We start from the raw sequence: 57671 nt of genomic DNA on the forward strand, positions 1-57671 counted from the left end.
GCGGACGGGCAGCTTGGCGACGGAGTCGTCCTGGGTGTTGAAGACCAGGTAGCGGATGTCGGCGCCGGTCGACTCGACGAGCTGGAGGCCCCTACTGCGGGCCTCGGATCAGGCCTTGACGCGGACTTCCTTGCGGAACTTGGCGGTGAGGGCGGCGGCGTCCTCCGCCGAACCGGCCTTGCCCGCGAGCAGCGAGGCCGTGTCGATCGGGACGACCATGCCCACCGTGCTGTGGTCGGCCCACACGCACATCGTCATGGTCATCGCCGGGGCGCCCTTGTCGGCGTCGGCCTTCGTCTGGATCTGCTGGCACTTCAGGACGGCGCCGTCGAGCTCGGACGGCGAGTACTCCTGCGGGCTGCCGATCAGCTCCGGGGTGTCCTCCTTGCCCTTGTCCTTCTCCGCCTCCGCCTTGGTGGTGGCGAAGATGGCGTCGACGACCGACTCGGGGTCGTCGATCTCGCCGTACAGGCCGTTGAACTGGATCAGCTTGTTCGCCAGGGGATTGGCCTTGTTCTCCACCTGGTAGCCGGCCTGGACCTCCTTGGCGTTCTTGACGCCGTTCTTCTCGGCCTCCTTCAGGGAGTCCTTGTCGGAGGAGTTGCCGCTGTCCGGCGACTTCTTGTACTCGACGAGCACCGTCTCCGGCGTGACCAGCTTGTGCGGGCCGTCGTCCGCGACGGAGGCGCCACCGCCGCCGCCGATCACGAAGTACGCGCCCACGCCGATCGCCGCGACGACCGCCACCGCGCCGATGATCCAGCCCGCCTTGGACTTCTTCGGGGCCGGCGGGTGGGGAACGTAGCCGCCGGGGCCCTGCGGGGCGCCGTACTGCGGCTGCTGGCCGTAGGGGCCGGGCTGCTGCGGCTGCTGCGGGTAGCCGTAGGGCGGCTGCTGCGGCGGAACGCCCTGCGGGGCCTGCTGGGGGTATCCGTAACCCGGCTGCGGAGCCTGCGGCTGGCCGTACGGGCCGGGCTGCTGCGGCTGCTGGCCGTAGGGGCCGGGCTGGCCGTAAGGACCGGGCTGCTGGCCGCCGTACGGACCCGGCTGGTTGTAGCTCATCGACAGGTTCCCCTCACAGGATGTTTATGTCTGCCGAACATCCTGGCGGAACCCGTGACCGGTAAGTGCGGCGGGGGCCACACCGTTACCGAACCAAAGCGTTTCAGGACACCACCGCAACACCCCTAAACTGGCCCCGTGACCGAGAACACTCAGCAGCAGACAGCGCCCACCACCGAACTGCCGACCCAGTACGCGCCGGCCGAGGTAGAGGGGCCGCTGTACGAGCGCTGGGTAGAGCGGGGGTACTTCGAGGCGGACGCGAAGAGCGAGAAGCCGGCGTACACCATCGTCATCCCGCCGCCGAACGTCACGGGCTCGCTCCATTTGGGCCACGCCTTCGAGCACACGCTGATCGACGCCCTCACCCGCCGCAAGCGCATGCAGGGCTTCGAGACGCTGTGGCAGCCGGGCCTGGACCACGCCGGCATCGCCACCCAGAACGTCGTCGAGCGTGAGCTCGCCAAGGAGGGCAAGTCCCGCCACGACCTGGGCCGCGAAGCCTTCGTCGAGCGCGTCTGGGAGTGGAAGGCCGAGTCCGGTGGCCAGATCACCGGTCAGATGCGCCGTCTCGGTGAGGGTCTGGCGTGGAGCCGGGACCGCTTCACCATGGACGAGGGCCTGTCCCGGGCCGTCCAGACCGTCTTCAAGAAGATGTTCGACGACGGGCTGATCTACCGCGCCGAGCGCATCATCAACTGGTGCCCGCGCTGTCTGACGGCCATCTCCGACATCGAGGTCGACTACCAGGACGACGACGGCGAGCTCGTCTCCATGAAGTACGGCGAGGGTGACGACACCATCGTCGTCGCCACGACCCGCGCGGAGACGATGCTCGGTGACACCGCCGTCGCCGTCCACCCCGACGACGAGCGCTACGCCCACCTGATCGGCAAGCAGATCAAGCTGCCGCTCACCGACCGTACGATCCCGGTCGTCGCCGACACGCACGTCGACCCGGAGTTCGGCACCGGCGCCGTCAAGGTGACCCCGGCGCACGACCCGAACGACTTCGCCATCGGCCAGCGCCACAACCTCGAGTCCATCGAGGTCCTCGACGAGCGCGGTGTGATCACCACCCACGGCCCCTTCCAGGGCCTGGACCGCTTCGAGGCCCGCTCCGCCATCGTCGCCGCCCTGCGCGCCGAGGGCCGGATCGTCGCCGAGAAGCGCCCGTACGTCCACTCCGTGGGCCACTGCTCGCGCTGCAAGACGACGCTGGAACCGCGTCTGTCCCTGCAGTGGTGGGTCAAGGTCGAGACCCTCGCCAAGGCCGCCGGTGACGCCGTCCGCGACGGTCGGGTCAACATCCACCCGGCCGACATGTCGCAGCGCTACTTCGACTGGGTCGACAACCTCAACGACTGGTGCATCTCGCGCCAGCTGTGGTGGGGCCACCGCATCCCCGTCTGGCACGGTCCGAACGGTGAGCTGGTCTGCGTCGGCCCCGACGACGAGGCACCCACGGGCGAGGGCTGGACGCAGGACACCGACGTCCTCGACACGTGGTTCTCGTCCGGCCTGTGGCCGTTCTCCACGCTCGGCTGGCCGGAGCAGACGCCGGACCTGGAGAAGTTCTACCCGAACTCCGTCCTGGTCACCGGCTACGACCTGATGTTCTTCTGGGTCGCCCGGATGATGATGTTCGGCCTGTACGCGATGGACGGCCAGCCGCCGTTCCGCACGATCGCGTTCCACGGCATGGTCCGCGACGAGTTCGGCAAGAAGATGTCGAAGTCGTTCGGGAACACGGTCAACCCGCTGGACTGGATGGACAAGTACGGCTCCGACGCCCTGCGCTTCACCCTGGCCAAGGGCGCCAACCCGGGCGTCGACGTCCCGATCGGCGAGGACTGGGTCCAGGCGTCCCGGAACTTCGCCAACAAGATCTGGAACGCGACCCGGTTCGCGATGATGAACGGCGCCACGATCGAGGGCCCGCTGCCGGACGCCTCCGAGATGTCGGCGACCGACCGCTGGATCCTGTCCCGTCTGAACGAGACGGTCGCGCAGGTCGACGCGTACTACGACGACTTCCAGTTCGCCAAGCTGAGCGAGTCGCTCTACCACTTCGCGTGGGACGAGGTCTTCGCCTGGTACGTCGAGCTGTCGAAGACCACGTTCTTCGCGGGCGGCGAGGGCGCCAAGGTCTCCGGCCGCGTCCTCGGCGAGGTCCTGGACGTCATGCTGCGCCTGCTGCACCCGATCGTCCCGTTCGTCACCGACACCCTGTGGACGACGCTCACCGGCGGCGAGTCCCTCGTGATCGCCGACTGGCCGAAGGCTGTGTCTGTTCCTGGGGCCGACGCCCCGGGCGGCTTCCACGACGAGGCCGCCGAGAAGGAGATCGAGCTGGTCCAGCGGGTCGTCACCGAGGTCCGCCGCTTCCGCAAGGAGCAGGGCCTCCAGGACGCCCAGAAGGTGCCCGCCCGCCTCACCCTCGACGGCACCCCGCTCGTCGCGCACGAGGCCGCCATCCGCCAGATCCTGCGGCTCCAGCCGGAGGGCGAGGGCTTCTCCGCCACCGCCACCCTGCCGGTCGCCGGTGCCACGGTCGAGCTGGACCTGTCCGGCACGATCGACGTCGCCGCCGAGCGCAAGCGCCTCGCGAAGGACCTCGCGGCGGCCGAGAAGGAGAAGGCCCAGGCCGAGGGCAAGCTCGGCAACGAGGCCTTCCTCGCCAAGGCCCCGGACAACGTGGTCGACAAGATCCGTGGCCGCCTCGCCAAGGCGGACGAGGACATCGCCCGCATCCAGGCCCAGCTGGCGGCGCTGCCGCAGGCCTAGCCCGTAACGCGAAGGGGCCCGGGACCGTCTCGTACGGTTCCGGGCCCCTTCGGCTTTGTCCGTTTGTGGGTGAGATCACGCGACTTGTGACCGAAGTCCATGGGTCCGGGACGAAGGACCCTGGATGATGGAAGGCATGCTCCGCCTCCCCACCGTCCCCGCGCTCCGCCGTTGCGTGGACCGGTGGGCCGTCTCGCCCCGCGCCCTCGACGTCGTCGCCGCGCTCAGCGCCTTCGGCCTGATGGTCCTGGACGTGCCGGGGCTCGCCCGCGCCGACAACTCCCTCACCGGGGTCACCGCGACCCTCGTCCTGGCGGCCGGCGCGGCCACCCTCGTGCTGCGCCGCCGGCTGCCCTGGCTGCCGTACGTGGTGGCGCTCGGCCTGATGGGCTGGCTGCACGAGCTGACCATGATCCAGTTCGCGCTGTACTCGATCGGCCGGTTCCGCGGGCGGCGAGCCGCGATCGCCGCGACCCTGCTGTACGTCGCCGTGGCGTACGCCTACTTCCTCACGCCCGGCTGGCCCGCCGAGCACGGCGAGACCCTCAGCGACTTCCTCAGCCTCGTCGTCCCGATCGGCGTCCTCGCGGCGGGCGTCGGCATCGCCGCGTACCGCCAGGACCTCGTCCGCGCCCTGGAGCTCCAGCGCCGCGAGGCCGCCGCCCGGCAGGCCGTGCAGGAGGAGCGGATCTCCGTCGGCCGGGACGTCCACGACCTGGTCGGCCGCGAGCTCACCGTCCTCACTGTGCGGGCCGAGGTCCTCGCCGTACGGGCCAGGGGAGAGGCCCACCAGAAGGACTTCGAGGAGCTCGCGGACACGGCCCGGCGTGCCCACCTCATGCTCAACGAGACGATCGTGCGCCGCGCCGACCGGGACGCCGCCACCCCCGGCCTCGAAGGGCTCACCGAGCTCGCGGGGGAGAGCGAGCGGATGGGCAGCCCCGTCGAGCTGACGGTCGCCGAGGAGGCCAAGGCGCTCTCCCCGCTGCGGCAGGCGGCCGTCCACCGCGTCGTCCGGGAGTGCCTGACGAACGCCGCCAAGCACGCGCCCGGCCTCCCCGTGACCGTCGCGATCACCGTCGTGGGACCCGATCTGCGGATCGAGGTGCGCAACCCCCTGCCGAAGAGCCCGCCGGACCCGGCACCCGTCTCGACCGGCACGGGCCTGTTCTCCATGGAGGAGCGCGTCACGAGCATGGGCGGCACCCTGCAGGCCCGCCGGGAGGACGGCGCCTACCTGGTGACGGCCCTGCTCCCGACGGGCCTCCAGAACCGGCTCGGGTGATCGCTCCGGCGGTGGACCGAAAGTACCGAAAGGGGTGGGTCCATCGTCCTGTCGGTGCCGCTCCGTAGACTGGGCCCGTGAGCGAGCCGAGCGACCAGAGCGACGACCAGTTCGACGAGATCGTCGACACCGAGACCCAGCGTGACCCCGACCTGGCGGTGATCGAGGCCGGCAGCCGTACCCTGCGCACCCAGGCCGGACCGCCGCAGGGCGACCCCGTGCCCAGCCGCCCCGAGGACCCGGAGCTGGACAAGGCGCTGCGCGAGGTCGAGACCGAGCTGTCGACCCGCTGGGGCGAGACCAAGCTGGAGCCCTCCGTCACCCGGATCGCGGCCCTGATGGACGTCCTCGGCGAGCCGCAGCGCGCGTACCCCTCGATCCACATCACCGGCACCAACGGCAAGACGTCGACGGCCCGCATGATCGAGGCCCTGCTCGGCGCCTTCGAGCTGCGCACCGGGCGCTACACCTCGCCGCACGTGCAGACCATCACCGAGCGGATCAGCCTGGACGGGGCCCCGATCTCCGCCGAGCGGTTCATCGAGACGTACCAGGACGTCAAGCCGTACGTGGAGATGGTCGACGCCCGCGAGGAGTACCGGCTCTCCTTCTTCGAGGTCCTCACCGGCATGGCGTACGCGGCCTTCGCGGACGCCCCGGTCGACGCGGCCGTCGTCGAGGTCGGCATGGGCGGCACCTGGGACGCGACGAACGTCATCGACGCCTCCGTCGCCGTCGTCACCCCCATCGACCTCGACCACACCGACCGGCTCGGCGGGACGACCGCCGAGATCGCCGCGGAGAAGTCGGGGATCATCAAGCCGGGCGCTACCGTCATCCTGGCCCAGCAGCCGGTCGACGCGGCCCAGGTGCTGCTGAAGAAGGCCGTCGAGGCGGACGCCACCGTGGCCCGTGAGGGCATGGAGTTCGGCGTGGTCTCCCGCGAGGTCGCGGTCGGCGGCCAGCTCCTCACCCTGCGCGGCCTCGGCGGCGAGTACGAGGAGATCTTCCTGCCGCTGCACGGCCCCTACCAGGCGCACAACGCCGCGGTGGCGCTCGCCGCGGTCGAGGCCTTCTTCGGGATCGGCGCCGAGCACGCCAGGACCCTGGACATCGACACCGTCCGCCGGGCCTTCGCCCAGGTGGCCTCGCCCGGCCGCCTGGAGATCGTCCGCTCCTCGCCGACCGTCATCCTCGACGCCGCGCACAACCCGCACGGCGCGCGGGCGACGGCCGAGGGCATCAGCGAGGCCTTCGGCTTCTCCCGGCTCATCGGCGTGGTCTCCACGAGCGGCGACAAGGACGCCAAGGGCCTCCTGGAGGCCTTCGAGCCGATCTTCGCGGAGGTCGTGATCACCGCGAACTCCAACCCGCGGGCCACCGACGTCGACGCGCTCGCCGCGATCGCCGTCGAGGTCTTCGGCGAGGACCGGGTCGTCGTCGAGCCGCGGCTGCCCGACGCCATCGAGGCGGCCATCACCCTCGCGGAGGAAGAGGCCGAGTACGGCGGCGCGGGCGTCCTCGTGACCGGTTCGATCTTCACGGTCGGCGACGCCCGGCTGCTGCTGCGAAGGGGCTGAACCCGATGCGTGTGCTCTGTTCCTCGACGCTCATCGGCGAGTTCTTCGTGATCGGCTTCGCCGGGCTCGTCGCCATGAAGGACGACAGCCTCAGCACGTCCACCGTCTGGTGGGTCTGCGGCGTGGCCATGGTCCTCTCGGTGCTGCTGTGCGGGATGATCACCCGGCCCGGCGGGGTGCAGCTCGGCTGGGCCCTGCAGATCGGGCTGATCCTCAGCGGCTTCTTCGTCCCGACCATGTTCTTCCTCGGAGCGGTCTTCGCCGGTCTGTGGTGGGCCTCGGTGCACTACGGGCGGCGGATCGACGAGGTCAAGGCCCGCTGGGCCGCACAGGCCTCGGCAGGGCCTGACGCTGCGTAATCGGCGGGGGTGCGGGCCCTGTAGCCTCGGAGGTCCCGCACACCGCTTTTCCTAAGGAGTTCCCCCGTGAGCCAGCGATCGCTCGTCCTGCTCAAGCCCGACGCCGTCCGCCGTGGTCTGATCGGCGAGATCATCGGCCGTATCGAGCGCAAGGCCGGCTGGACCATCACGGCCCTGGAGCTGCGCGAGCTCGACCAGGACACGCTGGAGCAGCACTACGGCGAGCACAAGGGCAAGCCCTTCTACGAGCCGCTCATGGGCTTCATGCAGTCCGGCCCGGTCGTCGCGCTCGTCGTCGAGGGCGAGCGGGTCATCGAGGGCCTGCGCACCCTGGCCGGCCCGACCGACCCGATCGCCGCAGCGCCGGGCTCCATCCGGGGCGACTTCGGCACCATCGTCCGCGAGAACCTGATCCACGCCTCGGACTCCGAGGAGTCCGCGGCCCGCGAGCTGAAGATCTTCTTCCCGGGTCTCGTCTGACGCGAAGTCAGCCGAACGAAGCACCCCTGTGGGGCGACCGAAGGAATTTCGGTCGCCCCCAGGCATATGAACGCCAATCCCGGGAACGGATCGCCGCGTCCTGCCGTCACCAGTACTGAGGTGGACCAACGCGCGCCATCCGCGCGGGCGGCACTACGATGGAAAACTCCACGCCGCACCACTCTCAGCCATGGGAAATCAAGGGGAACTTCATGTCGTTCATCGGCCGTGACATGGCTGTCGACCTCGGGACCGCCAACACGCTGGTGTACGTCAGGGGTCGAGGCATCGTTCTGAACGAGCCGTCAGTCGTCGCCATCAACACCAACACCGGGGGCATCCTCGCGGTCGGCGCCGAGGCGAAGAAGATGATCGGCCGGACCCCCGGCAACATCGTCGCCGTGCGCCCGCTCAAGGACGGCGTGATCGCCGACTTCGAGATCACCGAGCGGATGCTCCGCTACTTCATCCTCAAGATCCACAAGCGCCGCTACCTGGCCCGCCCCCGCGTCGTCGTCTGCGTGCCCTCCGGCATCACCGGAGTGGAGCGCCGCGCCGTCATCGAGGCGTCCACCCAGGCCGGCGCCCGCCAGGTGCACATCATCGAGGAGCCCATGGCGGCGGCCATCGGCTCGGGCCTCCCCGTCCACGAGGCCACCGGCAACATGGTCGTCGACATCGGCGGCGGCACCACCGAGGTCGCCGTCATCTCCCTCGGCGGAATCGTCACGGCACAGTCCATCCGGGTGGCCGGCGACGAGCTGGACAACGCGATCATCCAGCACATCAAGAAGGAGTACTCGCTCCTCCTCGGTGAGCGCACGGCCGAGCAGATCAAGATCACCATCGGCTCCGCGTACGACCTCGACAAGGACGAGCACACCGAGATCCGCGGCCGCGACCTCGTCTCCGGTCTGCCCAAGACCGTGGTCATCTCGGCCGCCGAGGTCCGCAAGGCCATCGAGGAGCCGGTCAACGCCATCGTCGACGCCGTGAAGACCACCCTCGACAAGTGCCCGCCGGAGCTCTCCGGTGACGTCATGGACCGCGGAATCGTTCTCACGGGTGGCGGCGCCCTGCTCCGCGGCCTCGACGAGCGCCTCCGGCGCGAGACCGGCATGCCGATCCACATCGCCGAGGACCCGCTGGACTCGGTGGCGCTCGGCTCCGGCAAGTGCGTGGAGGAGTTCGAGGCCCTTCAGCAGGTTCTCGACGCCCAGCCGCGCCGCTGACGGCCCTTCAGCCGAACAGCCGAACAGCCGAGACACAACCGAACAGCCCGACAACCGAACCACGAGGAAAGGCACGGCCGCCGCACGTGAGGGACACACGAGAGAGCCGGCTGCTCCTGGTGCTGCTGATCGCCATCGCGTTCGCACTGATCACGGTGGACATCCGCGGCGGTCAGGAGTCACCCGTCGACGGTGCCCGGCAGGCCGCAGCGGCGGTCTTCGGGCCCGTCGAGAACGGTGTGGCGGCCGCCGTCGATCCCGTCGGCAACGCCATAGGCGCGGTACGGGACTCCGGCGAGCGGCACACCCGGATCGCCGCCCTGGAGAAGGAGAACGCCGAGCTCAAGGCGAAGCTCGGCAGCGACGACCGCAACCGCAACCGGCTGCGCGAGCTCGACTCCATGCTCAAGACCGCCGGAGCCGGGCAGTACGGCATCAAGGGCGCCCAGGTCATCGCCATAGGAGCGGCCCAGGGCTTCTCCTGGACCGTCACGATCGACGTGGGCGCCCGCGACGGCATCAAGCGGGACATGACCGTGCTCAACGGCTCCGGTCTCGTCGGCCGTGTCACCACGGTCGGCCCGTCCACCTCCACCGTCCTCCTCGCCAACGACCCCGACTTCACCGTCGGCACCCGCATGGAGAAGAGCGACGAACTCGGTTTCGCCACCGGCCAGGGCGACAGCCCCCTCCTCGTCCAGCTCCTCAACGGCAAGGCCAAGGTGAAGCCCGGCGACCGGCTCGTCACCTTCGGCTCGCGCGCCGACAAGCCCTTCGTGCCCGGCGTCCCGGTGGGCGAGGTCGTCCGCGTCGACCCCTCGGGCGGCGGCCTGACCCGCAACATCTACGTCCGCCCGTACGTCGGCTTCACCAAGCTCGACATCGTCGGCGTCGTCGTCCAGGCCCCCACCTCCGACCCCCGCGACACGGTCCTTCCGCAGAAGCCCAAGCCCGCGCCGACCGTCACCGTCACGGTGACCCCGCCGCCACCGGACGGACAGCAGACCGCCGACGGGCAGCAGCAGGGCCAGAAGCCCAACCAGAACCAGCAGGACCAGACACAGGACCAGACGCAGGACCAGGGGGGCGTGACACCGTGAAGTTCAACCGCATCCTCCTCTCCGCCACCCTGATCGTCGTCGCCCTGGTCGTCCAGGTCTCCGTCCTCGCCCGCCTCCAGCTCCCCGGCGCCGTCCCCGACCTCGTCCTCCTCACCGTCGTCGGCCTCGCCCTCGTCTACGGACCGGTCAGCGGCTCCCTCATCGGCTTCACCGCCGGCCTGCTCTCCGACCTCGCCCCGCCCGCCGACCACGCCGCCGGCCGCTACGCCCTCGTGCTCTGCGTCATCGGCTACCTCGTCGGCCTCGCGAAGCCGGACAACGGCCGGCTGACCTCCGCGTCCGGCCCCATGGCCGTCGTCGTCGCCGCGGCGCTCGGCTCCACCCTGCTGTACGCGGGCGTGGGCGCCCTCGTCGGCGACACCGCCGCCCGCCATGTCGGCCTCGGCTTCCTGCTGTTCACCGCGGCCGTGTACGACCTGCTCCTCGCGCCGTTCACGGTGCCGCTCATCATGGCCCTGGCGCGCCGCGCCGAGAACGACCCGCTCGCCGACGCCGGCGGCAACGGCGCCGACGTCGCCTCCGGCTGGCTCTCCTCCGGCACCGGCCTCAGGATCGGCGCCCAGCGGGGCGGCCTGCGCGTGAAGGCCGCACGGAGCCGCGCCTCACGCGCGGGACGCATCAAGGGAGTCAAGCGACTGTGACCGAGGGGGCACCGGCAGCATGACCAACATTCCCGAGACCGGGCGGACCCCGCGGGTCCAGATCCGGCTCGTCGTCATCCAGATCCTCGTCTTCTCGCTGCTGCTCACCCTGGGCGGCCGGCTCTGGTACCTGCAGATCCGCAACGGCAAGGAGTACACGGACGAGGCGAAGAACAACCACGTCCAGCAGGTCGTCCAGCCCGCCGTCCGCGGCTCGCTCCTGGACGCCCGCGGCGTCCCGCTCGCCGACAACGAGACCCGGCTCGTGGTCTCCGCGTCCCGCACCGAGCTGATGAAGATGAAGGACGACGGCCAGGCCGTCCTCACCCGGCTGGCCGACGTCCTCGACATGAAGCCGCAGGACGTCGTCAACAAGATCCGGCTCTGCGACTCCAAGACGCCCAAACCCTGCTGGAACGGTTCGCCCTATCAGCCGATCCCCGTCACCGACGAGGCCACCACCCAGCAGGCCCTGCAGATCCGCGAGCGCGCCGAGGACTTCCCCGGCATCACCGCCGAACCCACCGCGGTCCGCCGCTACCCGGCCCCCGGCAAGTCCCGCACCTCCCAGGTCCTCGGCTACCTCTCGCCCGTCACCGACGCCGAGATCGAGAAGGCCAAGGACACCGACTCGCCGTTCCTCCGCTCCGACCAGGTCGGCCGCTCCGGCCTCGAGCGCACGTACGACAAGGAACTCCGCGGCAAGGCCGGCGTCACCCGCTACGAGGTCGACAACCTCGGCCGGGTCATCGGCCAGGCCAAGAACGACCCGGCCGTGCCCGGCGCCAACGTCGTCACCTCCATCGACGCCCGCGTGCAGGCGGTCGCCGAATGGGAGCTGCACAACGCGATGGTCGAGGCCCGCAAGGTCGTCGACCGGAACACCAACGAGAACTACAAGGCCGACTCCGGCGCCGTCGTCGTGATGGAGGCCAAGACCGGCCGCATCGTCGCCATGGCCTCGCAGCCCGACTACGACCCGAACGCCTGGGTCGGCGGCATCTCCGCCAAGGACTACGCCGCCCTCACCGGCAAGAGCTCCAACTTCCCGCTCCTCAACCGGGCCATCCAGGGCCAGGCCGCCCCCGGCTCCATCTTCAAGGTCATCTCGACCACCGCCGCCGTCAACGCGGGCTACGACTTCGACGGCCGCTACCCGTGCACCAGCTCGTACTCCATCGGCAACCAGGTCTTCAAGAACTTCGAATCGCAGAACCACGGCCCGATCTCGCTCGGCCGCGCCCTCGAAGTCTCCTGCGACACCGTCTTCTACGCCCTCGCCCACCAGCAGTGGATCAAGGACGGCGGGATGAAGCCGAAGAAGAACCCGGGCGACTGGTTCTACAAGACGGCCCATCAGTTCGGCCTCGGCGCCGAGACCGGCATCGACCTCCCCAACGAGGTCTCCGGCCGCGTCCCCGACCGCCAGTGGAAGCAGAAGTTCTGGGAGGACAACAAGGACTGGTGGTGCAAGTACGGGAAGAAGGGCGGCACCTACGTCCAGCAGCTCTCGTACGAGAACTGCCTCGAAGGCAACCTGATGCGCGCCGGTGACTCCGTCAACTACTCCATCGGACAGGGCGACACCCTCGTCACCCCCATCCAGATGGCCACCATCTACGCCGCCATCTCCAACGGCGGCACCCTGTGGAACCCCACCGTCGGCAAGGCGATCATCAGCCCCGACGGCAAGAAGGTGGACGAGATCGCGCCCAAGGCGCACGGCAGACTCCCCTTCGACGCGGACACCCGCAACTTGATAGACGAAGCCCTCGCGGGAGTCGCCACCCGCGGTACGGCCGCCTGGCGATTCGGCGGCTGGCCGCAGGACAAGATCCCGATGCACGCCAAGACGGGTACCGCCGAGGTCTACGGCAAGCAGACGACCTCCTGGTTCGCCACGTACACCAAGGACTACGCGATCGTCATGACGATCTCCCAGGGTGGTACCGGCTCCGGCGCCTCCGGCCCCGCCGTGCGCAACATCTACGACGCGCTCTACGGACTCGACGACGCCGGCAACCAGGACCTCAAGCGGGCCCTGCTGCCGCAGCCGCAGAAGGACCTGCCGAAGATCGAGCCCGACGGCTCCATCGACGCGCCGAAGATCAAGCCGTACGACCCCGAGGCGCAGAAGGTGGACCCGGAGAAGGCCGACGGCACCCAGCCGGCCGCCCCGACCCCGGACCCGACGACCCCCGCGAAGAAGCCGGACGACGACGACCAGCTCGCCGGCCCGCCCGCCACCCACCGAGGGAGGCTCTGAACAGAGATGACCGCACCCCACGGCTTCTCCGTCTCCCGGTACGCACCCGAGCGCGGCACCCTCGCCAAGCTGGCCGCCCGCGACTCGGTGCTCCGCCGCCTCGACTGGCCCATCCTGCTGTCGGCGCTCGCGCTCTCCGGGATCGGCTCGCTGCTCGTCTGGTCCGCCACCCGCGGCCGCACCGAGCTCAACCAGGGCGACCCGTACTACTTCCTCTTCCGGCACGTGCTCAACACCGGCATCGGGCTCGCCCTGATGATCGGCACGATCTGGCTCGGCCACCGCACCCTGCGCGGCGCGGTGCCGATCCTCTACGGCCTCTCGATCGTGCTGATCCTCGCCGTCCTCACCCCGCTCGGCGCCACCATCAACGGCGCCCACGCGTGGATCGTCGTCGGCGGCGGCTTCTCGCTCCAGCCCAGCGAGTTCGTGAAGATCACGATCATCCTGATCATGGCGATGCTCCTCGCCGCCAAGGTCGACGCCGGCGACCAGCTCCACCCCGACCACCGCACCGTCGCCAAGGCCCTCGCCCTGGCCGCGCTCCCCATGGGCATCGTCATGCTGATGCCCGACCTCGGATCGGTCATGGTCATGGCCGTCATCGTGCTCGGCGTCCTGCTCGCCTCCGGCGCCTCCAACCGCTGGGTCCTCGGCCTCATCGGCGCCGGCGTCCTCGGCGCGGTCCTCGTCACCGCGCTCGGCATGCTCGACGAGTACCAGATCAACCGCTTCGCGGCCTTCGCCAACCCCGACCTCGACCCGGCCGGCGTCGGCTACAACACCAACCAGGCCCGCATCGCCATCGGCTCCGGCGGCCTCCTCGGCGCCGGCCTCTTCAAGGGCTCGCAGACCACGGGCCAGTTCGTGCCCGAACAGCAGACCGACTTCGTCTTCACCGTCGCCGGCGAGGAACTCGGCTTCGTCGGCGCCGGCCTCATCCTCGTCCTCCTCGGCGTCATCCTCTGGCGCTCCTGCCGGATCGCCCGCGAGACCACCGAGCTCTACGGCACGATCGTCGCGGCCGGGATCATCGCCTGGTTCGCCTTCCAGTCCTTCGAGAACATCGGCATGACGCTCGGCATCATGCCGGTCGCCGGCCTGCCGCTGCCGTTCGTCTCGTACGGCGGCTCGTCGATGTTCGCCGTCTGGGTGGCGATCGGGCTGCTCCAGTCGATCCGGGTACAACGGCCCATGACGGCCTGACCGCGACTAGATTCGAGCTATGGCGGAGACGAAACGCGAGATCGAGCGGAAGTACGAGGCCACCGGGGACGCCGAGCTCCCGGACCTCGGGCGCGTCCCCGGAGTCGCGTCCGTCGCGGACGACGGCGTCATGGACCTCGACGCCGTCTACTACGACACGCCCGACCTGCGCCTGGCGGCCGACGGGCTCACCCTCCGCCGCCGCACCGGCGGGAGCGACGCAGGCTGGCACGTGAAGTTCCCCGTCGCCGTCGGCATCCGCGACGAGATCAGAGCCCCGCTGAGCGACACCCTGCCGGACGCGCTCGCGGGGCTCCTGCGCTCCCGCGTCCGCGACGCGGAGGTCGTCCCGGCGGTCCACCTCCACTCCTCCCGCGACGTCCGCCGGCTCCTCGCCGCGGACGGCACCCTCCTGGCGGAACTCTCCGTCGACACCGTCCACGCGGAACGCCTCCCGGACGGGGGAGAGGCCTCCTGGACCGAGATCGAGGTCGAACTCGCCGACGGCACCGACGACGAGACGATCCTCGACGCGATCGGGAAACGCCTGAAGAAGGCGGGCATCGCCCCGTCGACGTCCCCCTCGAAGCTGGCCCGGGCCCTGGAGGAGACCGGCGCCGCGCCCCGCCCGCGGCCCACCCCCGGGAAGCCAGGCACCGCGGGCGCCGCCGTCCTCGCCTACGTGTGCGAACAGGCCGCAGCGATCGTCGCGCTCGACCCCGCCGTGCGCCGCGACCTGCCCGACGCCGTCCACCAGCTGCGCGTCGCCTGCCGCCGGATGCGCAGCGCCTTCAAGACCTACCGCAAGGTCCTCGACCGGCACGTCACCGACCCCGTCGGCGACGAGCTGAAATGGCTCGCCGGAGAGCTCGGCGTCGCCCGCGACCAGGAGGTCCTCGACGCACGGCTGCGCGCCCGCGTCGCCGACCTGCCGCCCGCCCTCACCCTCGGCCCCGTCGAGGCCCGGCTGCGCCGCCGGGACGCCGCCCTCGCCAGGAACGCCCGGCACCAGGCGCTCGCCGCCCTCGACTCCGCCCGCTACCTCACCCTGCTCGACACCCTCGACGCGCTCCTCGCCGACCCGCCGCTGCGCAAGGCCGCCCGCCGCGACGCCCGCCCGGTCCTCGCCCGCGCCGTCCGCAAGGACCACGCCCGCCTCGGCCGCCGGATCGAGCACGCCCTCTCCCTCAGCCCCGGCCACGAGCGCGACCTCGCCCTCCACGAGGCCCGCAAGGCCGCCAAACGCGCCCGCTACGCCGCCGACGCGGCCCGCCCCACCCTCGGCAAGCCCGCCAAGCGGCTCTCGAAACGCATCAAGGCCGTCCAGTCCCTCCTCGGCGAACACCAGGACTCCGTCGTCGCCCGCGCAGCCCTCCGGGAATTCGGGATCATGGCCCACGGCGTCGGCGAATCGGCCTTCACCTGGGGACTTCTCTACGGCCGCGAGGAGGCGGCGGCCGACGCGGCCGAGCGGGAACTGCCCGGGCTCTGGGCCCGCGCCGCGGCCCCGAAGCTCACGGCGGCTCTGACCCCCTGAGCACCGGGGTACGCTTGAGAGTCGCCCCCCTGCCAGCTCACGAAGGTTCGAGATGTCTGCTGCCGAGTCTGTCTTCCCGCAGCTCGAAGCTCTGCTCCCGCACGTGCAGAAGCCGATTCAGTACGTCGGTGGAGAGCTGAACTCCACGGTCAAGCCGTGGGAGTCCGCCGACGTCCGCTGGGCGCTGATGTACCCGGACGCGTACGAGGTCGGCCTGCCCAACCAGGGCGTCATGATCCTCTACGAGGTGCTGAACGAGCGCGAGGGCGTCCTCGCCGAGCGCACCTACAGCGTGTGGCCGGACCTCGAAGAGCTGATGCGCGAGCACAACGTGCCGCAGTTCACCGTGGACAGCCACCGCCCCGTCGGCGCGTTCGACGTCTTCGGCCTGAGCTTCTCCACCGAGCTCGGCTACACGAACATGCTCACCGCCCTCGACCTGGCGGGCATCCCGCTGGAGTCGAAGGACCGGACCGTCGACCACCCGATCGTGCTCGCCGGCGGCCACGCCGCGTTCAACCCCGAGCCGATCGCGGACTTCATCGACGCGGCGATCATCGGCGACGGCGAGCAGGCCGTCCTCGACATGACCGAGATCATCCGCCAGTGGAAGGCCGAGGGCAGGCCGGGCGGCCGCGAGGAGGTCCTCTTCCGCCTCGCGAAGACCGGCTCGGTCTACATCCCGGCGTTCTACGACGTCGAGTACCTGCCGGACGGCCGCATCGGCCGTGTCGTGCCGAACAAGTCGGGCGTCCCGTGGCGCGTGTCCAAGCACACCGTCATGGACCTCGACGAGTGGCCGTACCCCAAGCAGCCCCTCGTGCCGCTCGCGGAGACCGTCCACGAGCGCATGTCCGTCGAGATCTTCCGCGGCTGCACCCGCGGCTGCCGCTTCTGCCAGGCCGGCATGATCACGCGCCCCGTGCGGGAGCGAAGCATCACCGGCATCGGCGAGATGGTCGAGAAGGGCCTCAAGGCCACGGGCTTCGAGGAGGTCGGCCTCCTGTCCCTGTCCTCCGCGGACCACACGGAGATCGCCGACATCGCGAAGGGCCTGGCCGACCGGTACGAGGAGGACAAGGTCGGTCTGTCCCTCCCCTCGACCCGTGTCGACGCCTTCAACGTCGACCTGGCGAACGAGCTCACGAGGAACGGCCGCCGCTCCGGCCTCACCTTCGCCCCCGAGGGCGGCTCCGAGCGCATGCGCAAGGTCATCAACAAGATGGTCTCGGAAGAGGACCTCATCCGTACGGTCTCGACGGCCTACGGCAACGGCTGGCGCCAGGTGAAGCTGTACTTCATGTGCGGCCTGCCGACCGAGACCGACGAGGACGTCCTCCAGATCGCCGACATGGCGATGAACGTGATCGCCGAGGGCCGCAAGGTCTCCGGCCAGAACGACATCCGCTGCACCGTCTCCATCGGCGGTTTCGTCCCCAAGCCGCACACCCCCTTCCAGTGGGCCCCGCAGCTGTCGGCCGAGGAGACGGACGAGCGCCTGCGCAAGCTCCGCGACAAGATCCGCGGCGACAAGAAGTACGGCCGCTCGATCGGCTTCCGCTACCACGACGGCAAGCCCGGCATCGTCGAGGGCCTCCTCTCCCGCGGCGACCGCCGCCTCGGCGCGGTCATCCGCGCGGTCTACGAGGACGGCGGCCGCTTCGACGGCTGGCGCGAGCACTTCTCGTACGACCGCTGGATGGCCTGCGCCGAGAAGACGCTGCCCGAGGTCGGCGTGGACGTCGCCTGGTACACCACCCGCGAGCGCACCTACGAGGAGGTCCTGCCCTGGGACCACCTGGACTCGGGCCTCGACAAGGACTGGCTCTGGGAGGACTGGCAGGACGCCCTCGACGAGACCGAGGTCGAGGACTGCCGCTGGACCCCGTGCTTCGACTGCGGCGTCTGCCCCGCGATGCAGACCGAGATCCAGGTCGGCCCGACGGGCAAGAAGCTGCTGCCGCTGACGGTCAAGAAGTAGCCGTTCCCACGCGAGCCTGAGGCGTCCGGACTGTCTGTCCGGACGCCTCACGGCATTTCCGGGGCATTGTCAGGGCTGCGCCGCGAAGGCATCGGGCGTGACGACCAAACGGTCGCGTACGTCGGCAGGGATCTTCAGCCGCAGGTGAACGGACGGGGCGCGAACCCCTGGGACCTTCGTGCGGGTCACCTCACACGTGACACCCACGCGGCGGGTCAAGCAGGCGTAACGCTTGCGTGACGGCCCGGCGGAGGGGAAACCCTTCGCCGGGCCGTTTCGTCGTTGTGGGCATGAACACGGAAAACCCGGGCTGTCTCACGGGCGTGGCGCGCGCCGTCGCCCTCGTGATCGTCCTGCCCCTCCGGCTGATCTGGGACGCCTTCGCCTTCTGCATGGAGCAGCTCTGGCGCTGGATCCTCGCCCCGGTCGGCCGGGCCCTCGGGTGGCTGATCCACTACCTGGTCGTCGTACCGCTGCGGTTCCTGTGGGAGTGGGTGATCGTCCCGGTCGCCCGGGCCCTGTGGTGGGTGATCGACCTGCTCCTCGTCACCCCGCTGACGTGGCTCTGGCGCTGGGTGCTCCTCCCCGTCATCAAGGGCCTGTGGTGGGTCGTCGACCTGCTGGTCGTCACCCCGCTGACCTGGCTCTGGCAGTACGTGCTCGCGCCCGTCGCCCGCGCGGTCGGCGCCGCGCTCGCCTGGGCCTGGGACATCGCGGGCCGGATCTCGCGGGCCGTCAGCCGGGCGATCGCCTGGCTGCTGTGGAACGTGGTCGGCCGGCCCCTCGCCTGGGTGTACCGGACGGTCCTCACCCCCGTCGGCCACTGGCTGCGGGCCTGGGTCTGGCGGCCCGTCGCCGCCGCCGCCCGCGCCGTCCGCACCGCCGCCCGGGAGGTGCGGGTCGCCCTCTTCGGCGGACCCCGCTGACCCGGCCCGGGGAACCGCAGGTGGCCCGGGCGCGTACTCTGGGTAGTACAGCGAACGTCCCCGGCGCGGCGCCCGCCCCCGAGATCTCCCCGCGGAAGCGGGGGTGAACCGGGCGGGACCCCTGGGGCAACCCGTACATCTCGTGGACGGCGCGCATCCGCGCCGCCCCGCACCGAGGAGAAGAACCACTGGGCAAGCGACAGCCCGAAGGCCCGCCGCCCGCACCGGCGGTGCAGCGCATCCGACTGCGCTACACCAAGCGCGGCCGCCTCCGGTTCACCAGCCACCGAGACTTCCAGCGCGCCTTCGAGCGTGCGCTGCGCCGTGCCGAGGTGCCCATGGCGTACTCCGCAGGCTTCACCCCGCACCCCAAGGTGTCGTACGCCAACGCCGCCCCGACGGGTACGGGCTCCGAGGCCGAGTACCTGGAGATCGCGCTCACCGAGACGCGCGACCCGGAGACGCTGCGGGTCCTGCTCGACGAGTCCCTCCCGGCGGGCCTCGACATCACCGACGCCGTCGAGGCCCGGACCTCGGGTCTCGCCGACCGGCTCACCGCCTCCGTGTGGGAGCTGCGCCTGGAAGGCGTCACGGTCGAGGACGCGGAGAAGGCCGTCGAGGCGTTTCTCGCGGCCGAGACGGTGGAAGTACAGCGCAAGACCAAGAACGGAGTCCGCACCTTCGACGCCCGTTCCGCTGTCACCGAGCTGACGGCAGGCCGTCCCCAGGGCGATCCCCAGGGTGATAGGCCGCTGGACAGCGCCTGTGCGATACTGCGGCTGGTTGTTCGGCACGTGACACCTGCCGTGCGACCCGACGACGTCCTGTCCGGTCTCCGAGCTGTGGCCGACCTGGCGCCGCCGGTCCCCGCTGCGGTGACCAGGCTGGCGCAGGGGCTCTTCGACGAGGAGTCCGGCACGGTGACCGACCCGCTCGCGCCCGACCGCGAGGCAGTCACGGCCGCTTCACCCACGGCCGCCGCGACCGCCCCGGCGACGGCGCCGGGTGCCGGTACCGCGTAGGGAGCGGTCGTCGTAGCGCCGCCCTGGTACTCGGGAGCCACCTGGGTCGGGCAGCGCACTGACCAGGAGACTTTCGCCAGGCCGTCCGCACAGGGCGTACGGAACCGGCGAGCCAGACATACAGCTCCCGTGCGGCGCCCGCGCCCCGGACGGCGGCACCGCGCCACTGGCGCGATCGTGCCGCCGGACCGGAACCAGGCGCGGCGCCCGGGAGCGTGACGGGAGAACCGCCCGCATGCTCGAGTCCAACGAAGACACCAACGCCCCCGGTGACAAGCTGCCGCCGCGCCGTAGGCGCCGCGCCGCTTCCCGCCCCGCCGGTCCGCCGGTGACGGGCGCCACCGCCGAGACCCCGGCCGCTGCCGAGGCCCCGGCCGTCGAGACCCCCGCCGTGGCGGCCGCCCCGGCCGAGGCCGAGGCCGCCCCCGCGCCGCGGACCCGCCGCCGCGCCACCCGCAAGGCCACCGCGCCGGCCGTGGAGACCGCGGTCGAGCCGGCCGTGGAGCCGGCCGCCGAGGCGCCCGCGGCCGAGGCCGTCGAGGAGGCCCCGGAGGCCGCCCCCGCCCGCCCGCGCCGCCGCGCCACCCGTAAGGCCACCTCGCCGGTGACCTCCCCGGCCGCCGCCGAGGAGACCGCGGAGCCCGTGGTCGCGGCCGAGGCCCCCGCCGCCGAGGCCGTGGAAGAGGCCGCCCCGCCGGCCCGTACCCGCCGCCGCGCCACCCGTAAGGCCACCTCGCCGGTGACCTCCCCGGCCGCCGCCGAGGAGACCGCGGAGTCCGCGGCCGCCGCCGAGCCGGTCGTCGAGGCCCCCGCCGTCGAGGAGGCCGCGCCGCCGGCCCGTACCCGCCGCCGTGCCACCCGTAAGGTCACCTCTCCCGAGGTGACCACCGAGGCCGCCACCGGCGAGTCCCTCCCGGCGTCCGCCGTCGAGCAGATCGCCGCCGACGAGGCCGAGGTCGCCGCCGCCGAGACCGCCGCCACCCGTGGCCGCGGCCGCCGCCGCGTCACCTCGCCGCAGTTCACCTCCGAGCCGGCCCCGGCCCGCGAGCCGCGCCGCGCCGCGCGCCCCGCCGTCGCCGTCTTCCAGGCCCCGGTCTTCGCCGAGCCGATGTTCCAGACCCCGGAGACCGCCGCCGCCGCGGCCGCCGCCGTGGTCGAGGAGCCGGAGGAGGAAGAGACCGTCGAGACGGTCGAGGCCGTCGTCGAGGCCGAGCCCGCCGAGCGCGCCGAGTCCGGCTCCCGCCGTCGCCGCCGTCGCCGTGGCGAGCCCGTCGCCGTCGAGCCCGTCGCCGTCGAGCCCGTCCCGGCCACCGTCGCGGACGAGCCCGAGGTGGAGGCCGTCGCCGACGAGATCGAGGAGGCCTTCGAGGCCGGGGAGCCCGAGGAGTCGGACGAGTACGAGGACCGTCCGTCCCGCCGTCGCCGCCGTGGCGGCCGGCGTCGCCGTCGCGGTGAGCTCGCCGAGGTCGAGGAGACCGAGGAGGGCGAGGAGCCGCACGCCGAGGACGAGGCCGAGGAGGCCGAGGAAGGCGAGGAGGAGCCGGAGGAGGCCGAGGGCTACGTCGGCGGCTCCAGCAGCTCCCGTCGCCGCCGCCGTCGCCGCCGTCGCAGCGGGGACGCCGCCGAGGCCGAGACCGCCGAGGAGGACGGCGTCCGCACGGTCGTCAAGGTCCGCGAGCCCCGCCCGGCCCGCGAGAAGGCCGAGCCGTCCGACGAGGTCCAGTCCATCAAGGGCTCGACCCGCCTGGAGGCCAAGAAGCAGCGCCGCCGCGAAGGCCGCGAGCAGGGCCGCCGCCGCGTCCCGATCATCACCGAGGCCGAGTTCCTCGCCCGCCGCGAGGCCGTCGAGCGCGTCATGGTCGTCCGCCAGAACGGCGAGCGCACCCAGATCGGCGTCCTCGAGGACAACGTGCTCGTCGAGCACTACGTCAACAAGGAGCAGGCCACCTCGTACGTCGGCAACGTCTACCTGGGCAAGGTCCAGAACGTGCTGCCGTCCATGGAGGCCGCCTTCGTCGACATCGGCAAGGGCCGCAACGCCGTCCTGTACGCCGGTGAGGTCAACTTCGAGGCGCTCGGCATGGCCAACGGGCCGCGCCGCATCGAATCCGCCCTCAAGTCCGGCCAGTCGGTCCTCGTGCAGGTCACGAAGGACCCGATCGGCCACAAGGGCGCCCGTCTGACCAGCCAGGTCTCCCTGCCGGGCCGCTACCTCGTGTACGTCCCCGAGGGCTCGATGACCGGCATCAGCCGCAAGCTCCCGGACACCGAGCGCGCCCGCCTGAAGACCATCCTCAAGAAGATCGTCCCCGAGGACGCGGGCGTCATCGTGCGCACCGCCGCCGAGGGCGCGAGCGAGGACGAGCTGCGCCGCGACGTCGAGCGACTGCAGGCGCAGTGGGAGGACATCCAGAAGAAGGCGAAGAGCGGCAACGCCCCGACCCTGCTGTACGGCGAGCCGGACATGACCGTCCGGGTCGTCCGCGACATCTTCAACGAGGACTTCTCCAAGGTCATCGTCAGCGGCGACGACGCGTGGGAGACCATCCACGGGTACGTCGGCCACGTCGCGCCCGACCTGGTCGACCGTCTGTCCAAGTGGACGAGCGAGGTCGACGTCTTCGCGACGTACCGGATCGACGAGCAGCTCATGAAGGCGCTCGACCGCAAGGTCTGGCTGCCCTCCGGCGGCTCGCTGGTGATCGACAAGACCGAGGCGATGGTCGTCGTCGACGTCAACACCGGCAAGTTCACCGGCCAGGGCGGCAACCTGGAGGAGACCGTCACCAGGAACAACCTGGAGGCGGCCGAGGAGATCGTGCGCCAGCTGCGTCTGCGCGACCTCGGCGGCATCGTCGTCATCGACTTCATCGACATGGTCCTGGAGTCCAACCGCGACCTGGTGCTGCGCCGCCTCCTGGAGTGCCTGGGCCGTGACCGGACCAAGCACCAGGTGGCCGAGGTCACCTCGCTGGGCCTGGTCCAGATGACCCGCAAGCGGGTCGGCCAGGGCCTCCTGGAGTCCTTCTCCGAGACCTGCGTCCACTGCAACGGCCGCGGTGTCATCGTGCACATGGAGCAGCCGGCCACCGCCGGCGGCGGTGGCGGCGGCAAGCGCTCGAAGAAGCGCGGCCGCGGTGGCGTCGAGCACGTCCACGAGCACGAGCACGCCGAGGCCGTGGAGCCGGAGACGGCGGAGGCCGAGGTCGAGACCGAGGCCGAGGTCGCCGCGGAGCTGGCCGCCCCGGTGGCCGTGCCGGTGCCGATCGCCCCGGACGAGGAGCTGTACGGCTCCGTCGCCGAGGCGGAGGCCGCCGCCACGCGCGGCCGTGGCCGCCGTCGCGCCACCCGCCGGGTGTCCGCGCCGGTCGTCTCGACGCCGTCGCCGGTCGTGGAGACCGACGCCGTGGTGTTCGAGCCGGCGCCCGTCGCCGAGCCGGTCGCCGAGCCGGTCGTCGAGCCCGTGGTCGAGGAGGCGCCCGCGCCGGCCCCGCGTGGCCGTCGCCGCGCCACCCGTCGGGTGACGTCCCCGGTGGTCTCCACCACGGACGCCCCCGCCGAGATCGTCGCGGAGCCGGTGGCCGAGCCGGTCGCCGAGGCCGTCGCGGAGCCGGAGCCGGTCGTCGAGGCCGTCGCCGAGCCCGTCGTCGAGGAGGCCCCCGCGGCCGCCGCGCCGCGTGCCCGTCGCCGGGTGGTCCGTAAGGCCACCGCTCCCGCCGGTTCGCCCGCGGGCGCCGAGGAGGCGGCCGTCGTCGTGGTGACCACGGCCCCCGCTGAGGCCGCCGAGGCTCCGGCCGAGGCCGAGCCCGAGGCGGAGGCCGCGCCGGCCAAGAAGACGGCCGCGCGCAAGACCGCGAAGAAGACCACGGCCAAGAAGGCCGCCACCAAGAAGACGGCGGCGACCAAGAAGACCGCGGCGAAGAAGACCACCGCCAAGAAGGCCACGGCCAAGAAGGCGGCGGAGAAGACCGCGGCTCCGGCCCAGGACTGATCCACCGGGTGCGGGCCGTCCCTCCACGGGACGGCCCGCACTCGCTCGGGCGAATTTGACCCCTTGTGGCCGCCGCCCGTAACCTAGACCGTCGGCGTGTCTGATCGACATGCCGCGCCTCTGAGCACCTCCCTCCCGCTCGCCGGGAGAGGCCGCTCGTCCGATTCCGGAACGCCGCGGGCCCCCGGGCCCGTGTGAGCGGCTGGCTTCAGAGGTTCCATCCCGAGTGAGAGAGAGATCCGCGTGTACGCCATCGTGCGCAGCGGTGGTCGCCAGCACAAGGTTGCTGTCGGCGACATCGTTGAGGTTGACAAGATTTCCACTGCCAAGGTTGGCGACACGGTCGAGCTCTCGACCCTGCTCGTTGTCGACGGCGACGCCGTGACCAGCGACCCGTGGGTCCTGGCCGGTATCAAGGTCACGGCCGAGGTCGTGGACCACCACAAGGGCGCCAAGATCGACATCCTGCGCTACAAGAACAAGACCGGCTACCGCCGTCGCCAGGGTCACCGTCAGCAGTACACGGCGATCAAGGTCACCGGTATCCCCGCGGCTGCGAAGTAAGAGGGACTGAGACATGGCACACAAGAAGGGCGCATCGTCCACCCGGAACGGGCGCGACTCCAATGCCCAGCGGCTCGGCGTGAAGCGCTTCGGCGGTCAGGTCGTCAACGCGGGTGAGATCCTGGTCCGCCAGCGTGGCACGCACTTCCACCCCGGCGCGGGCGTCGGCCGTGGCGGCGACGACACGCTGTTCGCCCTGCAGGCCGGTTCGGTGCAGTTCGGCACCCACCGTGGCCGCAAGGTCGTGAACATCGTTCCGGTCGCCTGATCGGAACACTTTGCGGAGGCGGACCTCACTTCCCGTACGGGAAGCGGGTCCGCCTTTCGCGTGTTACTAGATAGACATTCCACCCGTAATTTTCTGGAGGCACACCCATGACCACCTTCGTGGACCGCGTCGAGCTGCACGTCGCCGCGGGTAACGGAGGCCACGGCTGCGCCTCCGTCCACCGGGAGAAGTTCAAGCCCCTCGGCGGCCCCGACGGCGGCAACGGCGGACGTGGCGGCGATGTGACCCTGGTCGTCGACCAGTCCGTCACCACGCTCCTCGAGTACCACCACTCCCCGCACCGCAAGGCGACCAACGGTCAGCCCGGCGCCGGTGACAACCGCTCCGGCAAGGACGGCCAGGACCTGGTCCTGACCGTGCCCGACGGCACCGTCGTCCTCGACAAGCGGGGCAACGTGCTCGCCGACCTCGTCGGCCAGGGCACCACCTTCGTCGCCGGCCAGGGCGGCCGCGGCGGCCTCGGCAACGCCGCGCTGGCCTCGGCCCGCCGCAAGGCCCCCGGCTTCGCGCTGCTCGGCGAGCCCGGCGAGGCGCGGGACATCGTCCTGGAGCTCAAGACCGTCGCCGACGTGGCCCTCGTCGGCTACCCGAGCGCCGGCAAGTCCTCCCTCATCTCCGTCCTCTCGGCCGCCAAGCCGAAGATCGCGGACTACCCCTTCACCACGCTCGTCCCGAACCTGGGCGTGGTCACGGCCGGCTCGACCGTCTACACCATCGCCGACGTGCCGGGCCTCATCCCGGGCGCAAGCCAGGGCCGCGGCCTGGGCCTGGAGTTCCTCCGCCACGTGGAGCGCTGCTCGGTCCTCGTCCACGTCCTCGACACGGCGACGCTGGAGTCCGAGCGCGACCCGGTCACCGACCTCGACGTCATCGAGGAGGAGCTCAAGCAGTACGGCGGCCTGGAGGACCGGCCGCGGATCGTCGTCCTCAACAAGATCGACATCCCGGACGGCCAGGACCTCGCGGACATGATCCGCCCGGACCTGGAGGAGCGCGGCTACCAGGTGTTCGAGGTCTCCGCCGTGGCCCGCACGGGTCTCAAGGAGCTCTCCTACGCCCTCGCCGGCATCGTCGCCGAGGCACGCGCGGCCAAGCCGAAGGAGGAGGCGACCCGGATCGTCATCCGCCCGAAGGCCGTCGACGACGCGGGCTTCACCGTCACGTACGACGAGCAGGAAGAGGTCTACCGGGTGCGCGGCGAGAAGCCGGAGCGCTGGGTCCGCCAGACCGACTTCAACAACGACGAGGCCGTGGGCTACCTGGCCGACCGCCTCAACCGCCTCGGCGTCGAGGACGAGCTGATGAAGGCCGGTGCCCGCGCGGGCGACGGCGTCGCGATCGGCTCCGAGGACAACGCGGTCGTCTTCGACTGGGAGCCCACGATGATGGCCGGCGCCGAGATGCTCGGCCGCCGCGGTGAGGACCACCGTCTGGAGGCCCCGCGTCCGGCGGCGCAGCGCCGTCGGGACCGGCAGGCGGAGCGTGACGACGCGCAGCGCGAGTACGACGAGTTCGACCCGTTCTAGTGGGACGGGCTGCGCCGGTCCGGCGGACGGAGTCCGGCGCAGCCGTCCGATGCCGGTGAGGCCCCTCGGGGCCGAGCCGTGCGAGGGTGGCGTGGGGAGGTTCTGCCCACCGTCTGGAGGCCCCGCGTCCGGCGGCGCAGCGCCGTCGGGACCGGCAGGCGGAGCGTGACGACGCGCAGCGCGAGTACGACGAGTTCGACCCGTTCTAGTGGGACGGGCCGCGCCGGTCCGGTGGACGGAGTCCGGCGCAGCCGTCCGATGCCGGTGAGGCCCCTCGGGGCCGAGCCGTGCGAGGGTGGCGCGGGGAGGTTCTGCCCACCGTCTGGAGGCCCCGCGTCCGGCGGCGCAGCGCCGTCGGGACCGGCAGGCGGAGCGTGACGACGCGCAGCGCGAGTACGACGAGTTCGACCCGTTCTAGTGGGACGGGCCGCGCCGGTCCGGCGCAGCCCTCCCGTGCCGGTGAGGCCCCCCGGGGCCGACGAGTTCGACCCGTTCCGGGACGGGCTCGACTCCTTCTCAGCAGTGCCCCGGGAGCTCCCCGGCCCCGTCGGAGGGGCCGGGGAGCTCCCGTAGGATCCTGGTGTGAGTAGCGTCCCCCCGCCCGAGACCGCAGGCCGGCTCAGTGTCGTCGTCATCGCCTACAACGACGAGAACCTCGTCGGCGAGGCCATCCGGTCCGCGCTCGACCAGGGCCCCGTGGTGGCGGAGGTCGTGGCGGTCGACGACTTCTCGAGCGACGGGACGGCCGCGGTCCTCGACGAGCTGGCGGCCCGTCACCCCCGCGTGCGCGTGGTGCGCCGCACCGAGAACAGCGGCGGCTGCGGAACCCCCCGCAACGACGGCATCCACGCCGCCACCGCCCCGTACGTCATGTTCCTGGACAGCGACGACATCCTGCCCGCCGGCGCCGCCGAGGCCCTGGTCGCCGCCGCCGAGCGGCACCGCGCCCCCGTCGCCGTCGGCGTCTGCGTACGGCGTGAACTGCCCGAGGGCCGGGACGTGCGCTGGCAGCCCGCCCTGTACCGCGAGCCCGCCGTCCTGGAGACGCCCGACGAGCTGCGCCCGCTCGTCCACGACACGCTCTGCGTCAACAAGATCTACGACCGGGCCTTCCTCGCCGAGCACGGCATCCGCTTCCCCGACGGCCGCTTCGTCTACGAGGACTTCCTCTTCACCGCCCGGGTGTACGCCGCCGCTCCCCGCGTCGCCGTGATCCCCGACACCGTCTACGTCTGGCACGTGCGCCGGGCCGCCGCGCAGCTGTCGATCTCCCTGGACCGCGGGGGCGTCTCCAACTGGGAGTCCCGGATCGCCGCCCACCGCGCGGCCGTCGAGACCCTCGCCGAGGCGGGCCGCGCGGAGCTCGCGGCCGCCTGCCGCACCAAGTTCCTCGAACACGACCTGCGCATGTACGCCCGCGACCTGCGGCTGCGGGACGCCGAGCACCGCGCCGCGTGGTGGGAGCTCACCCGCGCCCATCTGTCCGGTTTCGCGGACGAGGAGATCGCCGCGGCGGCCGCCCCCGCCCGCTGGGCCGCCCGCTTCCTGCTGGCCGCGAAGGAGCCGCGGGACCTGCTCCGGCTGTCCCGGCTCACCGCCAACCCGGGCCGTCTCCTCCCGCCGTACGCCGGCGGCCGCACCGACGCCGTCTGGGCCGAGGACCTGCCGGAGGCCCGTCTCGACGGCATGGACGAACTGCCGCTCGACGGGCTGCCGCTCGTCGTGGACGCCGTCCTGCGCACCGGCGGGGGCGGCGAGCTGCGGTTCACCGTCCGGGACCTGTACGGACGGCTCGCCGAGGCCGGGCCCGTGCGCGCGGAACTCGCCTTCCTGCCGCGCGGCGACGCCGAGCCCGCCCGTACCGAGAAGGCCGAGCTGAGCGCCGTCACCGGGGCGGACGGCACGGTGGAGGCATGGACCGCCCGGGTCCCCGTGGGGCTCACCGGCCTCGCCGGATCCGGCCGGCGGAGGGGACGCGAGGGCGTCCAGCTGTGGGACGTCAGCGTCACGGTGACGTGTGCGGACGGTGAGTCGTTCACCACGTCGCTGCGGGCGCCGGACGCTTCCCAGCGGCGCTCGGTCCTTCCGAGCAGCCGGTACGGTGTACTCCTGGTGCAGCCGTACACCACGGCCAACGGTTCGCTGGCGGTACGGATCGCGCCCGGCGCACGGGACGGGTTCCGGGCGGTCAGGGCCCGGCTCCGTCGGCTTGCCCGCAGTTCACAGTGAAAGGGTTTGGGGCACTATGACTTATCTGATCACCGGCGGCGCCGGATACATCGGCTCCCACGTGGTCCGCGCCATGACGCAGGCGGGCGAGCGGGTCGTCGTCCTCGACGACCTGTCCACGGGCTACGAGTCGCGGGTCCCCGAGGGCGTTCCCCTGGTGGTCGGCTCCACCCTGGACCGCGAGGTCCTGGACCGGACGATCGCGGAGCACGGTGTGACGGGCGTCGTCCACCTGGCGGCGAAGAAGCAGGTCGGCGAGTCCGTCGAGCTGCCGCTGCACTACTACCGCGAGAACGTCATCGGCCTCACCGTCCTCCTGGAGGCCGTCGCGGCCGCCGGCGTGCGGAACTTCCTCTTCTCCTCCTCCGCCGCCGTCTACGGCATGCCGGACGTCGACCTCGTCACCGAGGAGACCCCCTGCCTGCCGATGAGCCCGTACGGCGAGACCAAGCTCGTCGGCGAGTGGCTGGTGCGCGCCGCGGGCGCCGCCCACGGCATCTCGACGGCCTGCCTGCGCTACTTCAACGTGGCGGGTGCGGCGACCCCCGAGCTGGCCGACACCGGCGTCTTCAACCTGGTCCCGATGGTCTTCGAACGCCTCGACGCCGGGGAGTCCCCGCGGATCTTCGGCGACGACTACGACACGCCCGACGGCACCTGCATCCGCGACTACATCCACGTCGAGGACCTGGCCGACGCGCACCTCGTCGCCGCGCGCAAGCTCGCGGAGTGGGCCGAGGCGGGCGAGCCGCGCGACCTGACCGTCAACATCGGCCGTGGCGAGGGCGTCTCCGTCACCGAGATGGTCCGGCTGATCAACGAGATCACCGGCCACACCACCGAGCCGCTGGTCACCCCGCGCCGCGCCGGCGACCCCGCCCGGGTCGTCGCCGCCGCGGACCGCATCGAGTCGGAGCTGGGCTGGAAGGCCCGTCACGACGTGCGCGACATGATCGAGTCGGCCTGGGCCGGCTGGGTCTCCCGGCGCGGTGCGACGGTCTGACCTCAAGAATCGTCTGACCTCAAGACACGTCTGACCTCAAGACACGTCTGACCTCAAGACAAGGCGAAGGGCCTGGGAGTGCGACTCCCAGGCCCTTCGCTTGTGCCGTCTCTGCGGTCAGCGCTCCAGGAAGGCGAACAGCGCCTCCCAGCGGTCCGTGATCTCGTCGGCGGAGTACCGCTTCACGTTCTCGAAGGCCGCGTCGCCCATCCGGTTCCGCAGCTCCTCGTCGGCGATCAGGGAGCTGATGCGCGCGCCGAGCTCGACGGTGTTGCCGAGCCGGGCCAGCAGACCGTCCTCGCCGTCACGGATGATCTCCCGGACGCCCGGGGCGCAGTCGAAGGCGGCACAGGGCACGCCCGCCGCCATCGCCTCCAGGAGGGTGATCGGGAAGCCCTCGGCGCGGGAGGCCTGCGCGAAGACCGAGGCGCCGGAGAGCGCCCCGAGGACATCGCTGGTGCGGCCCATCCACTCCACGGACCCCTCGATGCCGAGCGTGGCCGTCCGGGCGGTCAGGGCCTGCTCCTCGTCGCCCGTGCCGTAGATCCGCAGCTTCCAGTCGGGGTGCCGGTCGGCGATCTCGGCCCAGCTGTCGAGCAGCATGTCGACGCCCTTCTCGTGCGAGAGGCGTCCGATGGAGGCGACGACCTTCGCGGTGCGGGGCGCGGGGGACTCGGGCATGAACGGCAGGGCGTTCGGCATGTGACCGACGTTGTCCATGCCGGCGCGGATCCAGAGGTCCGCGTCGCCCGGGGTGAGGACGAGCATCCGGTCGACGTCCTGGTAGTACCGCTTCACCCGGGCGAGCCGGGAGGAGGCGGCGCTCGCCGCGTACGACTCGTGGCTCATGCCGATGACGACATGGCCCTTGGTGTCGGCGAGGGAGACCCACTCCATCGCCCACACCTGGGTGACGATGACGACGGCGCCGGGCCGGGCGGCGGCGAACAGCGCCGTCATCCGGTCGGCCCGCTCGCGCATCCCGGCGGCGCGGGCCGTGTGGCGCCGGCGCTCCACCGCGTTGAGCTTGCCCTTGAGGCCGCGCAGCGGCTTCACCTGCGGCGGGTGCGCGTCGTACAGCGTGGTCGTGTCGTACGGCAGCGGCTCGGGGAACTCGTGCTGCCGCCCGGCGGGGGCGGGCGTGATGCCGATGACGTGGACCTTGTGCCCCCGGTCGGTGAACGCGCGGGCCATCTGGTGCGTCCAGGTGGTCACACCGCCCATCTCGTCCACGCTGTTGGAGACGATGAAGATGTCGCGGCCGCCGGACACGGCGGTCTGGTTGGTCACTTACCGCTCCTGGTGAAGAACTTGGCGACGATCTGACGGGCCGCGTCGCCCCGGTCGTACTCGCTGAACTCCGCGTTGAAACGCCGACGGGCCGTGGCGTACTTGGTGTCGGCCTCGTCCTTGAAGTTGGCGATCACTCCGAAGAGCTCCTCCTCCGTGCCCACGACCGGGCCCGGAGCGTGCTCCTTCAGGTCGAAGTAGGTGCCGCGGTTCTCCGTCGCGTACTCGTCGTAGTCGTACGTGAAGAAGATCATCGGCCGGTCGAGCAGCCCGTAGTCGAACATCACGGACGAGTAGTCGGTGATCAGTCCGTCCGCGAGGGCGAGCAGCGGCGTGATGTCGTGGTGCGTGGACACGTCGATGATCCGGCCGGCGACCGACTCCGGCAGCGACACGCTGTTCAGGTAGTGCGTCCTGATCAGCAGCGTGTGCGTGTCGCCGAAGCGCTCGGCGAACTCCTCCAGGTCGAACGGCGGCTTGAAGGCGCGCACCTTGCCGCCCGGGGCGGAGCGGAACGTCGGCGCGTACAGCAGCACCTTCTTGTCCGGGTCGAGGCCCAGCTCGGCCGCGAGCGGACCGCGCTCCCGCTTCCCGCTCGTGGCCTCCTCCGAACGCGCCGCGGCGAGCTCGTCGTTGCGCGGGTAGCCGACGGGCAGCAGCACCTCGTCGCGCAGGCGGAAGGCCCGGCCGAGGGTGCGCCGGTCGTGCTCACCGCGGATGAGGAAGTGGTCGAAGCGGTCCAGGGCGCGCTGGAAGGACTCCTGGGCGGCCAGCGGGCGCGCCTTGGAGTTGGGCTCGTCGAAGCCCATCCGCTTGAGGGCGGTGCCGTGCCAGGTCTGGATGTAGGTGGTGCCCGGACGCTTGGTGAGGCGCAGCGGGAAGCCCTGGTTGTCGATCCAGAACTCGGCCTGGGCCAGCGCCTTCAGGTACTGCCAGCTCCAGCGGCGGACGAGGGTGGCGTCCTTGGGGAAGCCGGCCGGCGTCGCCCCGGCGTACGACCACACGGCCTCGAAGTCGACGCCCTGGCGGCGCATCTCCTCGTAGATGGCCTTGGGGCTGTCGCTGTACTGCTTGCCGAGGTGGCTCTCGAAGACGACGAGGCCCTTGCGGATCGGGAGCTTGCTGTAGAACTCGTGGTAGACGCGCAGCTTCGTCTCGCCCGAGGTCAGGTCCTTCTTCGCCTTCCGCAGGCGGCGCAGGCTGGTCTTCGCCAGCTGCGCGGGGCGCCCGTGCATCGCGCCCTCGATCATCGCCGAGGTGCGGACGGCCGCCTTGCCCTCGGCGGCGAGGACGTACGACAGGTTCCCCTTCTTGGTGATCTCGGGGACGAAGCGGTCCGAGACCAGCGTGGTCAGCCGCGGGCGGACCTTGAGGGAACGGGCGTCCTCGAGGGAGGCGTCGCCGACGGAGACCCGGGTCCGCAGACGCTGGCCGTCGACGGTGAGTATCACGCGGACGTCCCAGACGGCGTCGATGATGCCGAGCGGACGGACGGTGCCCGCGATGTCCGCGGTGCCCTCCCACTCGATCCACTCGCCGGCGTGGCGGAGGTTCGTCAACGGGATGCGGGCGGCCTTGCCGCTGACGCTCCGGCGGGCCGAGAACTCCAGGACGGCGCTGATCTTCGCGTCCGGGCTGATGCGGCCCAGCGGGTTGACGATGCGGCCCGCGAGCTTGACGACGCCGTCGGTGCTCTCGTACGAGGTGAGGCGGTTGCCGAGGGCGAGGGTGGCGAGCGGCCTGGTGTGGAAGCCGCGAGCGGTGACGTCGAGGATGCTCCGTCCCTGCTCGGTGTCCAGGTGGCGGCCGCACCAGTAGATCTGCTCGTCCAGCTCGGCGAGGGGGACGGTGAGGCGGCCCGGGTTGGTGAGCGCCTCGGTGGCCGGGAGCAGGTTCTCCCAGTCCTCCTTGCTCAGCAGGTAGGCGCAGATCGCGTGGATCGGCTGCACTTCCTCGTACGCCTGCGGGTCGATGTCCGCCAGGTAGGCGTTGGCCAGTTCGGCGAACGCGTGGCGGTACTCGTCGTCGGCGCGCGACAGGTCACGGAAGTGCAGGACCAGGTCGTGCTTGAGGAACTTGATGTCCTTGCGGTACTTGAGCTCGTCGTAGCCCTTGCTCGCGAGCAGCGCGTCCACGCGGCGGTGGATCTCCATGCGGTGCTCGAAGTTGGCGATCTCGTGGCGCCGGTTGCTGATCGACTTGGCGGCGGCGCTCTCCTGCACGTTCCAGTAGTAGACCGTGTTCGGGATGAGCGTGATCCGGCGGGCGGCGACGTAGGCCTGGGCCGAGAAGAGCAGGTCCTCGTAGTGGATGCCGACCGGGAACTCGAGGCCGGACTCCAGGAGGAACTCCCGGCGGTAGCACTTGTTCGTCGACAGGGTGTCGAAGGTCAGCAGGTCCGACAGCTCGGTGATCGACTCGATCGTCCTCGTCGAGGCGTAGAGCCAGGGGTACCAGGCGGTCTTCTTCTGGTTGCGGCTGTCCAGGTGCACGCGGACGCAGAGGCCGGAGACGATGTCGGAGCCGGTGCTCTCGGCGGCGTCCAGCATGTTGCGGCAGGCGTTGCGCTCGAGCACGTCGTCGCTGTCGAGGAACATGACGTAGTCGCCGGCGCACTGCTGGATGCCGTAGTTGCGGGGCGCGCCGCAACCGCCGCTGTTCTGCGGCAGCTGGAAGGCCCTGACCCGGTCCGGGTGCGCGGCGGCGAGCGCCTGGGCGACCTCGAAGGTGCTGTCCTTGCTGCAGTCGTCGACGATGACCACTTCGACGGCCTGCAGGGTCTGATCCAGTACCGACTGAACGGCCGTCGGGAGACGCTCTGCGTCGTTGTAGGCGATGACGACCACGGAGACGTCAGGCACTTGCACCTCGATCCACTTGTCTTTCCTCTAGACACACCCAAGCTACCTGGTGTTGTCCACCTGGTTCGCCGCCCCTTCGGGCACGACGGCGACCCCCGTGTCCCGATCGTTACGGGACGGAGAGGGGCTCGGAGGCAACCATCCGCGCGCGTGAGAGGTCGCCCTCATGGGCGTTCGTTCGGGAGCGGCTGTGCGGACGGCGGCACATGTGGCGAGAACCTACCCCAAAGCTGCTTACTTCCGGCCACTCCAAGTGACAGGCGTCACAGGAGTCCCGTGGGTGTCGAGGGTGTCGAGGGTCATGGCCGGCGCAGTCGGTCCACCCCGTAAGAGCGGGCGGCGCACTGCGCGACCCAGTCCTTCTCGTACACGATCGTGAAGAAAGGTTCCGCGAGGCCGCCGATGAACAGGGGGCGGTACGTCACCTCCTCGCGTCCCGCGGCTGCCTCCGCGCGGATCCGGGCGTCCTGCCGGTCCCAGGCGACGCTGCGCACCACCGTCCTCGTGGTCAGGGTCCGCGTCGGGGCCACCAGGGCGGCCGTGCCGGCGACGGCCACGACTCCCGCGATCCCCGCCGCGACCGCCGCGAGGGCGGACCGGGCTCCGAGCCGGCGCCCGATCCGGTGGCCGAGCCAGGCCCCGTAGCCGCAGAGCGCGATCAGGAACGGCACGAGGAAGCTGGTCCACGCGCGCGCGTAGGTCCAGCCGCCCGCTCCGTAACCACCGCGCAGGCCGTACGCGGTCACCAGGCTGCCCAGGGCGATGAGGGGCACGGGGAGGACGGCGATCACGAGCAGCGCGCCGCGGGGAGGGTGAGCGGACCCGGGGGTCGGCCGTGGGGCGGACCGGGGAGTGGAGGACCGGGCGGCCCGCGGGGCGGAGTGCGCGGTGGCGGGCCGGGCGGCCCGCCCGGTGTCCGGGCGGGCCCTGAGGGCCACCGCCAGGCCGAGGAGCGCTCCGGCGGCGAGAGCGCCCGCGTACGCCCACTGGGTGCCGATCGCCTCCCAGATGCGGGCCCAGTCCTGGAAGGTCGCCCCGATCTCCGACAGGGACAGCGGCCGCTTCGGCTGCTGGGCGCGCCGCCAGCGGGCCCCGGGGGAGACGAACAGCACCACCGAGCCGATGACGAGCCCCAGGCACCACGCGGCGCACCACGTCGAGGCGAAGCGGTCGTGGGCGAGGCGCAGCCGGGGCAGGCAGAGCACGCCGACCGTCGCGGCGAGCAGCCCCGACATGGCGACGAAGGGCTCGCTGAGGGTGCCGGCCGCCGCGCCCATCAGGACCGCGGCGCCGACGGCGACGGACCGGGCCCAGGGCCGGCGGCTGCGGGCCGCCCACACCGCGGAGAGGGCGGCCCAGACGCCGAGGACGCTCGGGAGGGTGTGGGAGATGGTGGACGGGGCCCAGAGCAGCACCTGGTACGAGCGGGTCCCCGCGAGGAAGAGCAGCGCTTCGAGCATCAGGACGGCCGTCGCGGCCGCCACCGCCGGGAACGGCAGGCGCAGGGCGCGCAGCGCCTCCCGGCCGAGGAGGAACAGTCCCACGCCGAGCGTGACGATCAGGAAGGCGGGCAGCAGCTTCGGCCCCCGCATGCCGTCGGAGTAGAGGAGACCGGTGACGAAGGCGTTGGTGACGCGCCCGTTCTGCGTGCGGTAGAAGTCCGAGGTGATCCCCAGGGGGCCCATGTCACGGGCCTTCCAGAGGGCGCACCAGTCGTCCGAGGTGGGGCGTACGTACACGCCGAGGAAGGCGCCGACGGAGAGCAGCGCCCCGGCGCCTGCCCCCACGACGAGCGCGATCCAGGGCAGCAGTCGCCGGAGAGCGCCCGGGCGCTCGTCCCCGTCCGTGATGTCCTCGCCGGCCGTGTCGCTGTCTGCCTTGTTCGCGTCCGCGGCGTCCCCGCCGGTCGTGTCCCTGTCTCTCTCTTTCCCGTCCGGCGTGTCACCGTCCGGCCCGTCCCCGTCCGTGGTCTCCTCGGCGCCGGCCGTGTCCGCCGTGGCGGTGGCTTCCTCCGCCCCCTCGGCGCCGGTGGTCTCGTCCGTCTTCCGCATCAGCGTGTCACCGTGCTCCGAGATGGTCGTCCTGCTCAACGGTCATCGCTCCAGCTGGCCAAGGTCCGTGGCGTGTCGCCCCTATGGGTGACAAATGGGTGAAAAAGCCACGTACATCACTATCTTCCCCGCATGCTTTGCTCCATGGACGACATGCCGACCGGGGGCGGTCACTCGGGAGACGCCGGGCAGTCACCGCCCCGCCGTACCGTGGCCGCGCTGCTCGAAGGAGAGTCCGGTGGCGGTCCTTCCAGTCCTTCAGGACGTCTTCTCGCCCATCCCTCTGGAGTGACCGTTCCATGACCAGGCTTTCCGTCGTCGTCCCCTGCTTCAACGAGGAAGACGTCATCGAGCGGTTCGACACGCGGATGCGACAGGTGCTCGACGCACTTCCGGTCGGATACGAGATCTGTTACGTCGACGACGGAAGCTCCGACGGAACGCTGGGCAAGCTCCGCGAGATCGCCGCCCGGCAGCCGCAGCACACCCAGTACGCCTCCTTCAGCCGCAACTTCGGCAAGGAGGCCGCCATGCTCGCCGGCCTGCGCAAATCCACCGGCGACGCCGTGGTCATCATGGACGCCGACCTCCAGCACCCGCCCGAGCTGCTCGGCCGCATGCTCGACCTCTACCACCAGGGCCACGACCAGGTGATGGCGCGGCGCACCCGCGAAGGCGACAAGAAGGTCCGTACGGCCCTCAGCCGTGTGTACTACCGGGCCGTCAACCGCTGGGTGGACGTGGAACTCACCGACGGTGTCGGCGACTTCCGGCTGCTCTCCCGGCCCGCCGTGGACGCGCTGCTCTCGCTGCCCGAGTACAACCGCTTCTCCAAGGGCCTGTTCTCCTGGATCGGCTTCGACACCGTCACCTTCGACTACCAGAACGCCGCGCGCGAGGGCGGCGAGACGAAGTGGAAGTTCAGCTCCCTGCTCAACTACGGCATGGACGGGCTGATCTCCTTCAACAACCGTCCGCTGCGCATCGCCCTCTGGCTCGGCATGATGCTCACCGGCCTCGCCGCCCTCTACGCCGTCTGGGTGACCGTCGCCGCGATCACACAGGGCGTCACCGCTCCCGGCTACGTCACGCTGGTCGCGATCATCGTGGGGCTCGGGGGAGTGCAGATGGTGATGCTGGGGCTGATCGGCGAGTACATCGGCCGCATCTACTACGAGACCAAGCGCCGGCCGCACTTCCTGGTGAAGGAGACCCACCGCTCTTTCGGCCGCGCGGCCGCCGACCGCGCCACCGCCGAACGGATCCGCGTCGCGACCGCCGAGCGGGAGCGCTGATGGGAGACGGCTCGCCCAGGGCGCGAAGGGCACGGCTCGCCGAGATCTTCCGATTCGCCCTGGTCGGCGGCGTCAACACCGGTACGTTCTTCGGCTGTTATCTGCTCCTGCACCCCTGGATGCCGTACTTCGCCGCGTACTCCCTCGCCTTCCTCCTCAGCATGATCGGCTCCTTCTTCCTCAACACCTACTTCACCTACCGCACCCGGCCGACGTGGAAGAAGTTCGCCCTCTTCCCGCTCACCAACGTCACCAACTACCTGGTGCAGAGCGTCGGTCTCTACGCCCTCGTCACCTGGGCCGGAATGGACGACAGAATCGCGCCACTCGTCGCCGCCGTCGTCGCCATCCCCTTCACCTACCTGATCTCCCAGCGGATCCTGGTGCCCCGCTCCACCGGCCGGCCCGCCGCCGCACCGGGTCCAGGGAGCGAAACGGACGAGCGGCAGCCCTCCCGGCTCGCGTAGATTGCCTGGCAGTCGCGGCGCTGAGCGCGCGGCGCGTGGGACAGCCGAGTGAGGACGACGCAGGTGACGACGCAGGTGACGGGACAGACGGACGTGGCAAGGCAGTACGTGACGGAGGCCCGCAGGATCGTCGTCAAGGTCGGCTCCTCCTCACTCACCACCGCCTCCGGAGGCCTCGACGCCGACCGTGTCGACGCCCTCGTCGACGTCCTCGCCAAGGTCCGCAGCGGCGGCGAGAAGGAGATCGTCCTCGTCTCCTCCGGCGCCATCGCCGCGGGACTCGCACCGCTCGGCCTCACCCGCCGCCCCAAGGACCTCGCCCGCCAGCAGGCCGCCGCCAGCGTCGGCCAGGGCCTCCTCGTCGCCCGCTACACTGCCTCCTTCGCCCGCTACGGCGTCCGCGTCGGCCAGGTGCTCCTCACCACCGACGACACCAGCCGGCGCGCCCACTACCGCAACGCGTACCGCACCCTGGACCAGCTCCTCGACATGGGCGCGCTGCCGATCGTCAACGAGAACGACACCGTCGCCACGGACGAGATCCGCTTCGGCGACAACGACCGGCTCGCCGCCCTCGTCGCCCACCTCGTCCGCGCCGACCTGCTCGTGCTGCTCTCCGACGTCGACGGGCTGTACGACGGAGACCCGTCCAAGCCCGGCACGTCGAGGATCGCCCAGGTCTCCGGCCCCGAGGACATCGCCCACGTGGAGATCGGCTCGGCCGGCAAGGCGGGCGTCGGCACCGGCGGCATGGTCACCAAGGTCGAGGCGGCCCGGATCGCCGCCGCCGCCGGTATCCCCGTGGTCCTCACCTCCGCGAGCCGCGCCGCCGACGCGCTCGCCGGCCGGGACACCGGCACCTACTTCCACCGCACCGGCCGCCGCTCCGCCGACCGGCTGCTCTGGCTCGCCCACGCCTCCACCCCGCAGGGCCACCTCACCCTCGACGACGGAGCCGTACGAGCCGTCGTCGAAGGCAAGAAGTCCCTGCTCGCCGCCGGAGTCGCCGCCGTCGAAGGCGACTTCGTGGCCGGCGACCCCGTGGAGCTCCGCGACGCCACCGGGCGCGCCGTCGCCCGCGGCCTGGTCAACTTCGACGCCAAGGAGCTGCCCCGGATGCTCGGCCGCTCCACCCACGAGCTCGCCAAGGACCTCGGACCGGAGTACGAGCGCGAGGTCGTCCACCGCGACGACCTGGTCGTCATCGGCTGATTCGGCCGACGCCGAAACGGCTGAAAGTCTGGCCATCCGGAAGGGACGTTTACCAAAACCGCCCCATGTGCCGCCTCGGGCTGGTCAACTTTGTCTCGGGGGTAAGACAAGGCGGGGTACAGCACCACACGCATCACACAGGAGGCCGCCGGTGAGACGAGCGCGCCCAGGGGCACCGCCCCGCGGGACTGCCGAACGCGCCCTGACCAGTGTCGAGGCCGGAGCCGACTTCGACGAGGCACGGGACAGGTCCACGGACAGGAAGACCGAGACGACCACCGAGACACGGGAGGAGCGGCCGGTGTCCAAGCTCTGGCACATCACCCTCAGTGTGTCGGGCGTGGAGTCACCGCTGAAGGAGGTGCGGCGCGGGCTCGAACAGCTGGCCCATGACCACCCCTTCCTGCTGACCAGCCGCTATGCCAACGACCACGCCGAGATCCGGTACTGGGAGGAGGCCCGCGACCTGCACGACGCGGCGGCCGTCGCCCTGCGGCTCTGGGGCGAGCACCGGCAGACGGCGAAGCTGCCGCCCTGGGAGATCGTGGGCCTTGAGGTCATCGACCGCGAGACCTACCACCAGCGCATCGCGGAGGGCTACGGCCCGCCACCCGCCGCCCCGGTCGGCGTCCACCCGTACTGACGGGCGGCACGGGCGGGTCTCGTTCCGACGGGCGGGGTGCGTCTCGTTCCGACGGGCGGTACGGGTACGTCTCGTTCTGACGGGCGGTACGGGTACGTCTCGGAGTGCGGGATACGTGAGGGATGTCCGCAGGGGTGCCAGTACCCTGCGGACATGACCTCGCTCACGCCCCTCGACAACCTCTCCCCGGTCACCCGGGCCGCCTACCGGGCCCGTGGCGCCGCCGCCGAAATCGCGCCACTCCCGCGCGCGGCCAAGGACGACGCGCTCCTCGCGATCGCAGACGCCCTGGAAGTCCGCACCGCCGAGATCGTCGAAGCCAACGCCGTGGACATCGCGAAGGCCCGAGAAGCGGGGACCAGCGAGGCCATCATCGACCGTCTGACCCTCACCCCGGAGCGCGTCCGGGCCATCGCCGCCGACGTCCGCGACGTCGCCGCGCTGCCCGACCCCGTCGGCGAGGTCGTCCGCGGCCAGACCCTCCCCAACGGCATCGACCTGCGCCAGATCCGCGTCCCCCTCGGTGTCGTCGGCATCATCTACGAGGCCCGGCCCAACGTCACCGTCGACGCCGCCGCCCTCTGCCTCAAGTCCGGCAACGCCGTCCTGCTCCGCGGCTCCTCCTCCGCGTACGCCTCCAACACCGCCCTGGTGACCGTCCTGCGCGACGCCGTCGGCGGCGCCGGACTGCCCGCCGACGCGATCCAGCTCGTCCCCGGCGAGTCGCGCGACTCGGTCCGCGAGCTGATGCGGGCCCGCGGCCTCGTCGACGTCCTCATCCCGCGCGGCGGCGCCTCCCTGATCAAGACGGTCGTCGAGGAGTCCACCGTCCCGGTCATCGAGACCGGCACCGGCAACTGCCACGTCTACGTCGACGCCCAGACCGACCTCGACATGGCCGTAGACATCCTGATCAACTCCAAGGCCTCGCGGGTCAGCGTCTGCAACTCCGCGGAGACCCTCCTCGTCCATAAGGACGTCGCCGAGGCCTTCCTGCCCAAGGCCCTCGCGGCCCTCGCCGAGGCCGGCGTCACCGTCCACGCCGACGACCGGGTCCTCGCCCTCGCCGAGGGCTCCAAGGCCACCGTCGTCCCGGCCACCCCCGAGGACTGGGAGACCGAGTACCTCTCGTACGACATCGCCGCCGCCGTCGTCGACTCCCTCGACAAGGCCGTCGAGCACATCCGGATGTGGTCCTCCGGCCACACCGAGGCGATCGTCACCACCTCGCAGGCCGCGGCCCGCCGCTTCACCCAGCTGGTCGACTCCACCACGGTCGCCGTGAACGCCTCCACCCGGTTCACGGACGGCGGCCAGTTCGGCTTCGGCGCCGAGATCGGCATCTCCACCCAGAAGCTCCACGCCCGGGGCCCCATGGGCCTTCCCGAGCTGACCTCGACCAAGTACATCGTCACCGGTGACGGTCACGTGCGGTAACACCTCCTTATCGGTACGGGGAGGGACGGGCAGGGAGACTTCGCACTCTCCCTGCCCAAAAGCACCTTCCGGGTCTACTCTGAATCCGTGCCGGACGACGTGGGGGGCAAGCCGTTCCAGGACGGCGGGGACCCCGAGGACTCTGTCGACCGCGGAGGCGCCGACGAGGTCCACGCCGACGTGGTCTTCGACGAGGACTTCGTCAGGGCCGCCACCATCCACGAGCCCACCGCGGTCGAGCGGCTCCTCGCCGCCGCCCAGGCCCGTGCCGAAGCCGAAGCCGCCCGGGCCCGCGCCGGCGGCGGATCCGTCGACGACGACCCGTACGAGGACGGCCACGACCCCCTCGGCCTCACCTACGAGCCCGACGACATCGGCGACGACGCCAGCCCCTACGGCCGCCACGGCGGCGCCCTGCGCCCCTACCGGGGCCGCGCCCGCTGGCTCCGGCCCGTCGCCTGGATCCTCGCCCTCGTCATGGGCGTCGGGATGGTCGCTCTGGCCTTCAGCGCCGTCTACCGCGGCGCGGCGGCCAATCACGAGGACCAGGTCCCGCCGCCGGCCACGACCGGCGTCGACACACCGAACCCGAACCCCGCCCCGCCGGCCGCCCAGGCCCCTGCCCGGGTCGACGCCCAGGCCCCGGCCCATGTCCCTGAGCCCGCCCCCGCGGCCCGGTCGGCTTCACCCCGCTAGACGCCCCCTGCCGCTCCGGCACACCCTGACGGCGGAATTGCTCCGAACTTGTCTCCGGGCGTTTACCGAAGCCCCCACAGACCTACCCTGAAGGTATGGCAGGGCGTGGCGACCCGCCTGAGGGGACACCCGAGGGGTTCCCCGGCGGTGGTGAGGACGAATACCGATCCGTCGTCTTCGACGAGGCGTTCATCCGGGCTGCCCACCTCCAGGAGTTCTCGGCCAGGGAGCGGATGGGCGAGCACGCCCAGGCCGTCCGCAGCCGCTCCTCCTGGGAGAGCCGGAGCGGCTCCCGCCAGGCGGTCCTGCTCGTTCTGCTGATCCTCCTCGCCTTCGGCACCGCGATCTACCTCGGCGTACGCAACCCCTACCAGCCCCCCGTCGACCAGCGGGCCGAGCCCCTGCGGACCACCGTCGTCCCGCTCGCCCCCCAGGGCCCCGTGCCGGGCGGCACCCCCACCCAGCTCTTCGCCCACAGCCCGGCCGCCGAGTACCGCACCGGGGCCGCCGGCATCAACCTGCCCGTCGCGGGCCGCACCTCCCACTTCGCCGAGAGCCAGGTCGTCACCGGCCTGAGCATCGCCAAGGAGTACCTGGTGGCCTCGGCCCTGGAGCCCGACGTCCTCTCCGGGGCCACCGTCCGGCCCGCGCGCCTGCTGCTCGACCCGGACCTGCTGGAACAGTTCGACCGGAGCGTCGAGTCCCCCGCCGACGACGGCCGGCACGCCCTCGCGGCCTGGCTCGTCCGCTTCGACCCCCGGCAGGTGGCCGTCGCGGAGCCCGCCGCCCGGGTTCAGGGCACCCTCCGCTTCGAGGAGACGAGCCCCGACACCCTGGACGTCACCGCGGACCACACGTACACCTACGCCCTCCGCCCGGCCGCCCAGGGCGCCGGTCCGGTCGCCGCGGCGTCGCTCTTCACGGTCCACCGCGTGGTGCACTTCCGCTTCGACCGCGAGGACCTGCGCATGCACCGCGCCGAGCTGCTGACCAGCACCGTGGAGGCCGGGCCGCAGGCGTGCGGCGCCGACACCACGGGTTCCCTGAAGCCGCTCCTCGCGGGAGCGCGGGCCTCCGACGCGGGTGGCGGACCGGCGGTCACCGACCCGTACGCCACCGCACGACCCGCCGCCCCCGCACTCTGCGGAGCGCTGGCCCCGGGCGCTCAGCCCTCGCTCTGACCGTCCCCGGTCCCGTCGCCGTCCCGGGCCCCGTCGCCCGCCGGCTTCCCGGACGCGCCGCCGGAAGCCTTGTCCCCGGCCGTGCCGCCGTCCGCCTTCGGGTTGCCCTGGCCGCCGCCGAACCGGTTGCGCAGCCGTCCGCCCAGGTCGCCCGCCAGGTCACCGGCGCCGCCGGCTATGTCCCCGACCAGCTTCAGCAGGGGATCCTTGCTGGTCCGCACCGTGTCGGCGTAGTGCCCGGCCGACTCGCGGAAGGAGTCCGTGACCGAGGTGTCCTTGTCCTCCGAGCGCTTCGGGTAGTGCCCGTCCATGATCCGCTGGAAGTCGCGGCTCTCCGACCACTTCTTCAGCTCCGCCGCCCGGACGGTGGTGAAGGGGTGCGAGCGCGGCAGCACGTTGAGGATCTTCAGGACCGAGTCCCGCAGGTCCCCGGACTTCTCGTACTCGTCGGCCTGGGCGAGGAACGCGTCCACATTCATCTCGTGCAGGTGGTTGCCGCCCGCGATCTTCATCAGACCGCGCATCGAGGCCCGCACGTCCTGCCCGACGAGGAGGCCGGCCCGGTCGGCGGAGAGCTCGGACTTGCGGAACCACTCGCGCAGCGCCGTCACGATGGCCGTGATCGCGACCGTACCCAGGGGGATCCAGGCGACCTTGAGCGCGAGGTTGGTGAGGAAGAGCAGGACCGTGCGGTACACGGCGTGTCCGGAGAGCGCGTGCCCGACCTCATGGCCGATGACCGCCCGCATCTCCTCCTCGTCGAGGAGCTCCACCAGACCGGTGGTGACGACGATGATCGGCTCGTCCAGGCCGATGCACATCGCGTTCGGCTTCGGGTCCTGCACCACGTACATCGGCGGGACCTTCTCCAGGTCCAGGATGTAACAGGCGTCCCTCAGCATGTCGTTGAGGTGGATGAACTGCGCGTCGCTCACCCGGACGGAGTCCGAGAGGTAGAGGAGCCGCAGGCTGCGCTCCGGCAGCAGTCCGCTGAGCGCCTTGAAGGCCGTGTCGAAGCCGCTGAGCTTCCGCAGCGCCACGAGCGCCGAGCGGTCGGCCGGGTGCTCGTAGGCCCGCGAGGAGATGCCCGGGAACCGCTTCCGCTGCCTGCTCGGCACGTTCCCCTGGTCGTTCTCGGTCATGGATGCCCCCTGTTCGTACGAGTCGGTGCTCGTCCCCCTGACTGACCCCAGCGTAGGCGCTGGCGCTACCGTGTGCCGGGGGCCCTGTGGATAACTGGGGCGCCGAGGACGACCGAAGGACACGACCGACATGCCCGACACCGACGCCGCGGCCGCACTGCTCGCGACCGCCGCACAGCAGGGGCCGGGCGACACGCTCCGGATCCTGCTGCTCGTCTCGATCGTGGGCGGCGCTCTGCTCGCCTGGTTCCTGCTGCGCGGGTACCGCAGCGACGACACGGACGGCGAAGGCACCACCGGCGGCACGGGCACGGCCGGCGGCACGGACGCCCGCGCGCAGCGTGACACCGACGCCGAGCGTGACGCCAACGCGGAGCACGACGCCAACGCCTGAGTCGGCGTGAGCGCGCCGCGACCGCCCGCATACGATGTGCGCGAAGTCTCCGCTCCCATCCCCGATCGTTAGGTCTGCCGAAGATGAGCCTCCACAGCACCGCCGCCCAGCTGGTCACCCTCGCCGAGGGGGCCGAGCACGGCGGCAACCACGAAAGCCTCAGCCCCTACCTCACCGGCTTCGGTGCCCTCGGCGCCCTGCTTCTGCTGCTGTGGATCACCACCCGCTTCAACCGCGACCGCTGAACCGGAGACCGCTGATCCGGCGTCCGCCGCCGTGCCAGTAGGCTCTGCACGCATGGGAGAGCAGGAAGTGCCTACTGGCGGGCGCGGCAAGCGCCGACTCGGCGTGATGGGCGGAACCTTCGACCCGATCCACCACGGACACCTGGTGGCGGCCAGCGAGGTCGCCGCCCTGTTCCACCTGGACGAGGTGGTGTTCGTGCCGACCGGGGAGCCGTGGCAGAAGAGCCACAAGGCCGTCTCGTCCGCCGAGGACCGCTATCTGATGACGGTCATCGCCACGGCGTCCAACCCGCAGTTCTCCGTGAGCCGCATCGACATCGACCGCGGCGGCGCGACGTACACCATCGACACCCTGCGGGACCTGCGGTCTCTCAACAGCGACTCGGACCTGTTCTTCATCACCGGGGCCGACGCGCTGTCGCAGATCCTCACCTGGCGCGACGCCGAGGAGCTCTTCTCGCTCGCCCACTTCATCGGCGTCACCCGGCCGGGACACGACCTCACCGACGACGGACTGCCCAAGGGCGGCGTCTCGCTCGTCGAGATCCCCGCGCTCGCCATCTCCTCCACCGACTGCCGGGCGAGGGTCGCGCAGGGCGATCCCGTCTGGTACCTGGTCCCGGACGGCGTGGTGCGCTACATCGACAAGCGCCGGCTGTACCGCGGCGAGTGAGCTTCGGGGAGGGCCACCGGTGAACGATCAGCAGCATCCGTACGATCCGTACTATCCGCAGCCGCAGATCATCGGCTACGACGAGTACGGGCAGCCGGTGTACCAGCAGCCGCAGGCACAGCAGCAGGCGCCCGCGCAGCACTACGACCCCTACGGACAGCAGCAGCAGCCGCAGCAGCAGGCGTACGGCTACGACCCGTACGCCCAGCAGCAGCCCGCCCAGAACCAGGGGACGCCCCCGCAGTACGACCCCTACGGGCAGCAGGGCTACGCCTACCCGTCCTACGACACCGGGCAGCAATGGGCCACCCAGGCCGAGCCCGCCCCCGCCCCCGCTCCCCACCCCGCGCAGGCCGCGCCGACGGCCCCCGCGGCCCCCGCCGCCCCGGTCGCCGCGCCCGCCGGAGTCCCCGGCCAGCGCCCCGCCTCCGAGCGGCCCGCGCCCCGGCGGGACGAGGACGACCGCGCGTACCGCACCGAACAGTTCTCGTTCATCGAGGAGCCCGACGAGGACTCCGAGGACGTCATCGACTGGCTCAAGTTCACCGAGAGCCGCTCGGAGCGACGTGAGGAGGCCAGGCGGCGCGGCCGCAACCGGATCGTCGCGCTCGTCGTCGTCCTCGTGCTCGCCGTCGCCGGCGGCCTCGGCTACCTGTGGTCCGCCGGCCTGCTCCCCGGCTCGTCCGACCCGGAGCAGAAGGGCGGGAGCACGGCGACCGGCCCGCAGCAGCGCGACACGATCGTCGTCCACCTCCACGACCTCAAGAGCGGCAACACCTCCACCGCCCTGCTCGTGGACAACACGACCACCCGCCAGGGCACCACCGTCCTCCTCCCCAACTCCGTCGTCGTCGCCGACGCCGAGGGCTCGGGGACCACCCTGGGGAAGTCCGTCGAGGACGACGGCTCCAGCGGCACCCGGGAGGCGATCGGCAACCTGCTCGGGACGAAGATCACCGGCACCTGGCGGCTCGACACCCCGTACCTGGAGAACCTCGTCGAGTCCGTCAGCGGCATCGAGATCGACACCGACACGGACGTCCCCGACACCAAGAAGGGCGCCGAGCCGCTGGTCAAGCAGGGCGAGAAGCAGACCCTGAACGGCCGTGCCGCCGTCGCCTACGCCACCTACCGGGCGTCCGGCGAGGCCGAGGCCAAGCAGCTCCAGCGCTTCGGCCAGGTCATGTACGGGGTGCTGCGGAAGTTCTCCAGCGACCCCGAGGCGGCCACGGTCACCATCGAGACCCTCCAGCAGATCCTCGACCCCTCGCTCCCGGAGAAGGACCTCGGCGCCTCCCTGGCCAAGCTGGCCGAGCACGCCAAGGTCGGCGACTACAAGACGGCCCTGCTCCCGGTGGGGCAGGACGGCGCGCTGACCGAGGGCGCGAGCGACAGCGTGGTGAAGGACATCCTGGGCGGCAAGGTCACCGCCCCCGAGGCGGGCGAGGTGCCCCGGGTCTCGGTGCGGGACGGTTCCGGCAAGAAGGCGGCCGAGGCGGCCAGGGTCGCCCTGATCAACGGCGGCTACGCCTTCGTGGGCGGCGCCGACGCGCCCGCCCGGGAGGAGTCGCAGGTCCTCTACGGCGACGACAGTCAGAAGGCGACGGCGGCCGAGGTGGCCAAGACGCTCGGTCTGCCGGCCGGCTCGGTCGAGAAGGGCAAGCCCTCGGGAACGATCGCCGTCACCGTGATCCTGGGCCGTGACTACAAGGCTCCGGGGGCCCCGTAAGGGGCGCCCGGGAAAACGCCGACGGGCCCGTCGGCGGTCCGTGAGACCCTGGAGGGGTACTGGACCGCCGACGAAAGCCTGCTTGTGACCGCCACGGACCGTTCCATCGAGCTCGTCAAGACCGCCGCACAGGCGGCCGCCGACCGGCTCGCGCACGACATCATCGCGTACGACGTCAGCGACGTGCTGTCGATCACCGACGCCTTCCTGCTCGCCTCCGCGCCCAACGACCGCCAGGTCAAGTCGATCGTCGACGAGATCGAGGAGCGGCTTCAGAAGGAGCTCGGCGCCAAGCCGGTCCGCCGTGAGGGCGACCGCGACGCGCGCTGGATCCTGCTGGACTACGTGGACATCGTCGTCCACGTCCAGCACAGCGAGGAGCGGGTCTTCTACGCCCTGGAGCGGCTGTGGAAGGACTGCCCCGAGCTCGCCCTGCCCGAGGACGCCCTGAAGACCCGCGGCAAGGCCGCCGAGCACGCCGCTCTGACCGGCGCCGACATCGAGGCCGGCTCCGGCCTTCCCGAGGGACCGGACGGTGAGCTGAGCTGAGCGCCGCCAAGGGCGGCAGCGGCCGCCGTATCGTCCTCTGGCGTCACGGCCAGACCTCCTGGAACCTGGAGCGCCGCTTCCAGGGCTCGACCGACATCGAGCTGACGGAGACCGGCGTCGCCCAGGCGCGCCGGGCCGCACGGCTGCTCGCCGCGCTCAGGCCGGACGCCATCGTGGCCTCCGACCTGAAGCGGGCGGCCGCCACCGCCGCCGAGCTCGCCGCGCTCACCGGCCACGCCGTCGCACACGACTCCGCCCTGCGCGAGACGTACGCGGGGGAGTGGCAGGGACTGACCCACGACGAGATCGTCGCGCGGTACGGCGAGCAGTACGCCGCCTGGAAGCGCGGCGAGCCCGTGCGCCGTGGCGGAGGCGAGCTGGAGACCGAGGTGGCCGACCGGGCCGCCCCGGTGGTTCTGGACCACGCCGACAAGCTCCCCGAGGACGGCACGCTCGTCGTGGTCAGCCACGGCGGCACCATCCGCACCACCATCGGCCGGCTCCTGGGCCTGGAGGCCCGGCACTGGGAGAGCCTGGGCGGGCTCTCGAACTGCTGCTGGTCGGTGCTCGGCGAGGGCGCCCGCGGCTGGCGCCTGATGGAGCACAACGCGGGCACGCTGCCCGAGCCGGTCCTCGGCGACGACGACTGAGCCCCCCGACCGGCCTGCCGGACCCGGATTTCACTTTCCGGCAGGTCACAGGCTAAAGTTCTTCTTGTTCGCAGCGCGGAGCGCGAAGAACACGAGGGGCTATAGCTCAGTTGGTAGAGCGCCTGCATGGCATGCAGGAGGTCAGGAGTTCAATTCTCCTTAGCTCCACAGTCACCGAATCCCGTCCCCAGCAGGGGGCGGGATTCGTCGTTCCGTCACCCCGTCACTCCTTCGCCGCGTGCAGGAGCTCGATCCTGCGGCGGCTCTCCTCGTCGCTCGGCGTGTACGTCACGATGCGGCACTCCGGCATCCCGTTCACCGAGAGGGAGACCGAGGTCAGCCGCATCTCGCCCACCAGATCGTGCCGGAAGGTCTTCACCCTCGTCCCCGGGGGCACCACGTCACCGCTGCGCCAGAGCCGGGCGAACTCCGGGCTGGCCTCCGCGAGACGCCGTACGAACTCCTCCCACTCGGGCTCGCCCACATGACGGCCGTACGCGCCCCGCAGCTGGGCCACCATCAGCGGCAGCTCCCGCTTCCGGTCGACCACAGGGCACTTGGGCCCCGGGACGCTGAAGAGCGCCCAGAGCACGTTGCGTATGCCGAACGGGCCGGTGTCCATGCCCTGTCGGTCCTGTATCAGGAGCCGCTCGTACAGGACGTTGGTCGCGAGCACGTCGTACCGCGCGTTGTACAGCACCGCCGGGAGCGGATCGAGGGCGTCGAGGATCCCCTGGATCTCCGGGCTGACCTCCGGGACGTCCGAGGCGGACCGGTCCGGGGCGTACGGCACTTCGGCGAGGTGGTACAGGTGCTCGCGCTCCGGCCGGTCGAGCCGCAGGGTGCGGGCCACGGCGTCGAGGACCTGCGCCGAGGCGTTGATCGGCCGGCCCTGCTCCAGCCACGTGTACCAGGTGACGCCGACGCCGGAGAGCTGGGCGACCTCCTCGCGGCGCAGCCCCGGTGTGCGCCGGCGGAGCCCCGGCGGCATGCCGACGTCCTCGGGGGTCACCCTGGCCCGGCGGCTGCGCAGGAACGCGGCCAGTTCCGGTCGTCGTCGTCGCTGCGCCGGCAGTGCTGCCACAATCGTCACACCCCCATGGTCGAGTCCCCGTGCCGCCGCTGCCAGGTGGTGTCAGTACCAGCATCGGCGGGCTCTCGTTACCCGTATCCGATCGCGGTCACGCTCGACGCATGACCTCGACCACGACACGTCCCGTACTCAGTAAAGACGGTGCCACCGACAACCGGCCGGGGCTGCTGCTCGGCGTGGTGCTCGCCGCCCAGTTCATGGCACTCCTGGACGTCTTCATCGTCAACGTCGCCGCCCCCACCCTCAGGGCCGACCTCTCCGCGTCCGGAGGCGCTCTCCAGCTCGTCATCGCCGGATACACCATCTCCTACGCGGTGTTGCTGATCACCGGGGCCCGCCTCGGCGACCTGATCGGCCACCGCCGCGCGTACCTCCTCGGCCTCGCCCTGTTCACGGCCGCCTCGCTCGCGTGCGGACTCGCCGCGGCATCCGGCCAGTTGATCGCCTTTCGGCTGGTGCAGGGCGCGGGCTCCGCGCTGATGATCCCTCAGGTGCTGAGCCTCATCCAGCGCACCTTCACGGGCGAGCGACGGGTCCGGGCCCTCAGCGCCTACTCCGCGGTCCTGGCCACCGGCGCGGCCGCCGGGCAGGTCGTCGGCGGCGTCCTGGTCAGCGCCGACCTCTTCGGCACCGGCTGGCGGCCGGTCTTCCTGGTCAACGTGCCCATCGGGATCGCCCTGCTCGCCCTCGGCACCCGGGTGCTGCCCCGTGACGCCCACACCGGTCCCACGCGTGCGCGTGCCCTCGATCTGCCGGGTCTGCTGCTGCTCGGCGCCGCCGTTTCCCTGCTGACCGTCCCCCTGGTCCTCGGGCAGGAGCAGGACTGGCCGCTGTGGTCCTGGCTCTCCCTGGGCGGCTCGCTGGTGCTCGCCGCGGTGTTCGGCGCGTACGAGTCACGGCTCGCCCGGCGCGGCGGAGCACCGCTGATCGCCCCGCGCGTCCTGCGCATCCAGGGGGTGGGGCGGGCCGTCCTGTCGATCTCGGTGGCGATGGGCGTCAACGCCGGCTTCCTGTTCACCCTCACCCTGCACCTGCAGGGCGGGCTCGGCCACAGCGCCCTGCGCGCCGGCCTCACCTTCGGGCCCGCCGCCGTCGTGTTCGGGGCCGTCGGCCTGACCTGGCGGCGCTGGCCGGCCCGGCTGCACCGCGCGCTGGTCCCCGCCGGATTCCTGCTCGCGGCCGCGGCGTCCCTCGCCCTCGGCGGGCTGCTCGGGGACGGCGGCAGCGGCGGCTGGGGTCTCTACCCGGCCTTCGGCGCCTTCGGCGCGGGAATCGCGATGGCCTTCAGCCCGGCCCTGACCGGCGCCCTTGCCACCGTACGACCCGAGGACGCGGCCGATGCCAGCGGACTGCTCGCCACCGTCACGCAGCTCGGCCAGCTCGTCGGCGTGGCCACGTTCGGCACCCTCTTCCTCGGCCGGTACGGGGGTTCCGGAGCACAGGACTCCGCCGACGCCCTGTGGGCGACCGCCCTGGCCCTGGCCGCGGCCTCCGTCGTGGGCGCCGTCGCGGGACTGCCGCGACGATCACGCTGACCCTCTTGCGGGGCCATGGCAGAATCGGACGGCCGGAGGGGGTACGAGGATCCGGACGGGAGGGTGACCCAAGTGCTCGGCGACAACGGCAGGGTGTCCTATGGGTGCACGGCCTGCGGCCACAGCTGGAGCTGATTGATGGGTGCACACAGGCGGAAGTGCGACTGGTGCGGCAGCGGTACGCCCATCGTGCGCGACATGGACCCCGTCAACCCTGGGTTCCAGTACTGGTGCGAGGAGTGCGCGCGGGCGCTGATCATAAAAGGCGACCCCATCGAGACCTATCGCGAGCTCGAGGGGGAGCCGATCTACGGCCGGCTCCTCGACGAGCACTGCACCCTCAAGCGGTTCTACTCCTTCGCGACGGCCTGACGTCCCTCGCCGCGGCCCGACGCCCGCAGCGTCAGCGCGTACCCGACGAACAGTGCCGTCGCCGTCAGCGGATAGATCGCCGACAGCAGCATCTGCCCCGCGTTCTGGTCCAGTTCGGGGCGGCCCGGGTCGTGCGGGACCCACCACAGGGCGAACGAGGCGAAGGCCAGCGCCACCGCCCCCGTCACCGGCCACGCGCGCGTGGCGCGGTCCGCGAGCAGGATCAGCAGCGGCACGCACCAGACCCAGTGGTGGGACCACGAGATCGGGCTGATCATCAGCGCCGTGAACGCGCAGACGACCACGGCCACCGCCTTGTCGCCGCGCACCGCAGCCCGTACCGCGAGCACCATCGCCGCACCGCCCAGGACGGCCGCGGTCACCGCCCACCACATGCCCGGGTCGTCCGTGTGCATCAGCCGGGCCAGGACCCCGCGGATCGACTGGTTGGCGGTCTCCTCGGCGAAGCCGACCCGGCCGGTCTCGAACAGGGTCTCCGTCCAGAACCGCTTCGAGTCCGCGGGCAGGGCGAGCGCCACGGCCAGCGTCGTCCCCAGGAACACCCCGGTCGCCGTCAGCGCCGTGCGCATCCACTGGTTCATGCCCCGGTCCCTGCGCCACAGGAGCAGGCCCGCGGCGAGCAGCAGGACCACGAAGAGTCCCGGTGTGAGCTTCACCGCGGTCGCCAGGCCGATGCCCAGGCCGGCCCAGCGGCTGCCCTCGCGGCGGGTGAGGTCCCAGAGCACCGCCACCGCTATGAGCAGGTTGATCTGGCCGTACCGCAGGGTCGTCCACACCGGCTCGCACCAGACCACGACGGCGGCGACCCACAGCGTCGTGCGCCACAGGTCGGTCCGGGACAGCGAGGGGCGGATCAGCTGGAGGGACAGCTGCACCAGGGCGACCACCAGGAGCAGGTTCCCCGCCGTGGTCAGGGTCCGCATCAGCGGGACGCTCACCAGGGTGAGCGGGACGAAGAGCAGGGCCGCGAAGGGCGGGTAGGTCATGCCGAGGTTCGCCGAGGTCGCGCGCATCGCGTACAGGTCGCCGCCGGCCCTGACCGTCTCGCCCTCGGCCCGGTAGACCATCACGTCGAGCATGTTCACGTGGGCGAGGCGTTGCGCCACCCAGAAGGCGACGAACGAGAGCAGACAGACCGCCGCGGCGGTGGCCAGGGGCCACGACCGGGCGCGGGTTCGGGAGAGCACGGAGACGGACACAGTCGGCGACCCTACCCGGGGCCCCGCACGGGGCGGAGAAACCGATTTGGCGATCTGCCGGGCGGGCCGTTACTGTTCTGTCCGTCGCCGCGAGCGAGAGTGAAGCGGGGACGACAAATCAAGGGGCTATAGCTCAGTTGGTAGAGCGCCTGCATGGCATGCAGGAGGTCAGGAGTTCAATTCTCCTTAGCTCCACAGAACGGAAGTGAGCCATCCGTATCGGATGGCTCGCGCCGGTTCTGCGGTAATCTGAATAATTCCCGCACGCGGGGCTATAGCTCAGTTGGTAGAGCGCCTGCATGGCATGCAGGAGGTCAGGAGTTCAATTCTCCTTAGCTCCACAGAAGAGAAGCGGGCCACTCGGATCGAGTGGCCCGCTTCTTCGTGTCCGGTTCCCCGGCGCCGCTCCGTGGAACGCCGGTGCGGCCCGCTCGGGCCCTGCGGTACCCTGGCGCCATGCGTGCCGTACGCCTCCTGCTTACCGAGCCGCGCTGACCAGTCCCGACGGGTGACAGACATCCGTCGGAGTCGGCGCGGCATCCCCTCCTGTGCGAGGGGATTTTTCATTTCGGGCAGTTCGTGGCAGTGGGCAGAGACGATCGATGGAGCATCAAGGACCATGACCGAGATCACGACGGCCGCCGAGACGGCGGCCCCTCATCGCTACACGGCGGCCATGGCCGCCGACATCGAGGCACGCTGGCAGGACTTCTGGGACGCCGAGGGAACCTACGAGGCGCCGAACCCCACCGGTGACCTGGCGGGCGACCCCGCGGTCGCCGCCCTGCCCAAGAAGTTCATCATGGACATGTTCCCGTACCCCTCGGGTGCGGGCCTGCACGTCGGCCACCCGCTCGGCTACATCGCCACGGACGTCTTCGCCCGCCACGCGCGCATGACCGGCCACAACGTGCTGCACACCCTGGGCTTCGACGCCTTCGGACTGCCGGCCGAGCAGTACGCCGTGCAGACGGGCACCCACCCGCGTGTGTCCACCGAGGCCAACATGGAGAACATGAAGGTCCAGCTGCGCCGGCTGGGCCTGGGCCACGACAAGCGCCGGTCGTTCGCCACGATCGACCCGGACTACTACAAGTGGACCCAGTGGATCTTCCTGCAGATCTTCAACTCCTGGTACGACGACGAGGCCAAGAAGGCCCGGCCGATCGCCGAGCTGATCGAGCAGTTCGAGAACGGCACGCGTGAGGTCCCCGGCGCGCGCGCGTGGAGCGAGCTGAGCGCCGCCGAGCGCTCCGACGTCCTGGGCGAGTACCGCCTGGCGTACGCCTCCGACGCGCCCGTCAACTGGTGCCCCGGCCTGGGCACCGTCCTGGCCAACGAGGAGGTCACCGCCGACGGCCGCTCCGAGCGCGGCAACTTCCCCGTCTTCAAGGCGAAGCTGCGCCAGTGGAACATGCGGATCACCGCCTACGCGGACCGCCTGCTGGACGACCTGGACGCGCTGGACTGGCCCGAGGCCATCAAGCTGCAGCAGCGGAACTGGATCGGCCGCTCCGAGGGCGCCCGCGTCGACTTCCAGGTCGGCGACACCGGTGCCATCACCGTCTTCACCACCCGCCAGGACACCCTGTTCGGCGCCACCTACATGGTCCTGGCGCCCGAGCACGACCTGGTCGAGAAGATCGTCCCGGCCGCCTGGCCCGAGGGCACCCACGAGGTGTGGACCGGCGGGCACGCCACCCCCTCCGAGGCCGTCGACGCCTACCGCAAGCAGGCCGCCTCCAAGTCCGACGTCGAGCGCCAGGCCGAGGCCAAGGACAAGACCGGCGTCTTCACCGGCGCGTACGCGACCAACCCGGTCAGCGGCGCTCAGGTCCCGGTCTTCATCGCCGACTACGTCCTGATGGGCTACGGCACCGGCGCGATCATGGCCGTCCCCGCGCACGACAGCCGCGACTTCGCCTTCGCGCGCGCCTTCGAGCTGCCGATGCGCTGCGTCGTGGAGCCCGGCGACGACCGCGGCACCGACCCCTCCACCTGGGACGACGCCTTCTCCTCGTACGAGGCGAAGCTCGTCAACTCGGCGAACGACGAGATCTCCCTGGACGGCCTGGGCGTCGTCGACGCCAAGGCGAAGATCACCGCCTGGCTGTCCGACCGCGGCATCGGCGAGGGCACCGTCAACTTCCGGCTGCGCGACTGGCTGTTCAGCCGCCAGCGCTACTGGGGCGAGCCCTTCCCGATCGTCTACGACGAGGACGGCGTCGCCCACTCGCTGCCCGAGTCGATGCTGCCCCTGGAGCTGCCGGAGGTCGAGGACTACTCGCCGCGCACCTTCGACCCCGACGACGCGGACACCCAGCCGGAGACCCCGCTGTCCCGCAACGAGGACTGGGTCAACGTCACCCTGGACCTGGGCGACGGGCGCGGTCCGCAGCGCTACCGGCGCGAGACCAACACCATGCCCAACTGGGCCGGCTCCTGCTGGTACGAGCTGCGCTACCTGGACCCGCACAACGCCGAGAAGCTGGTCGACCCCGCCGTCGAGCAGTACTGGATGGGCCCCCGCGAGGGCATGCCGACCGGTGGCGTCGACCTGTACGTCGGCGGCGCCGAGCACGCCGTGCTGCACCTGCTGTACGCGCGCTTCTGGTCCAAGATGCTGTTCGACCTGGGCCACATCTCCTCGGCCGAGCCGTTCCACAAGCTGTACAACCAGGGCATGATCCAGGCCTTCGTCTACCGGGACGCCCGCGGCATCGCCGTGCCGGCGGCCGAGGTCGAGGAGCGGGACGGCGGCTTCTGGTACCAGGGCGAGAAGGTCAGCCGCGTCCTGGGCAAGATGGGCAAGTCCCTGAAGAACGCGGTCACGCCGGACGAGATCTGCTCCGAGTACGGCGCCGACACCCTGCGCCTGTACGAGATGGCGATGGGCCCGCTGGACGTCTCCCGCCCCTGGGACACGCGCGCGGTGGTCGGCCAGTACCGGCTGCTGCAGCGGCTGTGGCGCAACATCGTCGACGAGGCGACCGGTGAGGTCACCGTCGTCGACACCGCGCCCGACGAGGACACGCTGCGCGCCCTGCACAAGGCGATCGACGGCGTCTCGCAGGACATGGCCGCGATGCGCTTCAACACCGCCATCGCCAAGATCACCGAGCTGAACAACCACCTGACCAAGTCCGGTGGCGCGATCTCCCGGCCGGTCGCCGAGCAGCTGGTGCTGCTGGTCGCCCCGCTGGCCCCGCACATCGCCGAGGAGCTGTGGCGCAAGCTGGGCCACACCGACTCGGTCGTCCACCAGGACTTCCCGGTGGCCGACCCGGCGTACGTCGTCGACGAGACCGTGACCTGCGTCGTGCAGATCAAGGGCAAGGTCAAGGCCCGCCTGGAGGTCTCCCCGTCGATCACGGACGCGGAGCTGGAGACGCTGGCGCTGGCCGAGCCGCACGTGGTCGCGGCGCTGGGTGACGCGCAGATCCGCAAGGTGATCGTGCGCGCCCCGAAGCTGGTCAACATCGTCGCCGGCTGACATCGGCCCTTCCCCTAGGGGGAGCGTGGGGGCAGGTTGAGGGTTCGAGGGGAACCGTCAACCTGCCCCTTCCGTTTACCGTGGAAGAACCACAACCGAGGTCGGAGGGGCGCCCATGGAAGCCACGATTATCACGATCATGGCGCTGCTCTTCTTGTCCTTCGTGGCTCTCGGGGTGTTCGTCACCGTGAAGGTCGCGAAGGCCGCCAAGCGCGGCGTCGACCGCACCCTCGACCAAGCCAGGCGCACGGTCGAGGACACCACGCTGCGGGCCAAGAGCTTCGGCCAGGCCGGGGTCGCCGGCGAACTGGCCCGGCTGCGGCTCTCGCTGCGCACCTCCATGCGCGCCACTCAGGAGGCGCTGCACGCGGGGGTCGCCGAGGACGCCTCGCTCAAGGAGTCGCTCGACCTGTTCCACCGGCTCAGCGCGCACGGGATCGAACTGGACGCGGACCTCAAGCGACTGGAGCATGAGCCCGACCGGGTGTGGGTGGCGGGCCAGCTGCGCGAACTCGCCGCGCGGACCGAAAAGATCACGGGCTCGGCCGACGCGCTGCGGCGCGCCGCCCGGGACCGGGCGCTGAAGTTCGCGGAGGACGACCTTTCGGCGCTCAGCGCGCAGATCGACGTCGAGGCAGGCGCCCTGCGTCACTGGACGAGTCCGGACAGTGCGACGGGGATCGCCGACCCCGGGACGAGGGCGGGAGCCACGTCGGGGACGGCCCGGACGGCCGGGCCCGGGGCGGGAGCGGGAGAGCCGTCCGCGATCACCGCGCCGGATCCCCGGCGGACCGCCTACCCCTGGGAGAAGTCGGCCCGCCCGGAGACCACCACCTGACGGAACGGCCCACGGCGAGGCCTTACGGGGAGCGGCCCGTGGCGAAGCCCGACGGGGAGCGGCCCGTGGCGAGGCCGGCCGGGAGCGGCCTCTCGGTGTCGCGAGGGGGCGCGGAGGCGTGCCCGGTGGGGGCCGCGGAGCCCTGAGGGGGCAGGGCCTCTCGGCGTCCCGAAGGGGCCGCGGATGGTTTCCGGTGTGGGGTCGGCACGGCCCCTCGGCGCCCCGACGGGGTGCGGACGAGCCTCCGGTGGGGGGCCGGGCTGCCGTGCGACAGTCTCGGCGGGTAACCTCCCGCTCATGTCCCGGCATGTCGCGATCGTCACCGATTCAACGGCCTACCTGCCACGCCAGACGAGGGAGCGGCACGCCATCACCACGGTCCCGCTGACCGTCGTCATCGGCGACCGCGCCCTCGAGGAGGGCACCGAGATCTCGGCGAAGGCCCTCGCCGAGGCCCTGCAGAAGCGCCGGCCCGTCACCACCTCGCGACCGAGCCCCGAGGTCTTCGCCGAGGCCTATCGTGAGGCCGCCGCGGCGGGCGCGAAGGGCCTCGTCTCGCTCCATCTCTCCGCCGAGGTCTCCGGGACCTACGACGCCGCCGTGCTCGCCGCCAAGGACGCCCCCCTGCCCGTACGGGTGGTCGACACCCGCATGGTCGGCATGGCGCTGGGCTTCTGCGCCCTCGCGGCGGCGGAGGTCGCGGAGGCCGGCGGCTCCCTCGACGAGGCGGTCGCGGCGGCCGAGAAGCGCGCCGCGGGCACCTCCGCCTTCTTCTACGTCGACACCCTCGACTATCTGCGCAGGGGCGGCCGCATCGGAGCCGCGCAGGCACTGCTCGGCTCCGCGCTCGCCGTGAAGCCGCTGCTCGAACTCGACGGCGGGCGGATCGAGCTGCGGGAGAAGGTGCGAACGGCCTCGAAGGCGATCGCGCGCCTGGAGGAGATCGCCGTGGAGCGGGCCGGCTCGGGCCCCGTCGACATCGCCGTGCACCACCTCTCCGCACCGGAGCGTGCCGACGCCCTCGCCGACCGGCTCGGCGAGCGGGTACCGGGAATCGAGGAACTCCACGTCAGCGAGGTGGGTGCGGTCATCGGTGCCCACACCGGCCCCGGGCTTCTCGCGGTCGTGGTCTCGCCGCGCTGACCCTTCGCCCCAGCGGGCTGACCCCAGCGGTCCCCCGTAAGGGTGAGCGAGTTTTCCACAACGGAGCGCCTGTCCACGGAAGACGACTGAGCTCCGCACGGGCCTGCCGTGATCTCTACCGTCACGGACATGACTCTTCGTACACGTATCTCATCGACCGCCTCCAGGACCTCGGCCAGGGCGGGTGCGCCGACGAGCGGGCCGGGTCGGGCGCCCGGTTCGGACGGGCGCGGTCGATCCGGAGGGCGCGGCTCGCCCGCGGGACGGGCCCGGAGGCGCGCCCCGGTGGGCCGGACCCCGGCAGTGGCGGGGGACACCGTACGGGGGCGCGGAGACGCCCTGTTCCCGACGGCGACGCCGCCGGCGCCGGTTGCG

Annotated in this window: 45 protein-coding genes and 3 tRNA genes; 41 read left to right on the forward strand and 7 right to left on the reverse strand. The window is 71.5% G+C overall.

What is annotated here, in order from left to right; genetic code table 11:
* Positions 1 to 108: 108 nt before the first annotated feature.
* A complete protein-coding gene (locus tag ABT041_RS12230) occupies positions 109 to 1062 on the reverse strand; it encodes a hypothetical protein (RefSeq protein ID WP_351182972.1) in 954 nt (317 codons plus the stop codon).
* Positions 1063 to 1200: 138 nt separating this feature from the next.
* Between ABT041_RS12230 and ABT041_RS12235 the strand changes: the two genes are divergently transcribed.
* The 20 genes from ABT041_RS12235 (at position 1201) to galE (ending at position 29087) form a co-directional block, all read left to right on the forward strand.
* Positions 1201 to 3849, forward strand: a complete 2649-nt coding sequence (locus ABT041_RS12235; RefSeq protein ID WP_351182974.1) for a valine--tRNA ligase — start codon at positions 1201 to 1203, stop codon at positions 3847 to 3849.
* Between the two features lie 136 nt (positions 3850 to 3985).
* Positions 3986 to 5134, forward strand: a complete 1149-nt coding sequence (locus ABT041_RS12240; protein WP_351182976.1) for a sensor histidine kinase — start codon at positions 3986 to 3988, stop codon at positions 5132 to 5134.
* Between the two features lie 77 nt (positions 5135 to 5211).
* A complete protein-coding gene (gene folC / locus ABT041_RS12245) occupies positions 5212 to 6714 on the forward strand; it encodes a bifunctional tetrahydrofolate synthase/dihydrofolate synthase (protein WP_351182978.1) in 1503 nt (500 codons plus the stop codon).
* A 5-nt stretch (positions 6715 to 6719) separates the two neighbouring features.
* The gene (locus ABT041_RS12250; RefSeq protein WP_351182980.1) at positions 6720 to 7073 is read left to right on the forward strand and encodes a DUF4233 domain-containing protein; all 354 of its coding nucleotides are present in this window, start codon (positions 6720 to 6722) and stop codon (positions 7071 to 7073) included.
* 66 nt (positions 7074 to 7139) lie between these two features.
* On the forward strand, positions 7140 to 7553 hold the full coding sequence (gene ndk, locus ABT041_RS12255) for a nucleoside-diphosphate kinase (RefSeq protein WP_041129227.1): 414 nt from the start codon (positions 7140 to 7142) through the stop codon (positions 7551 to 7553).
* A gap of 212 nt (positions 7554 to 7765) precedes the next feature.
* Positions 7766 to 8785 (forward strand): rod shape-determining protein, encoded by a 1020-nt coding sequence (locus tag ABT041_RS12260; RefSeq protein ID WP_017239313.1) that lies wholly within the window; start codon positions 7766 to 7768, stop codon positions 8783 to 8785.
* Between the two features lie 86 nt (positions 8786 to 8871).
* Positions 8872 to 9885, forward strand: coding sequence for a rod shape-determining protein MreC (gene mreC, locus ABT041_RS12265; protein ID WP_351182983.1), 1014 nt, complete (start codon positions 8872 to 8874; stop codon positions 9883 to 9885).
* Positions 9882 to 10547 carry a rod shape-determining protein MreD gene (gene mreD / locus ABT041_RS12270; protein WP_351182985.1) on the forward strand — a complete coding sequence of 222 codons (666 nt, stop codon included), beginning with the start codon at positions 9882 to 9884 and terminating at the stop codon, positions 10545 to 10547. Before mreC ends, mreD begins: the two co-directional genes overlap by 4 nt.
* 19 nt (positions 10548 to 10566) lie before the next feature.
* Complete coding sequence (mrdA, locus tag ABT041_RS12275) at positions 10567 to 12813, forward strand: penicillin-binding protein 2 (RefSeq protein ID WP_351182987.1); 2247 nt, start codon at positions 10567 to 10569, stop codon at positions 12811 to 12813.
* A 6-nt stretch (positions 12814 to 12819) separates the two neighbouring features.
* The gene (rodA, locus tag ABT041_RS12280) at positions 12820 to 14019 is read left to right on the forward strand and encodes a rod shape-determining protein RodA (protein ID WP_351182989.1); all 1200 of its coding nucleotides are present in this window, start codon (positions 12820 to 12822) and stop codon (positions 14017 to 14019) included.
* A 19-nt stretch (positions 14020 to 14038) separates the two neighbouring features.
* Complete coding sequence (locus tag ABT041_RS12285) at positions 14039 to 15556, forward strand: CYTH and CHAD domain-containing protein (protein ID WP_351182991.1); 1518 nt, start codon at positions 14039 to 14041, stop codon at positions 15554 to 15556.
* Between the two features lie 52 nt (positions 15557 to 15608).
* A complete protein-coding gene (locus tag ABT041_RS12290) occupies positions 15609 to 17537 on the forward strand; it encodes a TIGR03960 family B12-binding radical SAM protein (RefSeq protein WP_351182993.1) in 1929 nt (642 codons plus the stop codon).
* 290 nt (positions 17538 to 17827) lie between these two features.
* Positions 17828 to 18463 (forward strand): hypothetical protein, encoded by a 636-nt coding sequence (locus tag ABT041_RS12295; protein ID WP_351182995.1) that lies wholly within the window; start codon positions 17828 to 17830, stop codon positions 18461 to 18463.
* Positions 18464 to 18693: 230 nt separating this feature from the next.
* Positions 18694 to 19485 (forward strand): TIGR03936 family radical SAM-associated protein, encoded by a 792-nt coding sequence (locus ABT041_RS12300; RefSeq protein ID WP_351182997.1) that lies wholly within the window; start codon positions 18694 to 18696, stop codon positions 19483 to 19485.
* 235 nt (positions 19486 to 19720) lie between these two features.
* Complete coding sequence (locus ABT041_RS12305) at positions 19721 to 23476, forward strand: Rne/Rng family ribonuclease (RefSeq protein ID WP_351182999.1); 3756 nt, start codon at positions 19721 to 19723, stop codon at positions 23474 to 23476.
* 243 nt (positions 23477 to 23719) lie between these two features.
* Positions 23720 to 24040 (forward strand): 50S ribosomal protein L21, encoded by a 321-nt coding sequence (rplU, locus tag ABT041_RS12310; RefSeq protein WP_015033583.1) that lies wholly within the window; start codon positions 23720 to 23722, stop codon positions 24038 to 24040.
* 13 nt (positions 24041 to 24053) lie between these two features.
* Positions 24054 to 24308, forward strand: a complete 255-nt coding sequence (rpmA, locus tag ABT041_RS12315; RefSeq protein WP_010041940.1) for a 50S ribosomal protein L27 — start codon at positions 24054 to 24056, stop codon at positions 24306 to 24308.
* Positions 24309 to 24415: 107 nt separating this feature from the next.
* Positions 24416 to 25855 carry a GTPase ObgE gene (obgE, locus tag ABT041_RS12320; RefSeq protein ID WP_351183002.1) on the forward strand — a complete coding sequence of 480 codons (1440 nt, stop codon included), beginning with the start codon at positions 24416 to 24418 and terminating at the stop codon, positions 25853 to 25855.
* Positions 25856 to 26437: 582 nt separating this feature from the next.
* The gene (locus ABT041_RS12325; protein ID WP_351183004.1) at positions 26438 to 28084 is read left to right on the forward strand and encodes a glycosyltransferase family 2 protein; all 1647 of its coding nucleotides are present in this window, start codon (positions 26438 to 26440) and stop codon (positions 28082 to 28084) included.
* 16 nt (positions 28085 to 28100) lie between these two features.
* Positions 28101 to 29087, forward strand: a complete 987-nt coding sequence (galE, locus tag ABT041_RS12330) for a UDP-glucose 4-epimerase GalE (RefSeq protein ID WP_351183006.1) — start codon at positions 28101 to 28103, stop codon at positions 29085 to 29087.
* Between the two features lie 117 nt (positions 29088 to 29204).
* On the opposite strand, the gene ABT041_RS12335 is transcribed toward galE, so the two are convergent.
* The 3 genes from ABT041_RS12335 to ABT041_RS12345 all read right to left on the reverse strand — a co-directional run bounded on the left by ABT041_RS12335 (position 29205) and on the right by ABT041_RS12345 (position 35328).
* A complete protein-coding gene (locus ABT041_RS12335) occupies positions 29205 to 30311 on the reverse strand; it encodes a glycosyltransferase (protein WP_351183276.1) in 1107 nt (368 codons plus the stop codon).
* A 62-nt stretch (positions 30312 to 30373) separates the two neighbouring features.
* On the reverse strand, positions 30374 to 33244 hold the full coding sequence (locus tag ABT041_RS12340) for a bifunctional glycosyltransferase/CDP-glycerol:glycerophosphate glycerophosphotransferase (protein WP_351183008.1): 2871 nt from the start codon (positions 33242 to 33244) through the stop codon (positions 30374 to 30376).
* A gap of 293 nt (positions 33245 to 33537) precedes the next feature.
* A complete protein-coding gene (locus tag ABT041_RS12345) occupies positions 33538 to 35328 on the reverse strand; it encodes a hypothetical protein (RefSeq protein WP_351183010.1) in 1791 nt (596 codons plus the stop codon).
* Between the two features lie 260 nt (positions 35329 to 35588).
* On the opposite strand from ABT041_RS12345, the gene ABT041_RS12350 reads away from it, so the two are divergent.
* The 7 genes from ABT041_RS12350 to ABT041_RS12380 all read left to right on the forward strand — a co-directional run bounded on the left by ABT041_RS12350 (position 35589) and on the right by ABT041_RS12380 (position 42220).
* Entirely contained in the window at positions 35589 to 36584 is a 996-nt protein-coding gene (locus ABT041_RS12350; protein ID WP_351183012.1) for a glycosyltransferase family 2 protein, read from the forward strand.
* Positions 36584 to 37051 (forward strand): GtrA family protein, encoded by a 468-nt coding sequence (locus tag ABT041_RS12355; protein ID WP_351183014.1) that lies wholly within the window; start codon positions 36584 to 36586, stop codon positions 37049 to 37051. The genes ABT041_RS12350 and ABT041_RS12355 overlap by 1 nt, the downstream gene beginning before the upstream one ends.
* A gap of 108 nt (positions 37052 to 37159) precedes the next feature.
* Positions 37160 to 38263, forward strand: a complete 1104-nt coding sequence (proB, locus tag ABT041_RS12360) for a glutamate 5-kinase (protein ID WP_351183278.1) — start codon at positions 37160 to 37162, stop codon at positions 38261 to 38263.
* Between the two features lie 151 nt (positions 38264 to 38414).
* Positions 38415 to 38906, forward strand: coding sequence for a DUF8830 family protein (locus ABT041_RS12365; protein WP_225799839.1), 492 nt, complete (start codon positions 38415 to 38417; stop codon positions 38904 to 38906).
* A 153-nt stretch (positions 38907 to 39059) separates the two neighbouring features.
* Complete coding sequence (locus ABT041_RS12370) at positions 39060 to 40343, forward strand: glutamate-5-semialdehyde dehydrogenase (RefSeq protein WP_351183017.1); 1284 nt, start codon at positions 39060 to 39062, stop codon at positions 40341 to 40343.
* 87 nt (positions 40344 to 40430) lie between these two features.
* On the forward strand, positions 40431 to 41039 hold the full coding sequence (locus ABT041_RS12375) for an SCO2584 family spore wall biosynthesis protein (RefSeq protein ID WP_351183019.1): 609 nt from the start codon (positions 40431 to 40433) through the stop codon (positions 41037 to 41039).
* A gap of 95 nt (positions 41040 to 41134) precedes the next feature.
* Entirely contained in the window at positions 41135 to 42220 is a 1086-nt protein-coding gene (locus ABT041_RS12380) for an SCO2583 family membrane protein (RefSeq protein WP_351183021.1), read from the forward strand.
* On the opposite strand, the gene ABT041_RS12385 is transcribed toward ABT041_RS12380, so the two are convergent.
* Positions 42205 to 43362 carry a M48 family metalloprotease gene (locus ABT041_RS12385; RefSeq protein ID WP_351183023.1) on the reverse strand — a complete coding sequence of 386 codons (1158 nt, stop codon included), beginning with the start codon at positions 43360 to 43362 and terminating at the stop codon, positions 42205 to 42207. The two genes, ABT041_RS12380 and ABT041_RS12385, sit on opposite strands and share 16 nt — an antisense overlap.
* A gap of 130 nt (positions 43363 to 43492) precedes the next feature.
* Here ABT041_RS12385 and ABT041_RS12390 point away from each other — a divergent pair, with 130 nt between their 5' ends.
* From ABT041_RS12390 to ABT041_RS12420, 7 genes are all read left to right on the forward strand, one after another.
* A complete protein-coding gene (locus ABT041_RS12390; RefSeq protein ID WP_351183292.1) occupies positions 43493 to 43756 on the forward strand; it encodes a hypothetical protein in 264 nt (87 codons plus the stop codon).
* A gap of 83 nt (positions 43757 to 43839) precedes the next feature.
* A complete protein-coding gene (locus ABT041_RS12395) occupies positions 43840 to 44001 on the forward strand; it encodes a hypothetical protein (protein ID WP_351183025.1) in 162 nt (53 codons plus the stop codon).
* A gap of 52 nt (positions 44002 to 44053) precedes the next feature.
* Positions 44054 to 44674: a nicotinate-nucleotide adenylyltransferase gene (gene nadD, locus ABT041_RS12400; RefSeq protein ID WP_351183027.1), complete on the forward strand. Its 621-nt coding sequence runs from the start codon at positions 44054 to 44056 to the stop codon at positions 44672 to 44674.
* 19 nt (positions 44675 to 44693) lie between these two features.
* Complete coding sequence (locus ABT041_RS12405; RefSeq protein WP_351183029.1) at positions 44694 to 46403, forward strand: LCP family protein; 1710 nt, start codon at positions 44694 to 44696, stop codon at positions 46401 to 46403.
* 84 nt (positions 46404 to 46487) lie between these two features.
* A complete protein-coding gene (gene rsfS, locus ABT041_RS12410) occupies positions 46488 to 46952 on the forward strand; it encodes a ribosome silencing factor (RefSeq protein WP_351183031.1) in 465 nt (154 codons plus the stop codon).
* Complete coding sequence (locus tag ABT041_RS12415) at positions 46949 to 47602, forward strand: histidine phosphatase family protein (protein ID WP_351183280.1); 654 nt, start codon at positions 46949 to 46951, stop codon at positions 47600 to 47602. The genes rsfS and ABT041_RS12415 overlap by 4 nt, the downstream gene beginning before the upstream one ends.
* A 95-nt stretch (positions 47603 to 47697) precedes the next feature.
* Positions 47698 to 47770: transfer RNA gene (locus ABT041_RS12420), tRNA-Ala, on the forward strand.
* A 55-nt stretch (positions 47771 to 47825) separates the two neighbouring features.
* Here the strand turns inward: ABT041_RS12420 and ABT041_RS12425 are convergent.
* Positions 47826 to 48695: a helix-turn-helix transcriptional regulator gene (locus ABT041_RS12425; protein WP_351183033.1), complete on the reverse strand. Its 870-nt coding sequence runs from the start codon at positions 48693 to 48695 to the stop codon at positions 47826 to 47828.
* Positions 48696 to 48796: 101 nt separating this feature from the next.
* On the opposite strand from ABT041_RS12425, the gene ABT041_RS12430 reads away from it, so the two are divergent.
* Both ABT041_RS12430 and ABT041_RS12435 read left to right on the forward strand, forming a co-directional pair.
* Positions 48797 to 50230, forward strand: a complete 1434-nt coding sequence (locus ABT041_RS12430; RefSeq protein ID WP_502976453.1) for an MFS transporter — start codon at positions 48797 to 48799, stop codon at positions 50228 to 50230.
* A gap of 138 nt (positions 50231 to 50368) precedes the next feature.
* Positions 50369 to 50602, forward strand: coding sequence for a hypothetical protein (locus ABT041_RS12435; protein WP_015033559.1), 234 nt, complete (start codon positions 50369 to 50371; stop codon positions 50600 to 50602).
* On the opposite strand, the gene ABT041_RS12440 is transcribed toward ABT041_RS12435, so the two are convergent.
* A complete protein-coding gene (locus tag ABT041_RS12440; RefSeq protein ID WP_351183035.1) occupies positions 50581 to 51822 on the reverse strand; it encodes a glycosyltransferase 87 family protein in 1242 nt (413 codons plus the stop codon). The genes ABT041_RS12435 and ABT041_RS12440 overlap by 22 nt on opposite strands.
* Before the next feature lie 122 nt (positions 51823 to 51944).
* Between ABT041_RS12440 and ABT041_RS12445 the strand changes: the two genes are divergently transcribed.
* From ABT041_RS12445 to ABT041_RS12465, 5 genes are all read left to right on the forward strand, one after another.
* A tRNA-Ala gene (locus tag ABT041_RS12445) sits at positions 51945 to 52017 on the forward strand.
* Positions 52018 to 52090: 73 nt separating this feature from the next.
* Positions 52091 to 52163, forward strand: a tRNA-Ala gene (locus tag ABT041_RS12450).
* A gap of 278 nt (positions 52164 to 52441) precedes the next feature.
* A complete protein-coding gene (gene leuS / locus ABT041_RS12455; protein ID WP_351183037.1) occupies positions 52442 to 55315 on the forward strand; it encodes a leucine--tRNA ligase in 2874 nt (957 codons plus the stop codon).
* Positions 55316 to 55430: 115 nt separating this feature from the next.
* A complete protein-coding gene (locus tag ABT041_RS12460; protein ID WP_351183039.1) occupies positions 55431 to 56153 on the forward strand; it encodes a hypothetical protein in 723 nt (240 codons plus the stop codon).
* A 297-nt stretch (positions 56154 to 56450) separates the two neighbouring features.
* The gene (locus ABT041_RS12465; protein ID WP_351183041.1) at positions 56451 to 57296 is read left to right on the forward strand and encodes a DegV family protein; all 846 of its coding nucleotides are present in this window, start codon (positions 56451 to 56453) and stop codon (positions 57294 to 57296) included.
* Positions 57297 to 57671 lie beyond the last annotated feature (375 nt).

The organism is Streptomyces sp. NPDC002825 (assembly GCF_040295385.1).
In the GTDB taxonomy this organism is placed as follows: domain Bacteria; phylum Actinomycetota; class Actinomycetes; order Streptomycetales; family Streptomycetaceae; genus Streptomyces.

What these genes read in the sequence shown, in the direction of transcription:
- ABT041_RS12230 (WP_351182972.1), bottom strand. Translation starts at nt 1,062, where the DNA reads ATGAGCTACAACCAGCCGGGTCCGTACGGCGGCCAGCAGCCCGGTCCT.
- ABT041_RS12240 (WP_351182976.1), top strand. Translation starts at nt 3,986, where the DNA reads ATGCTCCGCCTCCCCACCGTCCCCGCGCTCCGCCGTTGCGTGGACCGG.
- ABT041_RS12250 (WP_351182980.1), top strand. Translation starts at nt 6,720, where the DNA reads ATGCGTGTGCTCTGTTCCTCGACGCTCATCGGCGAGTTCTTCGTGATC.
- ABT041_RS12260 (WP_017239313.1), top strand. Translation starts at nt 7,766, where the DNA reads ATGTCGTTCATCGGCCGTGACATGGCTGTCGACCTCGGGACCGCCAAC.
- mrdA (WP_351182987.1), top strand. Translation starts at nt 10,567, where the DNA reads ATGACCAACATTCCCGAGACCGGGCGGACCCCGCGGGTCCAGATCCGG.
- rodA (WP_351182989.1), top strand. Translation starts at nt 12,820, where the DNA reads ATGACCGCACCCCACGGCTTCTCCGTCTCCCGGTACGCACCCGAGCGC.
- ABT041_RS12285 (WP_351182991.1), top strand. Translation starts at nt 14,039, where the DNA reads ATGGCGGAGACGAAACGCGAGATCGAGCGGAAGTACGAGGCCACCGGG.
- ABT041_RS12290 (WP_351182993.1), top strand. Translation starts at nt 15,609, where the DNA reads ATGTCTGCTGCCGAGTCTGTCTTCCCGCAGCTCGAAGCTCTGCTCCCG.
- ABT041_RS12295 (WP_351182995.1), top strand. Translation starts at nt 17,828, where the DNA reads ATGAACACGGAAAACCCGGGCTGTCTCACGGGCGTGGCGCGCGCCGTC.
- ABT041_RS12305 (WP_351182999.1), top strand. Translation starts at nt 19,721, where the DNA reads ATGCTCGAGTCCAACGAAGACACCAACGCCCCCGGTGACAAGCTGCCG.
- rpmA (WP_010041940.1), top strand. Translation starts at nt 24,054, where the DNA reads ATGGCACACAAGAAGGGCGCATCGTCCACCCGGAACGGGCGCGACTCC.
- obgE (WP_351183002.1), top strand. Translation starts at nt 24,416, where the DNA reads ATGACCACCTTCGTGGACCGCGTCGAGCTGCACGTCGCCGCGGGTAAC.
- galE (WP_351183006.1), top strand. Translation starts at nt 28,101, where the DNA reads ATGACTTATCTGATCACCGGCGGCGCCGGATACATCGGCTCCCACGTG.
- ABT041_RS12335 (WP_351183276.1), bottom strand. Translation starts at nt 30,311, where the DNA reads ATGGGCGGTGTGACCACCTGGACGCACCAGATGGCCCGCGCGTTCACC.
- ABT041_RS12350 (WP_351183012.1), top strand. Translation starts at nt 35,589, where the DNA reads ATGACCAGGCTTTCCGTCGTCGTCCCCTGCTTCAACGAGGAAGACGTC.
- ABT041_RS12355 (WP_351183014.1), top strand. Translation starts at nt 36,584, where the DNA reads ATGGGAGACGGCTCGCCCAGGGCGCGAAGGGCACGGCTCGCCGAGATC.
- ABT041_RS12370 (WP_351183017.1), top strand. Translation starts at nt 39,060, where the DNA reads ATGACCTCGCTCACGCCCCTCGACAACCTCTCCCCGGTCACCCGGGCC.
- ABT041_RS12380 (WP_351183021.1), top strand. Translation starts at nt 41,135, where the DNA reads ATGGCAGGGCGTGGCGACCCGCCTGAGGGGACACCCGAGGGGTTCCCC.
- ABT041_RS12385 (WP_351183023.1), bottom strand. Translation starts at nt 43,362, where the DNA reads ATGACCGAGAACGACCAGGGGAACGTGCCGAGCAGGCAGCGGAAGCGG.
- ABT041_RS12390 (WP_351183292.1), top strand. Translation starts at nt 43,493, where the DNA reads ATGCCCGACACCGACGCCGCGGCCGCACTGCTCGCGACCGCCGCACAG.
- ABT041_RS12395 (WP_351183025.1), top strand. Translation starts at nt 43,840, where the DNA reads ATGAGCCTCCACAGCACCGCCGCCCAGCTGGTCACCCTCGCCGAGGGG.
- nadD (WP_351183027.1), top strand. Translation starts at nt 44,054, where the DNA reads ATGGGAGAGCAGGAAGTGCCTACTGGCGGGCGCGGCAAGCGCCGACTC.
- ABT041_RS12430 (WP_502976453.1), top strand. Translation starts at nt 48,797, where the DNA reads ATGACCTCGACCACGACACGTCCCGTACTCAGTAAAGACGGTGCCACC.
- ABT041_RS12435 (WP_015033559.1), top strand. Translation starts at nt 50,369, where the DNA reads ATGGGTGCACACAGGCGGAAGTGCGACTGGTGCGGCAGCGGTACGCCC.
- leuS (WP_351183037.1), top strand. Translation starts at nt 52,442, where the DNA reads ATGACCGAGATCACGACGGCCGCCGAGACGGCGGCCCCTCATCGCTAC.
- ABT041_RS12460 (WP_351183039.1), top strand. Translation starts at nt 55,431, where the DNA reads ATGGAAGCCACGATTATCACGATCATGGCGCTGCTCTTCTTGTCCTTC.
- ABT041_RS12465 (WP_351183041.1), top strand. Translation starts at nt 56,451, where the DNA reads ATGTCCCGGCATGTCGCGATCGTCACCGATTCAACGGCCTACCTGCCA.